The sequence below is a fragment of the Streptomyces sp. NPDC089424 genome, from assembly GCF_044749345.1.
Classification (GTDB): Bacteria; Actinomycetota; Actinomycetes; order Streptomycetales; family Streptomycetaceae; genus Streptomyces.
The window spans coordinates 57672-114346 of record NZ_JBIVHU010000010.1 but is presented as its reverse complement, the minus strand read 5'-3'; the positions used below and the strand labels follow the sequence as shown (position 1 = coordinate 114346).

The following is a 56675-nucleotide window of genomic DNA, read 5'->3' as shown; positions in this document are numbered from 1 at the left end:
AGACCGGCGTGGCTATGGAGGTCCCTGGGGGCGTTTCCGTGGAGGTCCGTGTGGTGGTGCTGGTCATGTCCGACTCCGACTCCGACTCCGACTCCAGACGACGTACCGGACCGTACGGGACCGGCCCCGGGGGGCGGCTCGCCGGTACGGCCCGGTGCGGGCGAGCGTGCTCAGGCGCGGCCGACCAGCTCGAAGCCGGCCTCGTCGACGGCCGCGCGGACGGCCTCCTCGTCCAGTGCGGCGGCGGAGACGACCGTGACCTCGCCGCTGGCCGCGACGGCCTTCACCGAGCTGACGCCGGGCAACTGGGAGATCTCGCCGGAGACGGCGCCTTCACAGTGCCCGCAGCTCATCCCGCTCACCTTGTAGACGGCGGTGACGGAACCGGGGGTGTCGGTCTGCGCGGTCATGTCGTACTCCTCGTCGAGGCAGATGGGACGGACGGGGTCCAGAGGGTCCCCGGTACACTCAAGACTATACCCCTAGGGGGTACTTCTCCAGGAGGGGTCGCGGCGGGTCAGTGTGCTCGCCCAGGCGAGGCCGAGCAGCGCCACGACGATCAGCCCGCCCACCGAGAGCAGCGCGAAGAGGTGCTGCTGCGCCTCGGTGGGGTGCGCGATGTAGCCCTCCGTGAACAGGCGCCGGCCGGGCTCGCCGCCGGTCAGCCGGACCACCAGCCAGACGGCGATGCCATGGGTGGACTCCGCGAGGGTGTGCAGCAGTGCCACGCCCAGGTAGGTCGCGGCGACCGTGCCGGTGAGGCGGAAGCGTCCGTTCGGGTGACGGCAGGCGAGCAGGACGCCACCGGCGATCGCCGTCCACAGGCCCTGCCCGACGGACGCCGGCACGCCGCGCAGGATCTCCGTCTCCAGCAGCTCCCCGAGGTCGAGGCCCGGGGTGCCCGCGGCCGCGTGGAAGGCGTACCCGACGCCCTCCATGGCCGCGAAGCCGAGGCCGACGGCCGCGCCCAGCACGAGCCCGGCCCGCAGTCCGCGGATCCGGGTCTGCCGGCGCAGGACGAACAGCAGGGCCCCCAGCTTCATCGCCTCCTCGGCGAGGCCGAGAACGGCGAACATCCGCGGGGACGGGTACAGCAGCAGGTCCTTCGTCAGGGCGGCGCCCAGGATCCCGAGGGTCCCGCCGGTGAGGAAGCAGCCGAGGATCACGTTGACGCCCAGGTCGCGACCGTGCCGCTCGCAGGCCCACAGCACGAAGGTGACGGGGACCAGGAAGCTGCCCAGGAGGACGAGGGTCGGCAGCAGGGCGGTGCTCCCGCTCACCTGGACGGCGAGCGCGGTCGACGCCCAGAGTGCCAGCCCGCTCCACAGGCAGCGCCGCCACAGGCCGGGCCTGATGCGGGGGTAGGACGGCGGAGGCTGCTGCGGACTCGGAATCCGGGCGCGGGGGGCGCCGGGTGGCGGGAACTGGGTCACGGCGGTCCCCTCGTGCTCCTGTGTTGCTGCTCCCGGTGGAGCGATTTGTCCGAACCGTATGCGTGTGCGGCGCGTGCCGCATTCCGGCCGGGAGGAGTGAGGGGGTGTGCGGGGGCGGCCCACCGCCGGGCGGGAGTGCCCCGGCGCTCAAGGGGTGTGAGCGCCGGTCAGGGGCTCCAGGTAGCGGGTCAGCAGGTTCTTGATCTCCTGGACGTACGCCTCGCGCTCGGCGCCCTGGTGGGCCAGCACCAGCTCCAGGCCGGCCTTGTAGACGCCCAGGCAGACATGCGCGGTGCGGGTGACGTCGGCCGGGGACGTGTCGCTGAGCAGCGAGGTGAGCAGGGTCTCCACGCGCAGCAGCAGGGCCGCGTGCAGGGCGTCGTGCTCCTCGGCGATCCGGCCCGGGATGTCCGGACCGTGCATCAGGGCGAAGAAGACCGGGTGGCGGCAGTTGAAGTCGATGAGCCGGTCGACGGTGGAGTCGATGGCCTGCGTGAGGGGGGTCGCGGGCTCGACGGGCGCGAGCGCCTCGCCGTAGGTCTCCCGCATCTCGTGCATCAGCCGGTCGCCCAGCTCGATCGCGATCGCTTCCTTGTTCGGGAAGAACTGGTAGAGCGTGCCCGGCGAGACGCCTGCCTCGCGGGCGATGGCGTTGGTGCTCGCCGCCGTGTACCCGGTGGTGCAGAAGACGGAGGCCGCGGCCTCCAGCAACTGGGCGATGCGGCGCTCGCCGCGCGCCTGCCGCCGGCGCGGCCTGGTGTCCGCCGCCTGCTCCTGGGTCGGCTTCTCGGTCTTCTCGGGCACGCGTGATCCCCAGCTCTCCGAACGCGATTGACAAACGCGAGTGCCCGCTCGCATTCTGGTGGAACGCGAGCGATCTCTCGTGTTTTCGAGTGTATGGCCATGGCGGACCCATGCCCCTGACCGAGCACGTCCGGGCAGGCGGAACGGGTCATGGTGAAGGGGACACCGCACGATGACCGAAGTCAACACAGCACCGCGCCGTAGGCCCCCCGGGCGCTGGACGCGCCTGGTGACCGCCCGGCCCCGCCTGTCGCTGCTGGCAGCACTCGTGCTGACCGTGCTCGCGGTGCTGGCCGGGAGCGGTGTCGCCGACCGGCTGGGCAGCGGCGGCTGGGAGGACCCGGACGCGCAGTCGACGTACGCGACGAAGGCCCTGGAGCGCGAGTTCCCCGGCTCCCAGCCGAATCTGCTGCTCCTCGTGGACGCCGGCCGGGCCTCGGTGGACGATCCGGAGGTGGCAGCGGCGGCCGGGCGCCTCACCGCCCGCCTGGCCGGCGAGAAGGGCGTGGTGGGCGTCGGTTCCTACTGGCGGTCCAAGTCGCCGGCCCTGCGCGCCGAGGACGGGCACGAGGCGCTGATCGCCGCCCGGATCACCGGCGACGAGAAGACCGCAGGCGAGACCCTGGAGCGCATCGCGCCCGCGCTGCGCGGCGCCCACGGCCCGCTGGAGGTCAGGCTCGGCGGCCGGGTGGCGGTGCAGCACGAGATGCAGACGATCATCCAGGAGGACCTGACCCGGGCCGAACTGATCGCCCTGCCGGTGACGCTGCTGCTGCTGGTGACGGTCTTCGGCAGCGCGGTCGCCGCCCTGCTCCCGCTGGGTATCGGCATCGTGGCGATCCTGGGGACCAACGCCGTGCTGCGCGGGCTCACGGAGTTCACCGACGTCTCGGTCTTCGCGCTGAACCTCACCACGGCCCTCGGTCTCGGCCTGGCCATCGACTACGCGCTGTTCATCGTGCGCCGCTTCCGCGAGGAACTGTCCGCGGGAGCCGACCCGTCGACGGCCGTCGGCACCACCCTGCGCACGGCCGGGCGCACGGTCCTTTTCTCCGCGCTGACGGTCGCGGTCTCCCTGGCGGCGATGCTGGTCTTCCCGCAGTACTTCCTGCGCTCCTTCGCCTACGCCGGCATCGCCGTGGTCCTGCTGGCCGCGGCGGCCGCGCTGATCCTGCTCCCGGCGGCGCTGGTGCTGCTCGGCCACCGGGTGAACGCGCTCGACCTGCGCCGCGTCCTGCGCCGGGGCCGGCGGCCCGCGCCGGCCCCCGAGGGCGGCGGCGCCTGGGGGCGTACGGCGTCCCTGGTGATGCGCCGCGCCCCCTACTTCGCGCTCGGCACCACAGCGGTGCTGCTCCTGCTGGGACTGCCCTTCCTGGGCGTGAAGTTCGGCACCGCGGACGACCGGCAGCTGCCCTCGGGCGCCGAGTCCCACGTCGTCCAGGAGCACCTCAGGGACGGTTTCCCGGGCAGCCCCGGCGGCGGCCTGGAGGTGCTGGCCGAGGGCGCGGCGACCGAGGCGCAGTACGCGGCCTACAAGCAGCGGATCGCGGGGCTGCCGGAGGTGCTCCGGGTGGAAGGACCGCTGGTGAACGGGGACGCGGCGTACTTCACGGTGCAGCCGAGGGGAGAGGCGGTGGACGAGCCGGCCCAGCGGCTGGTGGACGAACTGCGCGCGACCGAGGCCCCCTTCGAGACGAGCGTGACCGGCACGGCGGCGGTCCTGGTCGACTCCAAGGGCGCCATCGGCGAACGTCTGCCCTGGGCGCTGGCCTGCATCGCCGTCGTGACCCTGCTGCTGGTCTTCCTCCTCACCGGCAGCGTGCTGATACCCGTCCAGGCCGTGCTGCTCAACGCCCTCAGCCTCACCGCGATGTTCGGGGCCGTCGTCTGGGTCTTCCAGGACGGCCACCTCTCCGGCCTCCTCGGCTTCACCAGCCCCGGCTCCATCGAGACGACGCTGCCCGTCCTGATGTTCTGCGTGGCCTTCGGCCTCTCCATGGACTACGGGGTGTTCCTGCTCTCGCGCATCAAGGAGGAGTACGACCACACCGGCGACCACGAGCGCGCCGTGCGGTTCGGCCTGCAGCGCACCGGCGGGCTGATCACCGCGGCGGCCGTCATCCTGGCCGTCGTGATGGTCGCGATCGGCACCTCCCGCGTCACCAACACCAAGATGCTCGGGCTCGGGATCGCCCTCGCGGTCGTGATGGACGCGATGGTCGTGCGCAGCCTGCTGGTCCCGGCCGTCATGCGACTGACGGGCCGCGCCACCTGGTGGGCACCTGGACCCCTGCGCCGACTCCACTCCCGCGTCGGCCTCACCGAGACGGAACAGCCCCCGACACCGAACCCGACCCCCACGGAGAAGGAGAGCCAGCCCCCACGCGACAGGGTGACGACCGGAAGTTAGCCGGGTCGGAGGGGGGCCCGAGGCGGGGAGCGTCGGGTCGCGCGGCCCCGGGGTGGGGGCCTGGCGCCTGCCGCGCGGGCCTTGGACCTGGCGTCCGGCGGGCCGGGTGATGCCGGGGTCAGGTCGCGGCATCCGTCTGGGCCGGGCATGCCAGGGCGCGGGGCGGAGTACGTCTTGGGCGTGGGCGTGCCCGGGGGCGGAGATGCGGCTTACGCCCGAGGCGTGGGGGAGCGTCGGGTCGCGCGGCCCCGAGGTGGGGGCCTGGCGCCTGCCGCGCGGGCCTTGGACGTGGCGTCCGGCGGGCCAGGTGATGCAGGGGGAAGGACGCGGAGTGCGGCTGGGGCGCGAGTGTGCCCGGGACTCGGACACGGCCTCCGGCCAGGGCGTCGGGTCGCGGACCTTGGGGTTGGGGGCCTGGCCTGTTGGCGGGGCTCGGACGCGGCGCCACGGCCAAGACCTGGGCCAGGACGCGACGTAAGGCCCAGGTCAGGCCGGGTTATGTCGGGGCGAAGGACACGGCAACGGCGTACGGCCAAAGCGTCAGCCTGCCCGAGGCTTCGACGCGGTGTACGGCCAAGTCCTGGGGTATGCCTGAGGCGGAAGGCGGCGTGCGGCAAGTCCTGGGGTATGCCCGAGGCGGAAGGCGGCGTGCGGCAAGTCCTGGGGTATGCCCGAGGCGGAAGGCGGCGTGCGGCAAGTCCTGGGGTATGCCTGAGGCGGAAGGTGGCGTACGGCCAAGGTCTGGAGTCTGCCGGAGGCAAGGCGCGGCGCACGGTCAAGGTCTGGTCGGTCGGGGCTCCGGTGTGCCCGGGTGCTGGATCCGGGTCGTGGGGACGAAGGCGAGGGTGTCGGATGCGGGCTGTGGTGTTCGAGCGGTTCGGGGAACCCGCCGAGGTGCGGGAGGTGGCCGATCCGCGACCCGCGGAGCACGGGGTCGTGGTGCGGGTGGAGGCCACCGGCCTGTGCCGCAGCGACTGGCACGGCTGGCAGGGCCACGACCCCGACATCACGCTGCCCCACGTGCCCGGCCATGAACTCGCCGGTGTCGTGGCGGAGGCCGGCGCACGGGTCACCCGCTGGCGGCCCGGCGACCGGGTCACCGTTCCGTTCGCCTGCGCCTGCGGCACCTGCCCGTCCTGCGCCGCCGGCGACCAGCAGGTGTGCGAGCGGCAGACGCAACCCGGCTTCACGCACTGGGGCTCGTTCGCCCAGTACGTGGCGCTGGACCACGCCGACGGAAACCTCGTCGCCGTCCCCGAGGGCCTGAGTTTCGCGACGGCGGCCTCCCTGGGCTGCCGGTTCGCGACGGCGTTCCGCGCGGTCGTGCAGCAGGGCCGGGTCGCGCCGGGCGAGTGGGTCGCGGTGCACGGCTGCGGGGGAGTGGGCCTGTCGGCCGTGATGATCGCGGCGGCCTCGGGAGCGAGGGTGGTCGCGGTCGACATCTCGGCACGGGCACTGGAGCTGGCCCGGACGTTCGGCGCGACGGAGTGCGTGGACGCGTCCCGCACGCCGGACACGGCGAGCGCGATCCACGACCTCACAGCGGGCGGCGCCCACCTCTCCCTCGACGCGCTCGGATCCCCCGCCACCTGCGCCGCCTCCGTGGGCGGCCTGCGTCGCCGGGGCCGGCACATCCAGGTCGGCCTGCTCCCCTCGCCCACGGGCACCACACCGGTCCCCATGGCCCGCGCGGTGGCCCTGGAGCTGGAGTTGCTCGGCAGCCACGGCATGGCGGCCCACAGCTACCCCCCGATGCTGGCGGCGGTTCGGGCGGGCACCCTGCGCCCCGACCTCCTCGTGACCGCGACCATCCCCCTGGCCGCTGCCCCGCCGGCCCTCGCGGCGCTGGGCAGCACACCGGGCGCGGGGGTGACGGTCATCGAACCCTGGCGCTGACCCCGCCTCCCCGCACCCCTACGCCGCCGCCGCGTCGGCGTACCCCCGGTGGACCGCCCACTCCCGGTCGAGGACCGCCATCAGCACCTCGTCGACCCACTTCCCGTCCCGCAGGGCCGACTCCCGCCGCACACCCTCGACCACGAAGCCCACCTTCCGGTAGACGCGCAGGGCGCGGTCGTTGTCGCCGTGCGCCTCCAGGTGGACGCGGTGCAGCCCGAGCCGTTCGAAGCCGTGGCCGACGACGAGCCGGGTGGCCTCCGTGCCGAGGCCCCGGCCGCGACCGCGCGGGCCGACGAGGGTGCGGAAGTTGCAGCTGCGGGTGTGGGGATCCCACTCGTTCAGCACGACCTCGCCGACGACCTCGCCGGTGTCACGGTCGGTCACGGCGAGATCGAGCCGGTCGGGCTGCACGGACCGGGAGCCGTACCAGGACCGCACCCCCTCCCGGGTGACCTCGGTGGTCGGGTCGAAGGTGAAGCGGATGACCTCGGGATCGCTCAGGATCTCCCACATCGCGTCCGCGTCGGCCGCCGTGAACGGCCGCAGCACGGCTCTCTCGCCGCGGAGCACGGGCTTGTCGGAGAAGCTCATGCGCATGACTGTGCCCCACGCGGACGTGGGGCACCACGGATATCTCGCCGGGCGGACGGCTCACGGGCGGCGGCCGGTCACTCCGTCCGCCGCCCGCGGTTGCCGGGCCGGGAGGCGACCCAGGCGCGGACGGTGTCGGCGTACCAGTAGGGCTTGCCGCCCTCCACGTGGTCGGGCGGGGGCAGCAGCCCGTGCTTGCGGTAGGACCGCACGGTGTCCGGCTGCACCTTGATGTGGGCCGCGATCTCTTTGTACGACCAGAGCCTTCGGTCGGTCATGAGTGCACCTCCCTGCGCGTGCCGCGGCGGCGGCCGTGGACCGGCCGTCCGGGGGAGCCGGGCGCTGCGCTGGCGATCAATCACCAAGCCTGTGCCCGCCCAACGACGGAGAGTGACGGCTGGACAGCGGCTGTGGGACGGGTGTGACATGCGGCCCGCGTACACCGGACATGTGTGACAAGGGAGTGGCGTTTGTGACAGAGGTGAAGCAAAGGAGCACGCTGGGGTGCCGGGCGGGGCGCGTTGACATGAGGGCGCCGCCGAGCCCGGCGCCACCCGGCGCAGGCCCCTCGTCCGAATGTCTGGACAAACTATTGACAGGCCTCCCGCGCGGAGACTAGAAACCGGGAGAGAGCCGCCGACGGAGGCGTGACGGGAACGCGAAGGGATCTCGATGGCGTACGACCTGATCACCATGGGGCGGATCGGCGTGGACCTCTACCCGCTGCAGACCGGCGTCCCGCTCCCCCAGGTGACGTCCTTCGGGAAGTTCCTCGGCGGATCCGCGACCAACGTCGCCGTGGCCGCCGCCCGCCTGGGCCGGCGTACCGCGGTGATCACCCGGACCGGCGACGACCCGTTCGGCACCTATCTGCACGAGGCGCTGCGGGACTTCGGCGTCGACGACCGCTGGGTCACCCCGGTGCCCGGACTGCCGACCCCCGTCACCTTCTGCGAGGTCTTCCCGCCGGACGACTTCCCGCTGTACTTCTACCGGCAGCCCAAGGCCCCGGACCTGGAGATCGACGCCCACGAGCTCGACCTCGACGCCGTCCACGCGGCGCGCATCTTCTGGATGACCGGCACCGGCCTGAGCGAGGAGCCCAGCCGGACGGCGACGCTCGCGGCCCTCGCCCATCGCGACAGATCCGGCACCACGGTCTTCGACCTCGACTGGCGTCCCATGTTCTGGCGGGACCCGGACGCGGCCCGCCCCTTCTACACCGAGGCCCTGAAGCACACCACCGTCGCCGTCGGCAATCTCGACGAGGTGGAGATCGCCACCGGCGTCCGCGAACCGCACGCGGCGGCCGCGGCACTGCTCGACGCCGGGGTCTCCGTGGCCGTCGTCAAGCAGGGCCCCAAGGGCGTCCTAGCCGTCAGCAGCGCGGGTGAGTCGGTCGAGGTCCCGCCGCTGCCGGTGGACGTCCTCAACGGCCTCGGTGCCGGCGACGCCTTCGGCGGCTCGCTCTGCCACGGCCTGCTGGCCGGCTGGGACCTGGAGAAGACCATGCGGCACGCCAACGCCGCGGGCGCCATCGTCGCCTCCCGCCTGGAGTGCTCCTCCGCGATGCCGACCCAGGCCGAGGTGGCCGCGGCCCTCAGCGCGGGCGCCGTGCGCGCCGCCACCCCGGCCCCCGCCGACCGGACGGGAGCCTCCAAGTGACCGTCGACATCGCGCACCTCGTGCGCACCCGCACCCACCACCCCGAGGCGATCGCCGAGGCCGCCGCCCGCCGGGTCCGCCGCCCGCTGATCGAGGCCGACGGCCGCCTCATGATCGTCGCCGCCGACCATCCGGCCCGCGGCGCGCTCGGTGTCGGCGACCGCAAGATGGCCATGGCGCACCGCGGCGACCTGCTCGAACGCCTCTGCCTTGCGCTCGGCCGCCCCGGCGTCGACGGGGTCCTCGCCACCGCCGACATCCTCGACGACCTGCTGCTGCTCGGCGCCCTGGACGGCAAGGTCGTCATGGGCTCGATGAACCGCGGCGGCCTCCAGGGCGCCCGCTTCGAGCTCGACGACCGCTTCACCGGCCACCGCCCCGAGGACATCCAGCGCCTCGGGTTCGACGCCGGCAAGCTGCTGCTGCGCATCGACTACGACGACCCGGGCTCCCTGACCACCCTGGAGTCCACCGCCCGCGCCATCGACGACATGGCGGCGCGCCGGCTGCCGGTCTTCGTCGAGCCGTTCATCAGCCGCCGCGACACCGGCGGCAAGCTGCGCAACGACCTGTCCGCCGACGCCGTCGCCCGGTCCATCGCCATCGCCTCGGGGCTCGGCGGCAGTTCGGCCTACACCTGGCTGAAGGTCCCGGTCACCGAGAACCCCGACGACATGGCCCGGGTCATGGCGACCTCGACGCTGCCCGCCGTGCTGCTCGGCGGCGACGTCGGTGACGACCAGGACGGCGCGTACGAGAAGTGGCGCGGCGCCCTCCAGCTCCCCACCGTGCGGGGACTGGTGGTCGGCCGTTCGCTGCTCTACCCGGTGGACGGCGATGTGGCCGCCGCCGTGGACACCGCCGTAGGACTGCTGTGAGGGCCGCATGAGCAACGAGTTGTACGTCCCGAAGGGCGCCACCGCCGACGCGTACTACGCGCTCGACATCGACCCGAAGCTGGCCGGCTGGACCCACAGCAGCCTGCGGATCGTCGAGCTGGAGGCGGGCGGCACGCACACCTTCACCACCGGGGACAGCGAGTGGATCGTGCTGCCCCTGCAAGGCGGTTGCACCGTGCGCGTGGGCGACGCGGTGTTCGACCTGCTGGGCCGGGAGAGCGTCTTCGCCGGAGTCTCGGACTTCGCGTACGTCCCCCGTGACGCCCAGGCCCAGATCACCTCCGGCGCGGGAGGCCGCTTCGCCCTGGCAGGAGCGAAGTGCGAGCGACGACTCCCCGCTCGCTACGGCCCCGCGCCGGAGGTCCCCGTCGAGGAGCGCGGCAGCGGCAACTGCGCCCGGCGGGTGCGCAACTTCGCCTCCGCGGACGCCTTCACGTGCGACAAGCTCATCGCCGTCGAGGTGATCACCCCCGGTGGCAACTGGTCCTCGTACCCGCCGCACAAGCACGACGAGCACCGGCCGGGCGAGGAGTCCGAGCTGGAGGAGATCTACTACTTCGAGATCGACGGCCCGAACGGCCTCGGCTACCAGCGGGTGTTCCCCTCCCGCGAGGGCGGCGCCGACGTGCTCGCCGAGGTCCGCACCGGCGACGCGGTCCTCGTCCCCGACGGCTGGCACGGGCCCTCCATCGCCCAGCCGGGCCACGACATGTACTACCTCAACGTCATGGCGGGGCCGGGCGGAACCCGGGAGTGGCGGATCTGCTTCCACCCGGACCACGTCGACAGCACAGGGGGTTACCGATGACCATCAGGCTCACGGTCGCACAGGCGCTCGTACGCTTCCTCTCCGTCCAGTACACCGAGCGGGACGGCGCACGGCAGCGGCTCATCGGCGCCACCTGGGGCATCTTCGGGCACGGCAACGTCGCCGGGATCGGCCAGGCGCTGGTCGAGTACGCGGACGACATGCCCTACCTCCAGGGCCGCAACGAGCAGGCCATGGTGCACGCGGCGGTCGGCTACGCCCGCCAGGCGAACCGCCTGTCCACCCACGCCGTGACCACCTCCATCGGCCCCGGCGCCACCAACCTGGTCACCGGCGCCGCCCTCGCCACCGTCAACCACCTGCCGGTGCTGCTGCTGCCGGGCGACACCTTCGCCACCCGCCCCGCCGACCCGGTCCTCCAGCAGCTCGAAGTGCCCTACGCCGGCGACGTGTCCGTCAACGACAGCCTGCGCCCGGTGTCGAGGTACTTCGACCGCGTCACCCGCCCCGAAGCGCTGATCCCGGCGGCGCTCCAGGCCGTGCGCGTGCTCACCGACCCGGTCGAGACGGGCGCGGTCACGCTCGCCCTCCCGCAGGACGTGCAGGCGGAGGCGTACGACTGGCCCGAGGAGTTCTTCGCCGAGCGCGTCTGGGTGGTGCGCCGGCCGGGCGCGGACCCGACCGAGCTCGCCGAGGCCGTGCGCACGATCCGGGCCGCCCGGCGGCCGCTGCTGATCGCCGGCGGCGGAGTGCACCACAGCCGCGCCGAGAGCGCGCTGGCCGAGTTCGCCGAGGCCACCGGCATCCCGGTCGCCTCCACCCAGGCCGGCAAGGGCTCCCTGCCCTACGACCATCCCCAGGACGTCGGCGGCATCGGCCACACCGGCACCGCCACCGCCGACGAACTGGCCCGCACGGCCGACCTGGTGATCGGCGTCGGCACCCGCTACACCGACTTCACCACCGCGTCCGGAACGCTCTTCGCCGACCCCGACGTCCGGTTCCTGAACCTCAACATCGCCGCCTACGACGGCCACAAGCTCGCCGGATCGCCTCTGATCGCGGACGCGCGCAGCGGCCTGGCCCAGCTGACCGAGGCACTCGCGCTGCACGCCCACCGGGTCCCGGAGGCGTACGTCAGCCGGTACACCGAGGACAAGGCGGGCTGGGAGCGGCGCGTCGACGCCGCCTACGAGGCCGCCGAACCCACCGCGCGGCCGACCCAGACACAGGTGCTGGGCGCGCTGGACGCCCTGGTGGACGAGACGGACGTGATCATCAACGCGGCCGGTTCGATGCCGGGCGACCTGCACAAACTGTGGCGGGCCCGGTCAGCCGACCAGTACCACCTGGAGTACGGCTACTCCTGCATGGGCTACGAGATCCCGGCCGCGATCGGCGTAAAGCTGGCGGCGCCGGGCCGGCCGGTGTGGGCCCTGGTCGGCGACGGCACCTACCTCATGATGCCGACGGAGATCGTGACCGCCGTGCAGGAGGGCATCGCGATCAAGGTGCTGCTGGTGCAGAACCACGGGTACGCGTCCATCGGAGGCCTCTCCGAGGCGACCGGCGCCGAGCGCTTCGGGACCGCCTACCGCTACCGCGAGGGCGACGGCAGGTACTCGGGCGCCCCGCTCCCGGTGGACCTGGCCGCCAACGCCGAGAGCCTCGGCATGCGGGTGCTGCGCGCCCGGACCGTGGAGGACCTGCGCGCGGCGCTCGCCGAGGCGCGGGCCGCGGACACTCCCACATGTGTCTACGTCGAGACCGAAACGGCAGACACAGTGTCGGGCGCGCCCGAGGCGCAGGCCTGGTGGGATGTACCTGTGGCCGAGACCGCGACCCGATCGTCCGCGGTCAAGGCACGTGAGCTGTACGAACGGCACGTCTCGACCCGACGCCGCCATCTGTGAAGGAGTAACCGGTCATGACGAAGATCGTCAACCACTGGATCGGCGGCAAGTCCGCCGACGGCGCGTCGGGCACGTTCGGTCCGGTCACGGACCCGGCCACCGGCGCGGTCACCACCAAGGTCGCGTTCGCCTCGGTCGACGAGGTGGACGCGGCGGTCGCGACCGCGAAGGAGGCGTTCCTGACCTGGGGCCAGTCCTCGCTGGCCCAGCGCACCACGATCCTCTTCCGCTTCCGTGCCCTGCTGGACGAGCACCGCGACGAGATCGCCGAGCTGATCACCGCCGAGCACGGCAAGGTGCACTCCGACGCCCTCGGTGAGGTGGCGCGCGGCCTGGAGATCGTGGACCTGGCCTGCGGGATCAACGTGCAGCTGAAGGGTGAGCTGTCGACCCAGGTGGCCAGCCGCGTCGACGTGGCCTCGCTGCGCCAGCCGCTCGGTGTCGTCGCGGGCATCACGCCGTTCAACTTCCCGGCGATGGTGCCGATGTGGATGTTCCCGCTCGCCATCGCGTGCGGCAACACCTTCGTGCTGAAGCCCTCCGAGAAGGACCCGTCGGCCTCCGTCCGGCTGGCCGAGCTGCTGACCGAGGCGGGCCTGCCGGACGGCGTCTTCAACGTCGTGCACGGCGACAAGGTCGCCGTCGACCGTCTGCTGGAGCACCCCGACGTCAAGGCGGTGTCCTTCGTCGGCTCCACCCCGATCGCCCGCTACATCCACACCACGGCCTCCGCGAACGGCAAGCGCGTCCAGGCCCTCGGCGGCGCCAAGAACCACATGCTGGTCCTGCCGGACGCCGACCTGGACGCGGCCGCCGACGCGGCGGTCTCGGCTGCGTACGGCTCGGCGGGCGAGCGCTGCATGGCGATCTCGGCCGTCGTCGCGGTCGGTTCGATCGGCGACGAGCTGGTGGAGAAGATCCGCGAGCGCGCCGAGAAGATCAAGATCGGTCCCGGCAACGACGCGACCTCCGAGATGGGCCCGCTGATCACCAAGGTCCACCGCGACAAGGTGGCCTCCTACGTGGAGGGCGCCGCCGCCGAGGGCTGCGAGGTCGTGCTGGACGGCACCGGCTACACCGTCGACGGCTTCGAGGACGGCCACTGGATCGGCATCTCCCTGCTCGACAAGGTGCCGACCTCGGCGAAGGCCTACCAGGACGAGATCTTCGGCCCGGTGCTGTGCGTGCTGCGCGCGGAGACCTACGAGGACGGCCTGGCGCTGATCAACGCCTCCCCGTTCGGCAACGGCACCGCGATCTTCACCCGGGACGGCGGCGCCGCCCGCCGCTTCCAGCTGGAGGTCGAGGCCGGCATGGTCGGCGTGAACGTCCCGATCCCGGTCCCCGTCGGCTACCACTCCTTCGGCGGCTGGAAGGACTCCCTCTTCGGGGACCACCACATCTACGGCAACGACGGCACGCACTTCTACACCCGCGGCAAGGTCGTCACCACCCGCTGGCCCGACCCGGCGGACGGTCCCGCGGGCGTGGACCTGGGCTTCCCGCGCAACCACTGACGCGCGCCGCCGCGTACCGCGAGCGCGGTACGCGGCACGGGCCCCGTACTCCCCTGGGAGGGCACCGGGTTCAGACCGTGAGCGGTCAGTGGGCGACAGGTTCGCCCCGTACCGTTGACGCATGGATCTTCGCTCGCCCGGACTGCGCGGGCTGCTGCGGCGGCCACGGCGGCTGGTGGCCGCCGCGGCCGCCGTCGTCGTGCTCGCCGGTGCCGGTACGTGGACGGCCGTCGCCGACGACGACGCGCCCGCCGTACGCCGCACCGACCGGGTGCTGCCCGGGGCCGGCGGGGTGCGCGTCGACACCTCCTGGTTCACCACCGATGCCACCGGCCGCCGCCCCGCGGTGCTGCTGGGCCACGGCTTCGGCGGCAGCAAGGACGACGTACGGCAGCAGGCGGAGGACCTGGCCCGCGACGGCTACGCCGTGCTGACCTGGTCGGCACGCGGCTTCGGCGCTTCCACCGGCCGGATCGGGCTGAACGACCCCCAGGGCGAGGTCGCCGACGTCTCGAAGCTTCTCGACTGGCTGGCCGGGCAGCCGCAGGTCGCGCTGGACAAGGCCGGCGACCCCCGCGTCGGCATGGCGGGCGGCTCCTACGGCGGCGCGATCGCACTGCTGACCGCGGGCCACGACGACCGCGTCGACGCCGTCGCCCCCGCGATCACCTACTGGAACCTGGCCGACGCCCTCTTCCCGAACGGCGTCTTCAAGAAGCTGTGGGCCGGTGTCTTCGTCAACTCCGGTGGCGGCTGCGCGAAGTTCGAGCCCCGGCTGTGCGCGATGTACGAGCGGGTCGCCGAGTCCGGCACCCCCGACGCCGCGGCACGCGCACTGCTGGAGGAACGCTCGCCGTCGGCCGTCGGCGACCGCATCGACGTACCGACCCTGCTGATCCAGGGCCAGTCGGACTCCCTGTTCCCGCTCGGCCAGGCCGACGCGGCCGCCCAGGCCGTCCGGGCCAACGGCGCCCCCGTCGACGTCGACTGGATCGCCGGCGGCCACGACGGCGGCGACCTCGAGACCGACCGCGTCCAGCAGCGCGTCACGGCCTGGTTCGACCGGTACCTCAAGGGCGACGAAGGCGCCGCCACCGGCCCCGCCTTCCGCGTCACCCGCACCGGAGGCGTCGACTCCACCGACGGCCAGGCCCTGCTGCGGGGCGCGAGCGCGGACACCTACCCCGGCCTGGGGAGCGGACGGCGCGCGGTGGCCCTCACCGGACGCGAGCAGACCTTCGACAACCCGCCCGGCGCCGGACCGCCCGCCGTCTCCGCCCTGCCCGGCCTCGGTGCCGGCGGCGGCCTCGCGCAGCTCTCCGCGCTCGGCGTCGGCATCTCGCTCGACTTCCCGGGCCAGCACGCGCGGTTCGAGTCGGCGCCGCTGACCGAGGACCTGCGCGTCACGGGATCCCCGACGGCAACCGTCCATGTGAGGTCCAGCAGCGCGGACGCCGTCCTCTTCGCCAAGGTCTACGACGTCGGCCCCGACGGCCGACAGCAGGTGCTGCCCTCCCAGCTGGTCACGCCCGTGCGGGTCACGGGCGCCAAGGCCGGCAAGGACGTGACGCTCACCCTCCCCGCCGTCGACCACGAGGTCGGCAAGGGCCACCGGCTGCGCCTGGTCCTCGCCTCGACCGACCTGGCGTACGCCTCCCCGGCGGCGCCGGCGACCTACACCGTCTCCCTCAGGGGCGGCCTGTCGGTGCCGACGGCCCCCGAGGTGACGGCGGCCGCCACGCCGCTGCCCGCCTGGGTGTGGTGGCTGCCGCTGACCGGCGCCGCGGTCGCCCTGGCGCTGCTGCTCTCCGCCCGCCGCCGCACCGCCACGCCGCCGCCCGACCCCGCGCTGTCCGACGTACCGCTGCTGATCACCGACCTGAGCAAGCGGTACGCCCGGTCGTCGGACCGGTACGCGGTCAAGGACCTCTCCTTCCGTGTGGAGAAGGGCCAGGTGCTCGGCCTGCTCGGCCCGAACGGCGCGGGCAAGACCACCACCCTGCGCATGCTGATGGGACTGATCAGGCCGGACGGCGGCGAGATCCGCGTCTTCGGGCACGCCATCCGCCCCGGCGCACCCGTGCTGTCCCGGGTCGGCGCCTTCGTGGAGGGCGCGGGCTTCCTGCCGCACCTGTCCGGCCGGGAGAACCTGGAGCTGTACTGGCGGGCCACCGGCCGACCCGCCGAGGACGCCCACCTCGACGAGGCGCTGGAGATCGCCGGCCTCGGCGACGCGCTGGCCCGCACGGTGCGCACCTACTCCCAGGGCATGCGCCAGCGCCTCGCCATCGCCCAGGCCATGCTGGGCCTGCCGGACCTGCTCATCCTCGACGAACCGACCAACGGCCTCGACCCGCCGCAGATCCGCGAGATGCGCGAGGTGATGATCCGGTACGCGGCCGCCGGCCGCACGGTGATCGTCTCCAGCCATCTCCTGTCGGAGGTCGAGCAGTCCTGCACGCATCTCGTCGTGATGGACCGGGGCCGGCTCGTGCAGGCGGGCCCGGTGGGCGAGATCGTCGGCTCCGGGGACACCCTCCTCGTCGGCACGGGCACCCCCGTGGAGGAGCCGGTCGCCGAGAAGATCGCCGCCCTGCCGGGCGTCGCCTCGGCCGTCGTCACCGGCGACGGACTGCTGGTCCGGCTGGACGCCGGCGGCAGCGCCTCGCGGCTGGTCGCCGAACTGGTACGGCTGGAGGTGCCGGTCGCCTCGGTCGGCCCGCACCGCCGCCTGGAGGACGCGTTCCTCACCCTGATCGGAGGTTCCGCATGAGCGGCAGCACCCTCGCCGACCGCACCGACGCCGCGGAGACCGCGTCCGGCTACCGGGCGGGCCGCACCCTGCCCCTGCGGGTGGAGCTGGTCCGCCAGCTCAAGCGGCGCCGCACGATGGTCATGTTCGCCGTCCTCGCCGTCCTGCCCTTCGTCCTGGTCGTCGCCTTCGCGATCGGCGGCGAGCCGGACGGCGGCGGCGACCGGATCACCCTGATGGACACGGCCACCGCGTCGGCGGCCAACTTCGCCGCGGTGAACCTGTTCGTGTCGGCGGGCTTCCTGCTGGTCATCCCGGTCGCCCTGTTCTGCGGCGACACCGTCGCCTCGGAGGCCGGCTGGTCCTCGCTGCGCTATCTGCTCGCCGCACCCGTGCCACGCGCCCGGCTGCTGTGGTCCAAGCTCGTCGTCGGCCTCGGCCTGAGCCTGGCCGCCATGGTCATGCTGCCGGTCGTCGCGCTGGCCGTCGGCGTCGCCGCCTACGGGTGGGGTCCGCTGCGGATACCCACCGGCGGAGCGCTCGACGCGGGCACGGCGGCGCAGCGGCTCGTGGTCGTCGTGGCGTATCTGTTCGTGTCCCAACTGGTCACCGCCGGACTGGCGTTCTGGCTGTCCACCCGGACGGACGCGCCGCTCGGCGCGGTCGGCGGCGCGGTCGGCCTGACCATCGTCGGCAACGTCCTGGACGCGGTCACCGCCCTCGGCGACTGGCGCCACTTCCTGCCCGCGCACTGGCAGTTCGCCTGGGCGGACGCCGTACAGCCCGAGCCGCAGTGGTCCGGCATGATCCAGGGCACCGCGATCTCCGTTACCTACGCACTCGTGCTGTTCGCGCTGGCCTTCCGGGGTTTCGCTCGCAAGGACGTCGTCTCGTAGGTCTCCGGAAGATCACCCACCGGTCTCGGCGGGCCCGCTCCGTAGCCCCTTCGAGACGCAAGCGCAACGCTCCGTCGCGCACGTTCCGGCCCCCCGTGCCGTCACAGTCACTGACGTCGAGGTTCGACGGGCTGGTCAACGGACACAGGGGGCACGCGAGATGAAGCGCTATCGGACACGGCGGCTCAGCGGGGCGCTGCTCGCGCTCACCACGGCGGGCGGTCTGCTTCTGACCGGCTGCGGAGCGGGGGACGCCGGACACGACAGCCGGGCCGACCGGGCGCAGGAGGCCGACGGGTTCCCGGCCCCGGCCCCGCCCGCGCCGGACTCCGGCGAGGTGAGCGGGGAGCACCGCGAGGACGGCACGGACCGCGAGTTCGCGCCGGAACCCGACTACCTCTCCACCTTCGCCCTCGACGTCGACACCGCCTCCTACGGCTACGCCCGCCGCACCCTCGCCGAGGGCGGCCGGCCGCACCCGTCCACGATCCGTCCGGAGGAGTTCGTCAACAGCTTCCGCCAGGACTACGAGCGCCCCGACGGCAACGGCTTCTCGGTGACGGTCGACGGCGCCCGCACCGCCGCGGCGGACTGGTCCCTGGTCCGCGTCGGCCTCGCCACCCGGCCGGCCCGGCACGAGGGCGCGCGTCCGCCCGCCGCCCTCACCTTCGTCCTCGACGTCTCCGGCTCGATGTCCGAGCCCGGCCGGCTGGACCTCGCCAAGGAGTCCCTCGGCGTCATGACCGACCGGCTCCGCGACGACGACTCGGTCGCGCTGGTCACCTTCAGCGACGAAGCCGAGACGGTGCTGCCGATGACCCGGCTCGGCGGCAACCGCGGCCGGATCCGCGACGCGGTCTCCGCCCTGGAGGTCCAGCAGTCCACCAACCTCGGCGCCGGTGTGGAGACCGGGTACGCCACGGCCGTCGAGGGCCTGCGCGAGGGCGCCACCAACCGGGTCGTCCTCGTCTCCGACGCCCTCGCCAACACCGGCGACACCGACGCCGACACGATCCTGGAGCGCATCGACGGTGCCCGCCGCGAGCACGGCATCACCCTCTTCGGCGTGGGCGTCGGCAGCGAGTACGGCGACGAGCTGATGGAACGCCTCGCCGACCGGGGCGACGGCCACACGACGTACGTCTCGACCGCCGAGGAGGCCCGCGAGGTGTTCTGCGAGGAACTCCCGCGCCACGTCGACCTCACCGCCCGCGACGCCAAGGCGCAGGTCGCCTTCGACCCTCAGACGGTCTCCCAATTCCGTCTGATCGGCTACGAGAACCGGGAGGTCGCCGACGAGGACTTCCGCGACGACCGCGTCGACGGCGGCGAGGTCGGCCCCGGCCACACGGTCACCGCCCTGTACGCGGTCCGCGTCAGGCCCGGCGCCGACGGCCACCTCGCCACGGCCACCGTCCGCTGGCTCGACCCCGCCACCCGCGCCCCGCACGAGGAGTCGGGCCGGCTGGAGGCGGTGACGCTCAGCGACTCGGTGCGCGGCGCGTCCGCCCGCTTCCAGGTCACGGCGGTGGCCGCGTACTTCGCCGACGCCCTGCGCCGTGAGGACTCCCGCCACAGCCCGCTGCCCGGCGCGCCGGGGATGCGCGAACTGGCCGAGCACGCCGACGACCTGGCGCGGCGCACCGAGGACCGGGAGGTGCGGCAGCTGGCGACCGCCATCGACCAGGCCCGGGGCATCACCTACTGACGCCCGGTGTCCGGCGGCGGGTTCACGCGCGACCCATTGACCTTTCCTTACTTCCGGGTAAGTTGACCTTGCGTCACCACCGTGCACCGGCAACGCGGGAGCCGCCATGGGCGTACGCAAGGATCTGAAGCGGGCCAAGCGGCGCACCGACCTGTCGGCCCGCGCCGAGGTCGAGCTGATCAGGGACGAGACCGGCACCGTACGGGAGGCGCACGTCCCGCCGCTGGCGCAGCGCCCCACCGCCGGCAGCATCGCCGACATCCCCTACACCAACGCGGCCGAGGCGCCCGGCGCGGTGGTGCTGCGGCGCCGGACGGCCGACGGCACCTGGGCGCCGGTGACCGCCGCCGCCCTCGCCCAGGAGGTCACCGCCGTCGCCAAGGGCCTGATCGCCGCGGGCCTCGAACCCGGCGGCCGGGTCGCGGTCATGTCCCGCACCCGCTACGAGTGGACGGTCCTGGACTTCGCCGTCTGGGCGGCCGGCGGCCGGACCGTCCCCCTCTACCCCACCTCGTCCGCGCAGCAGGTGGAGTGGATCGTGCGCGACTCAGGCGCCCGGTACGTCTTCGCCGAGACCGCCGAGAACGCGGCGACCGTCACCGCCGCGACGGCCGGCCACACCCCCGCGCCCCGCATCTGGCAGATCGACGCCGACGCCCTCACCGACCTGGTCCTCCTCGGCGAGAACCTCCCCGACGAGGAGGTCACCAAGCGCCGTACCGCCCTGACCCCCGGCACGGTCGCGACGATCTGCTACACCTCCGGCACCACCGGCCGGCCCAAGGGCTGCGTCCTGACCCACGCCAACCTGCACGCGGAGGCCGCGAACACCGTCGAGTTGCTGCACCCGGTCTTCGAGGCGGTCACCCGCCGGACCGCCTCGACGCTCCTGTTCCTCCCGCTCGCCCACATCCTCGGCCGGACCCTCCAGATCGCGTGCCTGCTGGCGCGGATCGAGATCGGCCACTGCCCGAGCGTGAAACCCGACGAACTCCGCCCGATGCTGCGGGAGTTCCGGCCCACCTTCCTGGTCGGCGTCCCCTACCTGTTCGAGAAGATCCACGACACCGGCCGCGCCACCGCCGAGAAGATCGGCCGCGGTGCCTCCTTCGACCGGGCCGACCGGATCGCCGTCCGCTTCGCGCAGGCGTACCTGAGGAAGTTCCTCGGCACCGGCAAGGGCCCCGGCCCCGGCCTGTACGCCGCCTGGGCGCTGTACGACCTGCTGGTCTACCGCCGGGTCCGCAAGGAACTCGGGGGCCGGCTGCGCTACGCCATCAGCGGCGGCTCCCCGCTGGAGCGGGACCTCAACCTGTTCTTCCACGCGGCCGGCATCGTCGTCTACGAGGGCTACGGCCTGACCGAGACCACCGCCGCGGCCACCGTCGTCCCGCCCCTGGCACCCCGCCCCGGCACGGTCGGCACACCCGTCCCCGGCACCGGCGTACGGATCGCAGCCGACGGCGAGGTGCTGATCAGCGGCGGCATCGTCTTCGCGGGCTACTGGAACGACCCGGAGGCCACCGGCGCGGTCCTGACCGGCGGCTGGTTCGCCACCGGCGACCTCGGCGCCCTCGACGAGGACGGCTACCTCACCATCACCGGCCGCAAGAAGGACATCCTCGTCACCTCCGGCGGCAAGAACGTCTCCCCGTCGATCCTGGAGGACCGGCTGCGCAGCCGCTCACCGATCGGCCAGTGCCTGGTCGTCGGCGACAACCGCCCCTACGTCGGTGCCCTGATCACCCTCGATCCCGACGCCGTCGCCCACTGGCTGGCAGTCCACGGGCTGCCCCCGGACACCCCCCTGTCCGCCGTCCGCCAGGACCCCCGCCTGCGCGCCGCCGTCCAGAAGGCCGTCGACCACGCGAACGAGGCCGTCTCCCGCGCCGAGTCGATCCGGGCCTTCGCCCTCGTCGAGGGCGACTTCACCGAGGACAACGGCATGCTGACCCCGTCCCTGAAGGTACGGCGGCACGCGGTGACGACGGCGTACGCCAAGGAGATCGAGGAACTCTACGCGGCCGGCGGCTGACCCCCGGGGCCTCCGCCGCACGGGCCCCGGCACGCAAAAGGGCGGGCCGCCGAGATGCTCGGCGGCCCGCCCTCGTGACTAGGTCACTCGCCGTTGGCCGACAGGACCGACACGTCCTCCAGCAGGTGCGCCAGCGCACCGTCACGCTTGGCGTTGGTGGAGTTCTCGGCGCACTGCTGCTGCGTGTGGTCCGACAGGATCGGGATGTCCTTGATCGGAATGCCGACCAGCGCACCCGCACCGACGGGCAGGTCGTTCACGGCGATGCAGGGCTTGTTGAAGGAGCCCTGGATCAGCGCCATCTGCGGGCTCATGTTCCCGTACGTGGACGAGTTGCCGAAGCTCTGCAGCGCGCCGTTGCCGTTCGCGGCGGTCGGGCCGCTGTCGTCGCCGACAGCCATGGCACCCGGGGCCGCGGCGGCCGAGGCACCCATGACGGAAGCGGCGATCGCAGCGGTGGCAACAACCTTCTTGATCACTGGCCAGTCCTTTCTGAGGAAACCCCGTCCACCGGAGCGTTCTGGTCAACTGCACGGGCACTTCGCGGTTTCTCCGCATCACTCTCCCGGCCGATGCCCCAGCCCTTTGTGTGTTCGTCGGCACCCGTGATTATCAGGCGTTTGGACGGGAGGCCGGGCCAACCGGGTGAACATCCGCAACCAATCATCCGAGCCCGGGTTGATGAGGCCGTAGGACATGCGTCGCTACGAGGAAAGGAACGCGAAGTGCTCAAGAAGGCAATGGTCGCCGCGGCGGCTGCCGCTTCCGTCATCGGTATGTCGGTGGCGGCTGCCCCCCAGGCGCTTGCCGTCGGGGACGACTCCGGGCCGTCCGTGGCCAACGGCAACGGCGCGTCGTCGTCGTTCGGCAACTCGGCGACCAAGGGCGACATGAGCCCTCAGCTCTCGCTGGTCGACGGGTCGCTGAACAAGCCGTGCCTGGCTGTGCAGGACGTCCCCGTCGGCGTCGCCGCCGCCATCGGTGTCGTGGCCCAGGACATCCCGGTCCTGTCCGACCACACGCAGCAGCAGTGCGCGGACAACTCCACGAACACCAAGCGTGACGCCGCTCTCAGCCACATCCTGGAGGACCTCTCGGTCCTTTCGGCGAACGGCGGCTGAGTTCCCACTCGCGCAGCCCGGGCGGTCCGCTGAGTCCCTGCGGGCCGCCCGGCGGCGCGTGTGGAAGAAGTTATTTACCGAGCAATCGAGTGAATTCCTCGGTGTTATACGTTCCACGGTTTCTCTGTCTGTCAATTTCTCGTTTGCAGGCTGCAGGTCATGGTGCGAGCCGTACAGCTGTGCTCGCTCGGTCTCGGCCGTCCAAAAGGCATGACCGCAGAGAAGGGAAAGTTCATGAAGAAGAGCGCTGCTGTCGTCGCGGGCGCGATCATGGCTCTCGGGATGGCCACGCCGGCCTTTGCCGACTCGGGCGCCGAGGCTGCCGCTGTCGGTTCCCCGGGTGTCGTGTCCGGCAACGTGGTCCAGATTCCCGTGCACGTTCCGGTCAACGTCTGCGGCAACACCATCAACGTGATCGGGCTGCTGAACCCGGCGTTCGCCAACCAGTGCAAGAACGACTGACGCTGTAACGCACCAGCCGCTCGGCTGCGCCACGGCCGGCCTTGGACGACTTCATCCTTCGCCAAGGCCGGCCTTCCCCACTTCTGCGAGCAGGAAGACAACGAGATTGCGACAGACCCTGAGCAAGGGAATGGTCGCGGCTGCCGCCGCGACGAGCATGCTGTCCCTGTGCGGCGGTGCCGCCCTCGCCGACACGACGGCGGGCGGGGCGGCCAAGGGTTCGCCCGGCGCGGCCCCCGGCAGCAGCGTCGCGGCCCCCGCCGAGGTACCGGCGGCGGCCCCGAGCGCCGCCGAGGAGTTCGACCACGAGGCGTTCTACGAGAACGTGCGCGACGAGGTCTACGCCGACATGGCCATGGCCCAGGACGCCCCGGCCGAGGCGGACACCGCGCAGGACGACGCGGCCGAGTACGGCGCGCCCGAGGACAGTGCCGCCGCGCAGAGCACGCCCGTGGACAGCACGGCCACGGACAGCACGGCCACGGACAGCACGGCCACGGACAGCACCGCCACGGACAGCGCGACCGAGGACAACTCGGCCGAGGACAGCGCGACCGAGGGCAGCACGGCTGACGGCAGTGCGACCGAGGACGGCGCGGCCGTGAGCGGTGTGGCCGAGGACGGCGCCGTCGTCGGCGGCACCACCGCCGACAGCAGCGTCACCGCCACGGACATGGAGGTCGCCGTCGGACAGGGCACCGGCTCGACCTCCGAGAGCGCCCCGGAGACGCCCGCCGCGTCGCCTGCGGAGACCGCCGTGGGAGCGCCCGCGGAGGAGACGTCCGCGGACATGCCGGCGACCCTCGTGGACGACCTGCTCGGCGCGTACGGTGCCGAGTCCCAGAGCGGCTACGGGGACGACACCGGCTACGGCGCGGCGACCGGATACGGCGACGACGCCGGCTACGGAAGCGGCTACGGCGACGAGGGCGGCTACGGCGACACCCCGACGACGCCTCCGCCTCCGTCGACGACGCCCCCGTCGAGCCCCACCCCGACCCCCACTCCGCCCCCGACCTACACACCGCCGCCCTCGCCGACCCCGAGCCAGCCGCCGACCCCCACCGGTCCGCCGCCGCCGGACGACGAGAAGCCGCCGCCGTCACTGCCCGAGACCGGGTCCGAGGCCGTACTCGCCGCCTCGGGCGTCGGCGCCGCGATGATCCTGGGCGGTGCGCTGCTCTTCCGACGAGGCCGAGCCGGCCAGCGCAGGTGACACACCCGGTGCCGGAGACCCCGTGCACCAGGTACGCGTAGTTCCGGGCGCCCCGGGCGACGAACCACCGTCGCCCGGGGCGCCCGCACGAGCGGCCCCCTCAGCGGCTGACCGCCGTCTCGCCCCTCTCGTCGCCCGGGGGGAGGCCGGGGGCTCCGGGGAGACCGGGGGCCGCGGACGGACCGGGGACGACGCCGGACACGTCGGCGGGGCGGGGCTCCGCGGGCGACGCCTGCCGGACCAGCGAGACCCGGGGCCGCACCTCCACCGTCGCCTTCGGCCGCAACCGCGCCCGGAGCCTGCGCAGCACATGGCGGGTCCACAGCGCGCTCATCGCGAGGCCGGGGGCGAGGTCGTCGCGGGCGTGCCAGGCCAGCTCCCGGCCGCCGGGCGCGGGGCGGAGCACGAGAAGCGGGGCGTAGTTCTCCACCACGAACGCCCGTCCCGGCCGCGCCCGGCCGTCCGGCAGCGGGCGATGGGTCAGGTCCAGGTGCAGGGCACGTACGACATCCACTCCGGCGGTGTCGGTGAAGAGCCGGAACTGGGCTCCGGGGCGTGGGTTGAAGTCGAGCAGGTGGTAGCGCCCGGTCGTGCCGCACCGGCGGAAGTCCAGGTCCAGGATGCCGCGGTAGCCGAGCGCGCCGACGAGCCGTTCGGCCAGGGCCCGCACCTCGGTGTTGGCCGTCCACTCGCCGACCGCCGTGAGGCCGGCGGCGCGCGGCCAGGAGTGCAGTTTGCGGCCGGGGCCGCCCGCGCGGACGGCGCCGAAACGGTCGGCGTATCCGTGGAAGAACCAGTCGCGGTCCGGGCCCGGCGGCAGGAACTCCTGCAGCAGCAGCCGGCTGCCCGCCTCCGCGGACCGCTCGTACAGGTCCCGGGCCTCCTGCGTGGAGCGCACCAGGGCGGTGCTGCGCAGACCGGTGCCGGTGGGCAGCAGCCAGGGGCGGCTCCACTTCGCCACCACCGGCAGTCCGAGGCGCCAGGCGGCCCGCGCGGCCTGTTCGGACGTGGCCGGGACCAGCGTGCGGGGGTGCGGCAGGTCCAGGGACGCGCAGATGCCCGCCAGTTCGGCCTTGTCGGCGACGCGCTCGGGCAGTCCGGCGGGCGGCGAGGGGAGCAGGTAGGCGGGCGTGAGCGCGTCGTGCAGCCCGCTCACCGCGATGGCGCTCGCGTCGTCCATCGGGATCAGCACGGACGGCCGCGCGATCCCGGCGGCCACCCGGCGCAGCACCCCGGCGATGTCGTCGGGGGACGCGTCGGGTCCCGGTGGCGTGTGCAGCCGGCGTACGAAGCGGGAGGTGCGGACCGGACTTCCGGCGCAGTCGGCGACGACGTGCACGTCCACGCCCGCCCGGCCGAGCGAGCGTACGGCGCCCAGGGTTCCGTGGTGAAAGGGATTCCGGTCGATCCGCAGCAGGACCACGGGGACCCGGGTGTCGAACAGCGACACGGTGTTTTTCCTTCGGTTGTTTCACCCGTGCGGGCGAGCGGGGCACTCTTACGCCCCCTGCGCACTGGCGGAATTCATACTGATATGACTGAGTGTCAACAACGGGCTGTGGAAAGCCGTCAGGAAATGCGTCACGGACACCGTCCACCCAAATAGGCGTCAGCTGTGGGACGGCGCACGGGAGTGGAGAGAGGAGCAGGCATGGCCGCACAGCATCGCCGGGCCCGGCCCCGGCGGCTGGCGTGCCTCGCGGCGACGGTTCTCGCGTCGGCCGCCCTGGCCACCGGCCCCGGTTTCGCCCTGGGCCTGGGGGTGAGGGTGACCGGCGATCCGCCGACCCCCGCACCCACCGCGCCCACGGCACCCACCGCACCCGCCGCGCCCACGGCACCCACCGCGGCCACGGCTCCGACGGCGGCCACGGCACCCGCGGCGGCCACGACGTCCGGAAAGCAGTTCCCCGCCTTCGGGGCCTATCTCCACTACGCGGAGCGCGGCGTGGCCCGGATCTCCGAGCTCAGCCGCTGGCTGGGCGGTTCCGAGCTGCGCGTCGGCCACACCTATCTGCCGGGCGACCGGTGGAGCAACATCGAGGGGGCGCCGAGCTTCCTGGAGTCGTGGGCCGACTGGCGACGCGCCAAGGCCGACCGGATGTTCGTCCTCAACGTCCCCATGATGGAGCGCAACGAGGAGGGCGTGCGCGACTCCGAGGTGCGCGGACTGCTGCGACAAGGGGCGGCCGGGCAGTTCGACCAGCACTACCGCAGGCTCGCCGAACGCCTGGTCGAGCTGAAGGTCCCGGACACGGTGATCGTGCTCGGCTGGGAGATGAACGGCATCACCTACACCCACCGGTGCGGGCCCGACCCGAAGGCCTGGAAGCAGTACTGGAACAGGATCGTCACCACCATGCGGTCGGTGCCCGGACAGAAGTTCCAATTCGACTTCACCCCGTCGCGCGGCCGGGACGCCATTCCCTGGACGCAGTGCTATCCGGGGGACGCGACGGTCGACATCATCGGAATGGACGCGTACGACCAGCCGGCCGGACTCTCCTTCGACGAACAGGTGAAAGAGCGTTACGGGCTCCAGGACCACGTGGATTTCGCCAAGGCGCACGGCAAGGAGATCTCCTACCCCGAATGGGGACTCTTCCGCAACGGCGACAACCCGGAGTACATGCGCCGCATGCTCGCCTGGATGGACGAGCACAAGCCGCTCTACAACACCCTGACCGACTACTGCCCGCACGGCGTCTGGCAGTGCGACGACAATCCGCGCTCCGCCGCGGTGTACCGGGCGCTTCTCACCGGCCGCACCGACGCCACGTCGCCGCAGTCCCCGTCCCCGCAGCCCACGGGACCGACGCAGCCCGCTCCGCCCACGCCGTCGGTCACACCCCCGGCGACGCCGCCCGCCACGGACCCGGGCGACTGCTCGCCCATGGACCTGGGCGACTGGGTGGAGCACTGGCTCGGCGGCAAGATGTGCATGCGGCTCGACTGGTGGTCGCGAGGGCGCTGAGCGTGCCCGCCGTCGGCGGCAGGCCCGCTCAGGACCTGCCGCCACCGTCGCGCTCCTCCCGCCGGCGCACCAGTTCCTTGCCCCGGCGACGTGCTCCGGCGCCGCACACCGCCGCCGCCAGCAGCGGGGCCGAGCGCCGCCGGGCGAGCAGCAGCCGCTGGTTGACGACGGTCTCGGGACGCCAGTGGTGCTTGTACGGTTCGTCGCCGCGCAGCAGGCTCAGCGTGCCGAGCCCCGCGCCGTGCGCCTGCTCGGCGCCGGCCTCCAGCAGCATCGACGCCACATCCGCCTTGTCCTCCCGCAGCCTCGGGTGCGCGCCGTACAGGTAACCGCCGCTCAGCCGGCGCGACATCAGCGTCAGATCGACGGCCACCACCTCGCCGTCCAGCCGGAACTCGGTGACCACCGCGTCCCCGGTGCGCACCATCTCCGCGACGGCCCGCACCAGGTGGTCGCGGAACCTGGGCAGCAGATGCTCCGACGTCACCTTCCGGCCCTGCCACTGCAACCGGTGCAGTTCCAGCAGCCGCCCCAGGGCCCCTTCCACCTCGTCGGGTTTGACGCAACCGCGCTCCACGCCCAGCGCGTGCACCTTGCGCAGCTTGGCGCGCGCCCGCTGCTGGGACTTCGACGGCAGGCGGCCGATCAGGTCCGCGATCGCCACGGCGGGCAGCTCCAGGCACGGGGAGTCGTCCAGCCGGTGCCGCGGCCCGCCCCACCGCGCGTACACCTGCTCTGCGGCGGCACCGGGCCGGACCTCCCGCAGGTCGATCAGCGCGGTGCGCGCGGCCGCCGCGAGCCCCTCGGTGAGCGCGGTCAGCGCCGCCTCGCCGTGCTCCTCGTCGAGCAGGACGTCCGCGTAGTCGGAGATCGCCCCGCCGAGCGGCACCAGCGCCGGCAGCGGCCGGGACACCCGCATCAGCGGGGCCGCCGCGACGAGTTCACCGCCCGCGTGCACCAGCACCAGCCGCAGCCGGCCGGGCCTGCCGTACGACAGCCACCAGGAGTGCAGCCAGGCGTGGCTCTGGAACGGCGTCGCGCGCGGCGACCGCCCGTACAGCCGGCCCCAGACCGGGGCGAGCCCGGCGAAGGCGGGCTCGTCCGTGACGACTTCCGTGCGGTAGGCGGGCTTCACGGCGCTCGGTGCGCGTCGACGGCGACGGCCGGGCCCGGCACGGAGGCGGCCGGCCCGGTGCCTTCCTGGGCGCGCCGGGGCCGGACCAGCAGGGCGAGCCCGCCGAGCAGACCGCCCGCACTCGCGCCGACCAGGCCGGTCAGCGGGGTGGACGCGGAGGACGGTTCGGCGGGCTTGGTGGCGCGGGCGAACTGCTGGAGCTCCACCTTGGTGGCGTCCGAGCTGTCGTCCGCGTGCCCGGTCAGCGCGCGGGCCACGGCGTTGGCCATGTCGGCGGCGACGTCCCGCCGGGTGGAGGTGGCGGTGATCGCGACCATCGGCGCGTCCGGCGAGGTCGCCGTCCGCACGCTGTCCTGGAGGGTGCGCACCGGCACGCCCGCCCACACCTGCGCGTCCCCGAGCACCGCCACCTGCGTGGCGACCCGGCCGTAGGCCTGCGCGAAGCCCAGCGCGGAGGCCGGGTCGGAGTTCGCGGCGGGCACGGCGACGACGTAGCTGGTGGCGGTGTACTCGGGCGCCGTCAGCTCGCCGTACGCGCCGCCGAGCAGCCCCCCGGCGACCACACCGGCCGCGAGCAGGCTCCAGGGCGGGAGCTTTCCGGCGCGGGCCGGCCGGCCGCCTTGGCGGTGCTGTCCGCTGAGGTTGTCGGTCATCACGAACTGGCTCCCTGGGGTGACGGTGACGAGGGTGCCGCCGCACGCGGGGCGGCGGTCGCGGTCGCGTAGACATCCATGAGCTGTGCGGCGCTGCGGGTGACGCAGTAGTGCAGGGCGGCCTCGGCGGGCGTGCGGGGCCGCGGTCCCGCCGCCCGGGCCTCGGCGACGGCGCGGGCGAACTCCTCGGCGCCGCCGGTCACCCGGCGGGCGTGCGGAGCGGTCTGCGCGGGCAGGTCCTCGATCGCCGGGCAGGAGGCGTGCACGACGGGCAGCCCGGCCGCCAGCGCCTCGATGACGGCGAGCCCGAACGCCTCCTCGGCGGAGGGGGAGACCAGCAGGTCCATCGCCGCGGTCAGGGACGGCAGGTCGGGGCCGGGGGACCCGTCCGGCACGTAGGGGCGCTCACCGGTGAACAGGACGCGGTCGGCGACACCGGCCTCGTGCGCGGTGCGGCGCAGCATGTGCTCCTCGGGGCCGCCGCCGACCAGCAGCAGCCAGTGGTCCTCGGGGAGCCGGGCCAGGGCCCGGACGGCGACGTCGAAGCGCTTGCCCGCGGTGAGGCGGCCGACGGCGCCGATGACGAACGCGGTGTCCGGCAGACCGAACCGCTGGCGGGTGCGCTGCCGTTGCACCGGGTCGAAGAGGAAGCGGGCGAGGTCGACGCCGTTCGGGACGACCGCGATCCGGGCGGCGGGTACGCCCCAGTGTTCCAGCCGGGCGGCGACGGTGGGGGACACGGCGACCGTGGCACGGCCGAGGCGCTCACCGGCCAGGTACAGCCCGCGGACGCCGGCGGTCAGGGGGCGGCCCTCCATCTGGGTCTCGCCCAGGGAGTGCTCGGTCGCGACGATCGCCCTGACCCCGGCGAGGCGGGCGGCGAGCCGGCCGTAGACGCAGGCGCGGTAGAGGTGGGTGTGCACCAGGTCGTAGCCGCCGGAGCGGATGACGCGGGCGAGGCGGGGCAGGGCACCGAGGTCACGGTTGCCGGACATGCCGAGGTGGATGACGGAGACGCCGTCGGCCATCAGGCCGTCGGCGACCGGGCCCGGGTTGGTGAGCGTCACCACGTCGCAGTCGACGGGCAGGTGCCGCAGCAGCAGCCGCAGTTGCTGTTCGGCGCCCCCGACGCCGAGGCCGGTGATGATGTGCAGAGCCTTCATCACACGCCCTCCACCGGGCGCCGGCGCAGCCCGTGCAGCCGGTACTTCAGCAGCAGGCGCACGGCGGTGTCGTTCTGCCCGATGTGCAGCCGGGGCAGGGCGTACGGGCCGGTGAGGGTGCCGGGGTCGATCGCGCAGGCGTACGCGTACCCGGCGTCGCGCACGGCGTCGGCGGCCCGCCGGTCGAGCGCGCCGTACGGGTAGCAGAATCCGGCGACCGGAGCACCGGTCACCTCCGCGAGCGCCGCTCTGCTCTCGACGGTCTCCACCGTCAGCGTGACGTCGTCGGCCCGGGTCAGGTCGACGTGGGTCAGCCCGTGCGAGCCGATCTCGACGCCCTGTTCGGCCGCGGACCGGATGCCGTCGGCGGTCAGCAGCCGCTTGCGCGGGCCGAGCGGATCCCAGGCGTTGTCGCCGCCGAGCCGGCCCGGCAGCACGAACAGGGTGGCGCCGCAGCCGTGCCGGCGCAGCACCGGCAGGGCGGCGTCGACGAAGTCGGCGTACCCGTCGTCGAAGGTCAGCCCGACCAGACCGCGGTCCTCCCCCCGGGCGCGGGCCGCGAGCAACTGGGCCACGGACACGCCCCGCAGCCCCCGTCGGCGCAGCCAGGCGAGCTGGCGGTCCAGGCGGTCGGGGGTGACGGTGATGCGGTAGGGGTCGTCCGAGCAGTCCCCGACGGAGTGGTACATCGCCACCCAGGGGACCGGGGCCGGGGCGCGGACGGCACGCGTGCCGGCGTCAACGGGAACGGGCATGGGCAAGCCTCCGGGTCACGGAACGTACGGAACGGAGCGCGGACACGACGCCCTGCTCGCCCAGCGCCCGGCCGAGCAGCACGAAGACCACGGCGACCGTGAGGCAGCCGAGGAGCAGCCCGGGCAGCGGCGCCTCGAACCGGCTCGCGGCGAAGGCACCGGCGACGGTCGCGCCGGCGGCGGCGACGATCGGCCGGCCGAGGTCCGCGAGGACGTGGCGGAGGCGGAGCGGGACGACGGTGCGGGCGGTGGGCGCGGGCGAGGTGGATGAGGTGGCCGCGTCGGTGGGGGTCGGTGCATCGGGTGCGGTCGGTGCGTCGGGCGGGGTGTCGCCGTTCGGGGCGCGACGTCCGCGCCGTGCCCGCGCGCCGCCGAGCAGCATCCCGGCGGTCAGGGTGATGCCCGCCGCGTTCGCCGCGGCGATGCCGCTCACCCCCCACAGCCCCACCGTGCAGGCCCCGATGCCGCCCGTCGCGGCGACGCCCGCCGCCATCGCGGCCAGCGGGTACCAGCTCGGGCGGCCGTCCGAGAAGTACGTGCGGACCAGGGCGCCGACCAGGGTCTGGCCGAGCAGGCCGAGGGCGTACACCCGCATGACCTCCGCCGTCGCCGCCGTGTCCCGCGCCGTGAACGCGCCCCGCTGGAAGAGGAGTTCGATCATCTGCGGTCCGCACGCGACGACCGTCGCGGCACCGAGCAGGACGATGCACGCGGCGAGCGCCAGATCCCGCTCGACCCGGTCGCGGGCCCGCTCGCCGTCACCGTCGGCCAGGGCCCGCGCGACCACCGGGAAGGTGACCGTGACCAGCATCAGCGACAGCGTCATCGGGATCTGCGCCACCTTCTGGGCGTAGTTCAGGTGCGAGATGGCGCCGGCGTCGAGGTGCGAGGCGAGGAACCGCTCGATGAGGACCTGGGACTGCCGGCACAGCGAGAACAGCAGCACCGCGCAGACCAGCGCGAGCCCCATCCGGCGCTGCGCCTCGCCGTCCTCCTCCGCCGGGCCGCCGGCACTCCTCCCACGCAACTGCCGCCACAGCGACGGAAGTTGCAACGCCACCATCAGGCAGCCGCCCACCGCGACCCCGAGCGCCGCCGAGCGCACCCCCCACCGCCCGCTGAGCACGAGCATCGTCGTGATGATGCCGGTGTTGTAGGCGACGTAGATCGCCGCCGGCGCCAGGAATCTGCGGTGCGCCCGCAGCGCGGCGCTGCAGTACCCGGCGAGCCCGAAGGTCACGACGCAGGTCGCGGTGAGCCGGGTGCAGTCGACGGCGAGACCGGGGTCGGTAAGGCCGGGGGCGAGGGCGCCGACCAGGAAGGGGGCACCGACGACGACCAGGCCCCCGGAGGTGATCAGGGCGAGCGAGAGCCGGGGCAGGGTGGTGGCCACCAGCGCCCGCACCGGGTCACCGGGCGCGCCCCGCGCCCGCCGGGACAGCGCCAGGCTGAACGCCGGGATCAGGACGAGGGCCAGCCCGTCCTCGATCAGCAGGGTGGCCGCGAACTCCGGCACCGTCCAGGCGACCAGGAAGGCGTCCGTCTCGCTGCCCGCCCCGAACAGCCGGGCCAGCGCCTGGTCCCGCGCGAGCCCCAGCAGCGCGCCGGCGACGGAGAGCGCCGCGGTGATCAGGGCCGCCTTGGCGAGGAAGCCGCGGGAGGCCGGGGCCGGTTCGGTGCCGCCCTCGGTCGGCGGCGCGGTGCGTGCGGAGGGCACGGTGGGCTGCGCGGCCCCGGGAGTGCGCGGAGGCGTCACGTTCATCGCGCGTGCGCCCCCTTCGGCCGCACGTCGGCGAGGACAGGCCCCGGGTGCTCGGCCGGCGCCTGCTCGGCGCGCCCGCCGACCAGCGCCCACCAGGCCGCGAGGCCGAGACAGAGGGCGGTCAGCACGGTGGAGGGGCCGCCGATGTCGGCGTACGCGAAGTCGGTCAGCTGCCAGACCAGCAGCCCGCAGGCCACCAGCGCGCAGTCGAGCCCGCGCCCGTCGGCGCGCCGGGCCCCGGCGAGCCCTCGCAGCGCGCACACCAGCAGCGCGAGCCAGCTCCCGGCGAGGGCCAGCAGCCCGATCAGCCCCTGCTCGCTGAGGACCAGCAGATACATGTTGTGCGGGGACAGCAGCGGCTGTCTGCGGAAGGCCGCGCCGGCGCCCTCGGTGTCGCTGGCCGCGGACAGCGCCAGCGACGCGTGGGCGTCCCGGTACTCCGGAAAGCCCTTCAACCCCACCCCGGTCAGCGGCTGTTCGCGCCACATGCCGGTCGCCGCCGCCCACATGGTGTACCGGTCGGTGACCGACTGGTCGGGCGCGTCGGCCACCTGGGTGATGCTGGTGATCCGCTCCTGGAGCAGCGCCGTCCCGACCCCGAAGCCGCCGACCAGGACCACCCCGGCCGCGGCGATCATCGCGCCCGCCCGCAGCGCCCGCCGCATCCCGGCCAGCGCCAGCTGCACCGCGCAGGTCACGGCGGTCGCGATCCACGCGCCCCGGCTGAAGGACAGCGCGAGCGGCACCAGCAGCGCCAGCCCGCACCCGACGGCGATCAGCCGCTGCCGCAGCGGTGCCCGCCCGAGCGCGAGCCCGACCGCGCACACCACCCCGAACGACACCACGCTCGCCATCCCCATGACGTCCTGCGGCCCGAAGGTGCCCACCGCCCGGATCGGCTGCCCCTGGTAGGAGGCGCCGGTCGCGGTGACGTACTGGTGCACGCCGACCGCCCCCTGCCAGCCGGCGAGCGCCACCAGCGACCAGGTGAGCAGCCGGAAGTCGGCCCGGTCGCGGATCAGCAGCAGCACCGCGGCCGGCACCAGCACGAACACCTGGAGGTAGCGGCCCATCCCGGCCAGACCCGCCTCCGGCGAGACCGCTCCCGTCGCCGCCACGGCGAGCCCCACCACGGGCAGCCCGAGGATCACGGCGGCCGTACGGGACAGCGGACGCCGCCGCTGCCGCAGCAGCCGCAGCACACAGAAGCCGACCACCAGCGCGGAGACCGCGTCGGCCGGGGTGGCGCCGCCGCTTCCCGGTGCGAGCGGCAGCCCGACCAGGACGACCACGGCCACGACGGGCAGGACGGGGGACAGGGCCCGGGCCCGCACGGCCGGCGCAGCGAGACTCATCGGCGTTCAGCTCCCCGTCGCGCGGACGAGCGCGGCAGCCGTGCGCAGCAGGATGCAGACGTCCTGCCACAGCGACCAGTTGTCGATGTACGCGTTGTCGAACCGGGCCCGGTCCTCGATCGAGGTGTCGCCGCGCAGGCCGTTGACCTGTGCGAGCCCGGTGATGCCGGCCGGCATGCGGTGACGCGCCGCGTAGCCGGGGTGGGCCTGGCTGAACTGGGTGACGAAGAAGGGGCGCTCGGGCCGCGGTCCGACCAGGCTCATGTCGCCGCGGAAGACGTTCCACAACTGGAGCAGCTCGTCCAGCGAGGTGCGGCGCAGGAACCGGCAGAACCACGGCATGTCGTGCTCGTTGGCCACGCTCCAGCGGGTCGCCGCCTCGTGCTCGTCGGCCGGGCGGTGGGTGCGCAGCTTCAGCAGCGTGAAGGTCCGGCCGTCCTTGCCGATCCGCTCCTGACGGAACACCACGCCCGGCCCGCCACCGATCCGCAACGCCAGCGCGCAGGCCAGCAGCAGCGGGCTGACCGCCACCAGCAGCGCCCCGGACACCACCATGTCCAGCGCCCGCTTGCCGACGTCGGTGCGCCGCCCGGCGCCCAGGTCCAGGCGCCGGCACGCGTACCCGGCGAGCTGCTCCCGGGCCTCGTAGGACGGCGAGTCCGCGTCCAGCTCCCACACCGCGCACCCGGACTCGGCCAGCCCGCGCAGCAGCGGCTCGTGCTCGCTGCGCACGGTGGGGTGGACTACCAGCACGTCCCGGACGCCGTTCTGGATGAGCGCCCGCTGGACCTCCTCGTCGGTCGTGAGCACCGGCAGTCCCTCGGTGCCGTCCGCGTGGTCGGCGACGATTCCCACCGGCCGTACCCCGCACCGGGGGTGACGCAGTACGGCGGCGGCGACCCGCTGGGCGGTGTCGCCGGGCCCGACGACCAGCGCGGCGCGCGGCTGGCGCACCAGCGCGACGCGGCGCCGCCAGTGCACCAGGGCGCGCCCCGCACAGCCCGCGACGGCGTGCACGGCGAAGCCGAGGGCCAGCGTGCCGGCCGGCAGCGCGTGCTGCGGGGTGTACGCGGCGACCAGCGCGCCGAGCGCCAGCCACGCCACCGCGATCCGCCCGCAGACGGTGGGCAGTTCGTCCAGCACGCCCTGGCCGCGCCGGGGCGGACCGTGCGGGCGCACCAGCACGGCCCCGGCGACCAGCAGGCCCATCAGGACGGGCCGGCCGAGCGTCAGCGCCCCCAGCAGGGCCGCGCCGAGATCGGCGCCGAACAGCGGCACCGGGGAGGCGCTCCGGGCGGCGGGCCGCCGGACCGGGAAGGGGAACCCGGCGCCGCCGCCCCTGGCGGGCGTGGGCACGACCGGGACGGTCGGGAATCCGTGGTCCCGTGGCTGGGCGCCGGGGGAGGGGACCGTGCTTTCCGCAGTGCTTTCCGCAGTCACGAGTGGATGGACTCCCTGTACTCGGTGGGCGCGGCCGGTACCGGCGTCCCGGTGCCGAGGAGCGCGCGGTACACGTCCCCCATCGCCCCGGCGGCGTGCCGGACGTCGTGTGCGGCCCGTACGTGCCGTCGGCCCTCGTGGCCGAGCGCTTCGCGCAGCGGCGCATCCAGCAGCAGCGCGGTGAGTGCGTCGGCCAGCGCGGGCGGATCCTCCGGCGGCACCAGACAGCGCGGTGCGTGCCCGGGCGGCAGGCTCTCCCGGGCGCCGTCCACATCCGTGGCCACCACCGGCCGGCCGCACGCCATCGCCTCCAGCGGGGCCAAGGCCATGCCCTCCCAGCGCGACGGCAGTACGACGACGTCGGCCGCCTGGTACCAGGGCGCGGCATCGGGGACCGCCCCGGCGAACAGAACCGGCTCGGGCCCGCGCAGCCGTTCCCGGTCGGGCCCGTCGCCGACCAGCGCCAGCCGCGCCCCCGGCACCCGCCGCACCACCGAGGGCCACGCGGCGAGCAGGACGTCCTGCCCCTTCTGCCGGCACAGCCGCCCCACGCAGACCACCAGCGGCGCCCGCGGAGCGACGTCCGCGCGGAGCGCGGCCCGCACGGTGGCGGCGGCGGCCGGACGGAAGTGCTCGGTGTCGATCCCGTTCGGTACGACCGTCCAGCGGGCGTGGATCCCGGCCCGCAGCCCGGTCCGGCACTCCGCCTCGCTCACGCACACCGTCCGGTGCGCCCACCGCGCCCCGAACCGCTCCCACTTCAGCGCCAGCGCGGCCGTCGTCCCGCCGACCGCCTCGAACGACCAGGCGTGCGGCTGGAACACGGTCGGGATCCGGCCCCGCACGGCGATCCGCCCGGCCAGTCCGGCCTTGGCGCTGTGCGCGTGCACCAGATCCGGCCGCACGTCCCGGACCAGCCGCCGCAGCCGGCGCACCTCGCCGGCGAGCGACGCCCCCGGCGCGCGTGCCGCCTGCCAGGGCCGTACGTCCGCGCCCAGTCGCCGGAGTATGTCGCTCAGCCCGCTGTCCGGGCAGGCGACCGTGACCCCGAGTCCGGCCGCGAGCTGGGCCCGGGTCAGGTCCGCGACCACGCGTGCGACCCCGCCGTCGACGGGCTGCGTGAGGTGGAGGACCCGTGGCCGGGGGTCGGTGGCTGACTGGTGCATTGCGCGGTTTCCTCGCTCACGGATGACGCTGGACGGGCGGGTACGCGCCTCACGGCCGGATGTCGGCGGCGACGAAGAGCACACCGGCCCGGGCCGCGTCCCGGTGGGAAACGAGGCGGGCGGCCGACTGGTTATCGTTTGATCGGAAACCCCCAGGCGGACCGAACACGTCCGCATCGTGGCCGAGCGTGTTCACGGGCGACGTGACCTGTCCGGCCGCCCCTGCGCCGATCGGCGGATTCCGCACGTCACCGTGAGGCACGACGGAATCGGTGAAGTCGCCCCCGGACACGGAGGGTGACGCCGGGGCGGGGGTGCGATCACCGTTGCAGGTGAACGGTCCGACACCTGAGCGGTCGAGGAACGCGCGGAGGGTGGGGCGGGAGAGGCCCGGCCGCTTCCCCTTCGCGGCCGGCGGCGTCGCGCGGCGCAGCAGCGAACCCGGGGAATTGCGCATGGCCGCGGGGCCCTTTCGAAAGGCGGGCTACAAGGGGGCGTCGGACGGTCCGAAACTCTAGTCGCTACCCCCATGAACCATCCGAAACCGGGCATGTGTGTCGGATTCGTGAACGTCACTTCGAGCAGAGATCACCCCATTGGTGGCAGAACTCCGGCGCGGCCCGCGCGTTGACACAGCGCCGGGTATCCGCCCGGATGTTTGTGTCAACTCCAAGGAGCACCTCTCCATGTCGCGTATCGCGAAGGGCCTGGTCCTGACCTCCGTCGCCGCCGCCACGGCGGCCGGCACCGCCGGCGTGGCCGCCGCCGACAGCGGCGCCCAGGCCGCCGCCGCCCACTCCCCGGGCGTGCTGTCGGGCAACGTCCTCCAGGTTCCCGTGCACGTCCCGGTCAACGTCTGCGGCAACACGGTCGACGTCATCGGCCTGCTGAACCCGGCGTTCGGCAACGAGTGCGAGAACGACTGACGTCGCAGCAACTCCCCGGCCGGCCGCTCTCCCTGACGGGAGGGCGGCCGGTTCGTCATGTCGTGCCACGAATGGGGCACGGGTGGAACGGTCCGGCACGCGGTGCCCGGCGCACCGTCCCACCAGCGGTGATGCGGGAGCCCGGCGGGTCGCGCAGGGTGCCTGACCGGTTGCGAGCCGTGACGGTCACTCGCACGGTGGACGCAGTCCCCGACGCACCATCGAAAGGAACGCTCATGCGTGGTCTGCCCGCACGGCGTCTCGCGTCCTCCGCGCTCTGCGCCGCCCTCGTCCTCGGCATCGCCGCCCCCGTCGCCGTGGCGGCGGACCACGACTCGGCCCGGTCGCGCACCTCCACCCCCGTCCCCGGCGCGGAGGACCTGATCCCCCAGATCGAGTACCTCGCCGGCCTCGACCCCGCGTTCGCCCCGGTCGCCGACCTGCTCGACACCGTCCTCACCGCCGAGGGAGGTCAGCTGACGGAGGACCAGGCGACCGCGCTCGAGGACTCCGTGCAGGAGGCGATCGAGGAGTTCATGGCGGAGATGTCGGCGACGACGCCGTCGACGGTCACGCCGGCGCCGTCCGCCGCGCCGTCCACCCCGCAGGCGCCCTCGCTTCCCGCGGCTCCGTCGGCCCCGGCCGTCCCGTCGGCTCCCGGCACCCCCGCCGCCCCGACTCCGGCGGCCACCCTGCCGGCCACGAGCGTTCCCGCGACGACCCTGCCGGCGCCGGTCGACGACGACATCGACATGCCGTCCGCCGACGTCACGGAGGACACGATCAGCGAGCTGGAGAAGCTGATCGACGAGCTGCTCGACGCGGCGACCTCCGGCGTGGCCGGCGAGGTGGTCCCGGCGGCCACGGACGTGATCACCGGACTGCTGGACCTCCTCACCGACCTCCTGGCCGCCGCCGGGCTGCCGGTGCCGAGCCTGCCGGTGGAGGCGTCCGCCTCCTGAGGACCGCGGTCCCGGGCGCCGCGGTGGCCTGGAAAACGGCTGTTATATGAGGAAGCGGAACGCCGTTTCCGCGCCTTTCGGGAATCGTTGGGCACGACGTCAGAATTCCCTGCGGCGACACCGGTCGCCGACGAAAGGAAAACGATGAAGTCGCTGAAGGCTGCCGCTGTCGTTGCCGGGTCCCTGGTCGCCACGGGTGCCGCCGCCCCCGCGTTCGCCGCGTACGACCCCGCCGACGTCGCGCCCACCAGCCTCAACGGCGCCGTGAACAAGCTCACCGCGGAACCCATCGACGTCATGCCGCTCAAGCACCAGTCGCGGGCGCTCGACACCGAGAACAAGGACTCGGCGCTCAGCACCGTGAAGGACACCACCACCACCCTGAACAAGGGCGGGCTGCTGGGTGGTCTGCCGGTCAAGCACTGACGTCCGCCGGGACGCCGTACGCGGCCTCGGGGCGCGCTCCCGGGCGGGCGGCGCGCCGACAGGACAGTTCACGAAAGGGCCGATTCCGTTCCCACCGGAATCGGCCCTTTCGCGCGGTGTCGGGGGCGTCCCTCGTTCGGGTGGACGCCGTGGGGGCCCTGGGCCGCCCGGGTGACAACGGGGCGGGCACGGCCGGGCCCGTGGATATGGTCGCGCGGTGACCACAACCCCCAGCGAAGCCCGCCCGTTCCACCCCGCCGACCTGGGCACGCTCGTCATCATGCCGTGGACCGGAAAGGTCGAGGACGGCAAGGACATGCCCTATCTCCTCGCCTGCTCCCGGGGCGACGGCCCCGACGGTCCCGACGCGTCGCGCGCCGCCGTCGAACGGCTGCTGGGCGACGCCGGACTGCCCCTCGGCGACGACCTGATCGACGGCGGCACCCGGCCGAGCCTCCCGGTCACCCTGCTCGTCGTGGCCGGCCAGGCCGTCGTCACCATGCCGCGCCTCAACACCCAGTGCCCCGTGCAGCCCGCCTGGCTGGCCGCCGTGGCCAAACGCGGCTACGCCTACCTGTTGTTCACCGCACGCCCCTGGCCCGAGGCCCAGGTCGGCAAGGCCGTCACCCCGGACGCGCTGCGTGCGTTCGTCACGTCCGAGGAGACCGTGCAGGCCTCCGCGCACCTGCTCCTGCCCGCACGCAGCCTGCGTCAGTGAGGGCGCGCGTCGGGCAGCACGCGCGCGGGACCGGGACCGCGGGCGCGAGCCGTGCCTTCGCCCTGCTGCTGGTGGTCACCGGAGCGGCCGGGCTGCTGGCCTCGTGGGTCATCACCCTGGACAAGTTCAAGTTGCTGGAGGACCCCGACTTCACCCCGGGATGCAGCCTCAACCCGGTGGTGTCCTGCGGCAGCGTCATGGAGAGCGACCAGGCCGCCGCCTTCGGGTTCCCCAACCCGATGCTGGGGCTGGTCGCCTACGCCGTCGTGATCTGCGTCGGCGTCGGCCTGCTGGCCGGCGCGGTCTTCCCCCGCTGGTTCTGGCTGACGTTCGACGCGGGCTGCCTGTTCGGTGTGGGATTCGTGTCCTGGCTCCAGTTCGAGTCCCTGTACCGGATCAACGCGCTGTGCCTGTGGTGCGCGCTGGCGTGGGCGGCGACCATTCCGCTGTTCTGGTACGTGACGTCGTACACCGTGCGGCAGGAATTCCTGCGTGTTCCGCGCTGGTTGCGGACGTTCTTCGACGAGTACACGTGGCTGGTGGTCGCCCTGCACCTCGGAATCGTCGGGATGCTCATCCTGACGCGCTGGTGGGACTTCTGGACGAGCTGAATCTCGTACTACTGCGGCAGTCGGGCGAATTGTGCGCTGGTGCTGTTTCCCGGCTCGTTGATCGGTACGCACGCACAGCCCCCGATTCTCCGAAAGGGACCGCACCCGAGATGAAGTCGACCACCCGAGGAACCCTCGCCGCAGTGCTCACGTGTGTGGCGGCCGCCGCGACCGGTGCCGCCGCGGCACCCGCCGCCGCTGTCCCCGTTCCCGTGCCGCTGGAGGGAGCCGAGACCGCCCTCGGTATGGAACTGCCGCAGATCGCCGCCGACGTCCCGGCGCCCAAGCCGGGTGTCCCCGACGGCCCGCGGTACGTCGAGGGCCGCTTCCTCCCCGAGCGGGTGCTGCCGCAGGTGCCGGTCAGGGGCGGGCTGCCCGGCGCGGACCTGCGCGCGCCGGTGCCGCGGGCCCTCGGTGACGACTTCGACCACATCGGCGTCTCCGCGCCCGCCTCCGACCTGCGCTCCGCGGCGCCGGGCCTGGACGTGGACGCCCCGCTCACCGCGCCCGACGGCGAGAACTTCGGCATGCCCGAGACGAAGCTCCCCCAGGTGGGCGTGCTGGCACCGGCGTTGCAGACGGTTCCGGGCGCGAACCTGATGGCGGGTCCCGGCCTGTAGGGGCCCACCGGGCCCGGGCGACGACGTCCGGGCCTGCTCCGTCCGGGCGCCTACGGTGACCGCCGGGGGTGCCGCGCGGTTACTCCGGTACGACAACCGAACCGGAGGAGGAGCACACGATGGTCGTCGGCGGCGGAGTGGCGGAGGGTGCGGGGGGCGGCGGGGCCGTGAGACCGGGGGCTGCGGGGGGCGGTGCGGGGCCGCGGCGCCACGTCGCCGCCGGGGCGGAGGGTACCGTCGCGCGGGGCACCCGACGGGATGTCGTACGGGGGCTGCTGGCGTCGGCCGCCGTGCTGGCGGTGCCGGCCTGCGACCCCGGCGAGCTCCTGGGCGACACCTTCGACGAGACGTACCGGGGCCGGCGGATCCGGGGGAGCGGGGGCCAGGTCACCGTGGACGGCCGGCCGCTGCATCTGATGCGCCGCGCCGACGGCACCTGGCTGAGCATGATCGACCACTACTGCTCGTACCCCACCCCGCGCGAGGCGGCCCGCGCGGCCGTCGACGAACTGGGTACGACGGGAGCGCTGCCGCTGACGGAGGGGGCCCACCATGGCGTACACGCGTAAGGACGTCAGCACGCTGACCCCCGGTGAGAGGCGGCGGTTCGTCGACGCGCTGCTGGGGCTGAAACGGCGGGGCGAGTACGACGAGTTCGTGCGGATGCACATCGAGTACTACGTCGCCGACGGCGAGCGGGGGCTGCGTACGGCCCACATGGCGCCGTCCTTCCTGCCCTGGCACCGGCAGTTCCTGCTGGAGCTGGAGCGGGCGTTGCAGCGGCTCGACCCGTCGGTGACGGTGCCGTACTGGGACTGGACCCGGGACCGCGGGACCACCTCGGTGCCCTGGACGCCCGACCTGCTGGGCGGCAACGGGCGGCGGTCCGACCGGCAGGTCACCACCGGCCCGTTCGCTTACGCCGCGGGCAACTGGAGGCTGAACGAGAACGTCTCGGACGTGCGGTTCCTGACCCGGGACCTGGGCCGCGCGCGGGACCCGATCGCGCTGCCGACCAGGAGTGACGTGGAGACGGCGCTGAAGGATCCCGTCTACGACGCCGCGCCGTGGGACTCCACGGTCTCGAAGGGCTTCCGGAACAAGCTGGAGGGGTGGGGCGCCGGGCGGGGCAGCGTCTCCTGGAGGAACCACAACCGGGTGCACCGCTGGGTCGGCGGGGTGATGGTCGGCGGCGCCTCCGTCAACGACCCGGTCTTCTGGCTGCACCACGCCTACGTCGACCTGCTGTGGTCCCGCTGGCAGGCGCGGCACCGGAACCACCGCTACCTGCCGGCCGCGCCGCTCGGGCAGGGCGACGCCCAGCGCGGGCGGGTGGTGGCGCGGCACCAGGCGATGCCGCCGTGGAGCGTGACGCCGGATCAGCTGGAGGACCACGGGCGGTTCTACCGGTACGGGTGAGCCGGCCAGGACACACAGGAGCCCCGGCGCTCGGGGGTGCCGGGGCTCATGAGGTACGGAAGGCACCCCGGGGGCACTGACCGGAACCTCGTGAGGTGCGCTCGTCAGTGCCCCGTGGGGTACGGCGTCTCAGCTGCCGTAGCCGTCGAGGGCCTTGTCCTTGGTGCTGCTGTCGCCGTTGTTCTCGCAGATGTTGCCGAAGGCCGGGTTCAGCAGCCCGATCACGTCGACCGTGTTCCCGCACACGTTGACCGGGATGTTGACCGGGACCTGGACGACGTTGCCCGACAGCACGCCCGGCGATTCGGCGGCCGCCCCCAGGGCGTCCGCGTCCGCCATGGCCAGGCCGGCTCCGCTGAGGACGATGGCACCCGTGCCGAGAGCCACACCGGCTGCCTTCGCGATGCGTGACATCACGTTCTCCTTAGTTGCTCGGTAAGCGCGGCAGCAGACGTGCCGCCGACTCCCCGTTCAACGCGGGCGGCCGGGCAGGGTAACGGTGATCATCTGCGGATCACCCTTTTTGAACAGGCGCTTCGCGCTCGAACGCGCGGGGGCGTGTTTGACCCGGCCGAGCGGGGGGCGCCGCGGGGCGCACGAACGCCGCCGCTCGGGCGGACCGGGCGTGGGTCACGCCCCCGGCACCGGATGGCCTGGCCCTGGGCGGGCAGCAAAAAAGCCCTCCCAGAGGGAGGGCGGAGACTGGCGCCCCCGGCAGGACTCGAACCTGCGGCCAAGCGCTTAGAAGGCGCCTGCTCTATCCACTGAGCTACGGGGGCCGGGTGTGTGGCCTCTGTCGTGGGTGCCCGGGTGTGGGCCGATCCGTGACGTCGCCGGGGACAAGGATAGGGCTCCCGGATCCTTGACCCTGTTGCTTCGCCTCCGTGGCTCGATGTGGAGGTTCGGTGAAGCGGTCCTGATAATCGCAGGCAGGTACGAATCGTGCATCGCTTTTGGCGTCTCGCGCGCCGGGTGTTGTGCACTCGTTATGCCTCGACTGTGCCCGTGTCCCGGTAGCCCCTTCCGTCCGGGTGTGTTCCGTCGGCGCGCAGACATGCCCATATGCTTCAGATATCACGTAAAATTGGGCATTCTTCGCATGTGGTGACCTTGGACGTACGGCCTCAGCTGCTCGACGCACTTTCCGCGCTGCGCGACCGCGTCGCCGCCGCACGCTTTCCGCTTCCCCTGGCGGGCGCCCCGCGCGCGCGTGCCAACCGCGACGAACTGCTCGCCCAGCTCGACGACTACCTGGTGCCCCGCCTGAGAGCGCCGGAAGCGCCCTTGCTGGCCGTCGTGGGAGGCTCCACGGGCGCCGGCAAGTCGACCCTCGTCAACTCCCTCGTCGGCCGCAGGGTGAGCGAGGCCGGCGTCCTGCGGCCCACCACCCGGACGCCCGTACTCGTCTGCCATCCGGAGGACCATCACTGGTTCAGCGGCATGCGCGTCCTGCCCGACCTCGCGCGCGTGTGGGTGCCTCACCAGGAGCCCGACGACGATCCGGTGGCCTCCGGTGAGACCGCCGCCCGCGTGCTGCGTATCGAGACCGCCGAGACCCTGCCCCGGGGCATCGCCCTCCTCGACGCACCCGACATCGACTCCCTCGTCGCCGACAACCGCACCCTCGCCGCCGAGCTGATCTGCGCCGCCGACATCTGGGTCATGGTCACCACGGCGGCCCGTTACGCCGACGCGGTCCCGTGGCACCTGCTGCGCACCGCCAAGGAGTACGACGCCACCCTGGTCACCGTCCTCGACCGGGTCCCCCACCAGGTGGTCGGCGAGGTCTCCCGGCAGTACGCCGCCCTGCTCACCAAGGCCGGCCTCGGCGACGTACCCCGCTTCACCGTGCCCGAGCTGCCGGAGTCCGCCTGGGGCGGCGGCCTGTTGCCTGCCACCGCCGTCGCGTCGCTGCGCACCTGGCTCGTCCAGCAGGCCCAGGACCCGGCGACCCGCCAGCACACCATGGCCCGTACGGCGTACGGCGTCCTCACCTCCCTGAAGTCCCGGATGCCCGAGCTGGCCGGCGCGGCCGCCGCCCAGTACGCCGCCGCCCTCCGGCTCACCTCCGCCGTGGACCTCGCCTACGACGGCGAGCACGCGCGCGTGAGGGGGCGTCTGCAGTCCGGTGCCGTCCTCGCCGGGGACGCCCTGAAGCGCTGGCGGGCCTTCCCGCTCGACTGCAAGGCCGGCGAGCTTCTCGACACCCTCGTGGAGAGCCTCGGCGCCCTGCTGCTGTGCGCCGTCACCGCGGCCGACGAGCGCGTCGACGAGGCCTGGCGGCGCGAACCCGCGGCGGCCGCGCCGGAGCTCGCGGAGCGGGACGTGTCCACGGAGAACGCCGAGCACCGCATCGGGATGGCGGTACGGCGGTGGCGGCGCGAGCTGGAGGAGTACGCGGAGGAGGAGGTCCGCAAACTCGACCGCGGCATCGCGCCGGATCCGGAGGTCGTCGCCGTCCTCGTCGTCACCGCGCTGCTGGGCGGCCGCCGGGCCCGTTCCGCCGGCGAGGGCCTGGCCGAACGGCTCGGAGCGCACGGGGCGCTGCGGCTGCGGGACCGGGGCGGGCGGTTGCTCAACGACTGTGTGGACCGGGTCATGCACAACGAACGCGAGCGCCGCCTCGCGCCCCTCGACGCCCTCGACGTCCATCCCGAACCGCAGGCGGAACTCATTGCCGCGTTGTCCGTACTGCAGAAGGAGAGGTGACCGGTGACTGCCGTCACTGACCAGGACCACACGGAACACGCCGATCCCGAGCAGCCGGAGAGGCGGCCGGAGGATGCGGAGGCGCGGGAGGCGCGAGAGGCGCGGGAGGCAGCGGGCAGGCCGACGGGGTCTGAGAGGCCGGACGGGTCGAAGAAGCCGGAGGCACGGGTGAAGCTGCCGAAGCCGGAGAGGTCGGAAGGGTCGGAGAAGGTGAAGGGGTCAGAGGGGTCAGAGGGGCCGCAGGGGTCACAGGGGCCACACGGGTCTGAGGGGTCATTGGGGTCACCGTGGTCTGAGAGGACAGTGGGGCCACAGGGGTCAGCGGGTTCAGCAGGGCTGTCAGGGTCGGCGGGGTTCACGGAGCCCCAGGGGCTTGAGAGGCCTGAAGGGCAAGGTGGGTCCGGAGGGCCGGAGGGGTCGGAAGCGGCGGGCGTCGCGGGTACGCGCGAGTTCGGCCGCATGGAGGGGTGGCCCGCTGGGTGGACGGTCCGGCACGCCGAGTCCGTTGATTCCGAAGGTGCTCGCTCCGAAGGTCGTACACCTGAGGGGGAGGCCGCTGGACCTACCTCTGAAGTGCCCGACTCCGAGGCGCACGGTTCCGCGAGCCCCGACCCTGCGAAACCCACTCCCCAGGACCCCACCCTCGAGCAGCCTGAAGCCGCCGACGGGGACTCCGTGGACGAGCAAACCGAAAAGAGGCCCATTGGGGAGGATTCCGGAAAGGACTCCCCTCAGGGTGCCGATTCCGAAAAGGGCGCCCCGGAGGACAGCGTCGATTCCGGAAACGGTGCGAAGGGCTCCGCGGAGGATGGCGATGAGGAAAAGGACGCCTCCGCCGCCAAAAAGGACTCCTCATGGAGGACGGAATGGGCGAGCGGGGCGTTCAGGCGGCCCTGGAGGGCCCTGCGCAAGGCGGGGGAGTCCGGGGCTAAGGAAGAGCAGGGCGGCGATCTCTCGGACGGGGGCGAGGGGCACGCGCGCGTGGAGGGCCCCTCGCGCCACGACTCCAAGGGCCGTACGGGCACGCTCGGACGCGGCGACACGAAGGGGCGGGGTGGCGCGGAGGGTCGCGGTGGTGCGGAGGGGCACGGCGACGCGAAGGGGCGCGGCCACACGAAAGGACGTAGCGACACCAAGGGGCGGAGCGACACCAAAGGACGTAGCGACACCAAGGGGCGGAGCGACACCAAAGGACGTAGCGACGCCAAGGGCCGGAGCGACACCAAAGGGCGTAGCGACACCAAAGGACGAAGCGAGGCCAAAGCTCGCGGGATTCTCCGGCGCGACGACACGAAGGGCCGTTCCGGCATCCTGCGGCGCGACGACGCCGCCAGTCGGGCCGGCGCCCGTCCCGACAGCACCACGGGACGCTCCGGTCCGCCCCTCCACGTCGGCCCCCCGAGCCGCAGCGACACCACCCGCCGCGACGTCCCCTCCCGTCGCAAGGACTCCGAGGGCGCCTGGGACGACGGGCTCATCGCGCGCCGCGTGACCGAGGGAACCGGTGCCGAGCATGCCGCCGTCGTACCGACCCGGCCGACCGGGCCGCAGAGCGTGGCGCCGCTGGCGTACGACGGTCCGTTGCGCTCGCGGCTGGACGCGATGCGGGAGCTGGTGGGGCTGTCGCGCACCCGGCTCGACAGCACGACGCTGGCCGAGGCGGGCCGGGTGCTGGACGAGGCGGCCGCGCGGCGCAAGCTCTCCGGGCAGCACACCGTCGTCGCGATCGCGGGCGCGAGCGGCAGCGGCAAGTCGCAGTTGTTCAACGCGCTCGCCGGGGTGGCGATCTCGGAGACCGGTGTACGCCGGCCCACGACCGGCGCGCCCATCGCGTGCAGCTGGAGCGACGGCGCGGCCACCCTCATCGACCGGCTCGGCATCCCGGGGCGGCTGCGCCGGCGCCCGTTGCAGAGCCCGGAGGCGGAGGAGCAGCTGCGGGGGCTGGTCCTGGTGGACCTGCCCGACCTCGACTCCGCGGCAGTGCAGCACCGCGAGCAGGCGGAGCGGCTGCTGGACCTCGTGGACGCGGTCATCTGGGTGGTGGATCCGGAGAAGTACGCCGACGCCGTACTCCACGAGCGCTATCTGCGGCCCATGGCCGGGCACGCGGAGGTCATGTTCGTGGTCCTCAACCAGGTCGACCGGCTCCCCGGGGAGGCGGCCGACCAGGTGCTCGACGACCTGCGGCGGCTGCTGGACGAGGACGGCATCGCGCTCGGGGAATTCGGCGAACCGGGCGCGGCGGTGCTCGCGCTGTCGGCGCTCACCGGCGAAGGCTTGGGGGAACTCCGGGAAGTGCTTGGGCAGTTCGTGACGGAACGGGGCGCCGCGGCGCGGCGTATCTCCGCCGATCTCGATGCCGCCGCCGCGCGGCTGTGGCCGGTCTACGCCACCCGGCGGCGCACGGGGCTCAGCGAGCAGGCGCGCGACGAGTTCTCGGCGCGGCTCGCGGACGCCGTGGGCGCGACCGCCGCCGGTGAGGCGGCCGAACGGGCCTGGTTGCGCAATGCCAACCGGGCGTGCGGGACGCCTTGGCTGCGGCTGTGGCGGTGGGTCCAGGACCGGAGCGAACTCCCGACGGGACGAATCCCGTTGCGCTCGCAGGCCGACGAGCAGGCCACGGCGCGGCAGCGGGTGGAGCAGGCGGTGCGTACGGTGGCCGACCGGGCGTCGGCCGGGCTGCCCGCGCCGTGGGCCCAGGCCGTGCGGGAGGCCGCCGCGCGCGGGTCCCAGGGGCTGCCCGAGGCGCTCGACGAACTCGCGGCGCGCGCCGGGTTGCCGCCGGGGAGGCCGCCCCGGCCGGGGTGGTGGCCGGCGGCCGTGCTGGTGCAGGCGTCCATGACGCTGCTGCAGATCGTGGGCGGGCTGTGGCTGGTGGGGCAGATCGTCGGGGTCATGGCGCCGAATCTCGGGGTGCCGGTGCTGCTGATGCTGTCCGGGATCATCGGCGGCCCGCTCGTGGAGTGGAGCTGCAAACTGGCCGCGCGGGGGCCGTCCCGGCGCTACGGGCTGGAGGCGGAGCGGCGGCTGCGGGAGGCCGCGGCCGGGTGCGGGCGGGCTCGGGTGCTGGATCCGGTGGCCGCGGAGTTGCTGCGGTACCGGGAGGTGCGGGAGCAGTACGCGCGGGTCATGGGGACCGCGGCGGGGGTCAAGTAGGTCTGCGGTAGCGCGGCGCGCTGTCCGGGAGGGCGCCCGGGAAGAGCGTTTCCGGGCGCGCCCTCGCGGGTTGTCCCTCGAACGGGTGGCTGAGTTTTCCACAGGCCCGGGGATCGTCCACAGCGCTCGGCGGGCTCGTTCCGGCGGAGGCAGTCTGGCTTCGCGGCGATCACGACGGACGCGGTCGCCGCGAGGGCGGCGGTACGCGAACCAGTGCGGCCGTTGCCACGGTGGCGGTACGCGAACCAGCGCGGCCGTTGCCACGGTGGCGGTACGCGGCGAGCGCGGCCGCCGTCGGCAGACGCAGCCGTACGGGACGGGCCCGTGGGTGTGTCCGCCCGGTGCGAGCGGCCGGGCGGGGGAGGGATGCGACGAGCATGAACGAGACGATGGTGTGCGCGGTGGGGAACGTGGCGACGCAGCCGGTCTACCGGGAGTTGGCCACCGGCCCGTCGGCACGGTTCCGGCTGGCGGTGACGGCCCGGTACTGGGACCGCGAGAAGAACACGTGGACGGACGGCCACACCAACTTCTTCACGGTGTGGGCCAACCGGCAACTGGCCACCAACGCGGCGGCCTCCCTGGGGGTGGGTGATCCGGTCGTGGTGCAGGGCCGGCTGAAGGTACGGACGGACGTACGCGAGGGGCAGAGCTGGACGTCGGCCGACATCGACGCCGTGGCGATCGGGCACGATCTGGCGCGGGGGACTTCGGCGTTCCGGCGCGGCAGTGTCAAGAGCGAGGCCACGGGAGCCGGTTCACCGCAGTCACCCGAGCCGGTGTGGGAGACGCCGCCGGGCGGGGAGAGTGAGGACGGCACGGCGGAAGCGGAGTCGTCGCGGCGGCAGGAGGTCGCGGCGGTGACGTGACCCGCCGCTGGTGCGACGCCGTTGTGTGACGAACTGCGGCTTATCGACGGATACATACTGGGTTCGACCTCGGTGGATTTGTCGATAAGCCCTGTTCGTAGAAGGTCTGGGCGATAACGATTGCGATTCGGATCCGCGGTCCGGCGGGATCACCGGGAAGCCTGGTGCGCCCGCATCCCTAGGATGCCGAACATGGCTCTTGTGGCTTGAGCTTCTGCTGGTGGGACCGTACCCCCCACGTCAACGGGTCCTGCTCGAAGGGGAATTCTGTGTTTTCTTCGTTCTCCGCACTGTCCGCGTGCGGGCGGGGCGCAGCCCGTGTCGCCGCCGTGGCGCTGGTGTCCGGACTCGCTGTCGGCGGCGCCCTGGTGACGGCCGGACCCGCCGTCGCCGACACCGCGCCCGCGCAGCCCCAGGGCGGAGCGGCCGCGACCATGGGCGGCTTGAAGACGTACGGCGCGGCGAGAGTGCACTCCGACGAGGGGGATCTGGAGATCTCGGCGGGCCTGTTCGAGATGTCCGTCGAGGGCGGCGGCATGCTGCAGACGTACTGCGTGGACATCCACAACCCCACGCAGAAGGACGCCGAGTACCACGAGACGCCCTGGAGCGGCACCTCCCTGGCCGCCAACGACGACGCCGGCCGGATCCGCTGGATCCTGCAGAACTCCTATCCGCAGGTGAACGACCTGGCGTCGCTGGCGAAGAAGGCGGGCGTGCGGGGCGCCCTGAGCGAGCAGGACGCGGCGGCCGGTACGCAGGTGGCCATCTGGCGGTACTCGGACGGGGTGGACGTCGAGGCCGTCGACCCGGAGGCCGAGAAGCTCGCCGACTTCCTGCAGCGGAGCGCCCGAGGCGTGGCGGAACCCCCGGCGTCGCTGACGCTCGACCCGCCCGCGCTCTCCGGTCACCCCGGTGGACTGCTCGGTCCGGTGACCGTGCACACCGACGCGGAGAGCGTGACGGTGACCCCGCCGGCCGACGCCGCGGTGAGGGGGGTGCGCGTCGTCGGCAAGGACGGCAAGGACGCCACCACCGCGAGGGACGGCAGCGAGCTGTTCTTCCTGGTGCCGGAGGACACGGCGGACGGCTCGGCCGAGCTGACCGTGCAGGCGTCGACCACCGTGCCGGTCGGCCGCGCCTTCGCCTCCGAGACCAGAAGCCAGACACAGATCCTGGCCGGTTCGAGCGAGTCGACGGTGACGGCGACGGCGGGTGCGAACTGGGCGGAGAAGGGCGCCGTGCCCGCGCTGTCCGCGACGGAGAACTGCGCCGAGGGCGCCGTGGACATCGCCGCGATCAACGAGGGCGACGAGGCGTTCACCTTCGATCTGATGGGCGCCGAGTACACCATCGCGCCCGGTGAGACGCGCACGGTGAGCGTGCCCCTCCAGGAGGACCAGGCCTACGACTTCACGATCACGGGCCCCGGCGGTTACGAGAAGCGCTTCACCGGCGTCCTCGACTGCCGCACCCAGGCGGGCGAGGTCTCCGAGGCGGGCGAGACGACCCAGATCCTCACCCAGCCGAGCCCCGCGACGATCGGCAGCACCTCCGCCGACGTGAACCTCGCCGCCACGGGCAGCTCCGGCGCGACCCCGGTGATCGCGGGCGTGGCGATCGGCCTGGTGGTGATCGGCGGCGCGGCACTGGTCCTGATCCGCAGGAAGAACCAGCCCTGACCCGAGCCATAACTCCCGGCCGGACACCGGCGAGGCGGCAGGACGGCGAAACGGCGATTTAGACGGTGCCTTGATTGGCGCTGGCTCGTTGCGTCGAGCATCGCCATAGTTGAGCGGCTGGTGCCGGACGGGTTGTGGGAGATCTTCCAGGCGGTGGCGCCGGAGCCACCGGTACGCGCCCAAGGTGAATTCACGTCATGTGTGACCGCAACGGGCCGCCGATCCCGGTGGGCTTCTCCGGCGCCAACCTCCACGACAGCCAGGCCCTGATACCGCTGATGCGCGGCATCCCGCCGATCCGCTCCCGCTACGGGCCCCGGCGCCGCCGCCCGGCCAAACTCCACGCGGGCAAGGGCTACGACTCCGACCATCTGCGCGGCTGGTTGCGCCGTCGACGGATCGTGCCACGCATCGCCCGCCGTGGCATCGAGCCGTCCGGCCGCCTGGGCCGGCAACGCTGGGTGGTCGAGCGCACGATGTCCTGGCTGAACGGCTGCCGCCGTCTGCACTGCCGCTACGAACGCACGGCCGAGCACTTCCTCGCCTTCGTCGGCATCGCCGGCGCCCTCATCTGCTACCGCCGACTCATTTGATGAGGCTCACCAGTGGTGCCAGACCTCTGCGGGAGTGATGTCCCAGGAACTGCCCGCGAATTCTCCCGTGTTGAAGAACGATGCCCAGCTCAGGACCGTATCGCCGGCGCGCTGCGCGCCCCGATCGAACCCGAAGTCGGGCCAGCACAGGTCGCCCGTGAGGCAATACGAGATGCCCAGGCCACGTTCAACAGCGCACGACTCCATCTCCGCGTCCACCTCCGACGGCACACGGCCAATCAGGCGGATCCCCTCGCAGGTGACCTGGGGGCCGCGCAGCCCATCAACGAGCACGCAGGTCAAGCCCACGTCTTCGACGAAGTAGCACTTCACAGCAGAGCGATGCTTGACCGAATCGGCCCTGCGAAACTCCACGCGCCACTGGGCCCGTTGCGGATTCCACCGCTCGATCTCACGCTCCTCGGCTGCGAAGTCATGCCCCGCCATGATTGCTACTGCCTCATGTCGATCGTCTCCGAAGCTCAGCGGCCCAACCGTCCGGCAGGGAACGTAGTCCCACTGCTCCCGCTCCGAGTCCGCCAGCACCGCCCAGTGGCCCATGTCCATCGACGCATGATTGTCCACACGGTGATGCCGACACAATCTGACCGATGACCCAGAGGAAGCACCCAGGTCCACGATCCCGCCCTCGTATCGCAGCCAATCAGAACGAGATCTTGGAAGCCCACGGAATCTGATCCGGTCATCAGAGCCGTGGGCTTCTCCCGTTCCAGGGCTCAGCGAGGTCGCTGTTCGGCGCAGTTTCGATCACTCCACGCCATCCTTACCGAGCCCGGTACGAAGCCGGGAACCTAGAAGAATCGTTTTCCTTTCGGATCTACAAGTTTCCTGGAAGCAGTTCCAGATGCTGGAAGCAGAACACGGTCGCGCCTGATCGATCTCGCGTTTGTCATTGCGCGCTTTTTGTCAGATGCACGCCCCAGGGAAAGCTGCACGAAAACCGCACATCTCATATGCTCCGCGTCAACTCAGCTACACCTGTTACTCCCAGGGGGGATTTTTTTATGTCTGGACACGGTCAGCTTGCGCAGACCGGAGCGCCGGTGCTCGTGGTAGGTGGGACCGCCTATCCGATCGGTGGCTGGATGCTCGCTCTCGCCGCCGCGCTCGTGTGCCTGGGGCTGCTGACGGCCCGGTTCGGATACCGCCGCAACCTGGCGGCGAGCCAGGCCTCGAAGCCCGCGGCTCACCCGCGCCGGCACCGCGGGTGAGCCGCCGCCGGCGCGAGAACCGGCCGGTGCTGAGCGCTCATCAGCACCGGTCGGGGACCGTCCTCATGGGGATCGTCGTCCTTCTGGCGGCAGCGGCGTGGACGACCCATCACGCAGTTGTCGCGCTCGACGCGACCCCTGAAGCGGCGAGCCGCCTCAGGGTGGTGTGGATCTGCCTGTTCCTCGTCTTTCTGATGCAGACCTTCATGTATCACTTGGAGCGTGTGCCGCGACTCACCGAGCGGGTCTCACGCCAGTTGGCGGCACTGCACGTATCCATTCTCGTTCCCGTCTACAACGAGGACCCGGGATATCTGAAGCTGGGTCTGGAGAGCTTTCTTCGGCAGACGCGACTGCCGGATTCCGTGCATGTCGTCGACGACGGATCCACCAACGGCGACTACGCGGAAGTCAGGGCCTGGTGGGAGCGGGAAGCGAACCGCGCGGGTGTCGCGACGACGTGGCAGCGCGTGCCCAACGGGGGGAAGCGGCACGCGCAGGCGCATGGGGTGAGGGTCAGTCCGGAGGCGGACATCTACATCACCTGCGACTCGGATTCCTGCTTCGCGCCGAAGGCCGTCGAGCAGGCCCTGCTGCCCTTCGCGCGGCCACGGGTGCAATCGGTCGCGGGCATCGTGATCGCCACGAACAACAGAGTCAACTGGCTGGTGCGCGTCACGGACCTCTGGTTCGTCGTCTGCCAGCTCGTCGACCGCTCGGGCCAGTCGGCGGTCGGCGCGGTGATGGTCAACTCCGGTCCCCTGGCGGCGTACCGGGCGAACGTGATCCGGGACAACCTCGGCTCGTATCTGAACGAGACCTTCATGGGCCGGACCGTGATGTTCTCCGACGACAGCCTGCTGACGCTCTACGCCCAGCAGCGGGGACTGACGGTGCAGCAGCCGCAGGCCATCTGTTTCACGGCGATGCCGGAGAAGTGGGGTCACTTCGCGCGCATGTATCTACGGTGGATGCGCGGTTCGACGATCCGTTCCGTGTGGCGGATGCGCTATCTCTCTCCGTCCCGTCCGGCGTACTGGCTGCACGCGATGCGCTGGCTTCAGATGGTGCTCACGCAGATGGTCGTCGTCTGGCTGCTCGCCGTGGAGCCTCTGGCCTACGGGAAACTGCCGCCGGAGAGCATGCTGATCATTCCGTTCCTGATCGGCTACGCCCAGGGGCTGCGGTACCTCAGCATCATCCGCTCCGACGAGCGCATCCGCTCGCGCGCGCTGACGTGGCTGACGATGCCGCTGGCGATCGTCCTGGCCTGGACCGTCCTTCGCTTCCTGCGCTGGTACGGCATTCTCACCTGCGCGAGGACCGGGTGGGGCACGCGGCAGAACGGGGCGGAGGTCACGTTGCAGGGGAGCGCGCCCTCGTCGTCCCGTCCCACGGAACCGCTGGAAGTCGAGGTGGCGGATCGCGGGTCGTACGTCCGGATGTACGACCCGCTGGATGAATCGACCCTGGAAATCAAGCAGTACCGCTCGGGCGCGGTGTCCTGACCCGGGGCACCACCGCGCGTCCGTCCTCGCCCTTCAGAAACGAGACCAGAAATGAAGCAACCCCCATCGCATCGCGTCGCGGTCTTCGGCGCCGGATACATCGGCCTGGTCGCCGGCGCGTGCTTCGCCGAACTCGGCCATTCGGTGACCGTGCGCGACATCCAGCCCGGGCGGATCGCGACCTTGCGCGCGGGCTCCGTACCGCTCTACGAGCCCGGCCTCGCAGCGCTGATCGCCCGCAACAAGGAGCGTCTGCGCTTCACCCTGGACGCCGCCGAGGCGGTCCGTGATGCCGAGGTCGTGTACGTCTGTGTGGACACCCCGCCCACGGTGTCCGGGGACGCCGATCTGTCGCGGGTGTGGGCCGTCGTCGAAGCCCTCAAGGGCGCCTCGCACCTGTCCGCCGTCGTCATGAAAAGCACGGTTCCGGTCGGCACCGGCGCCCGGGTGCGCACCGCCCTGGACGCCGCGGGACTGGGGCATGTCGCGTACGCGTCCAATCCGGAGTTCACCGCCGAAGGGCAGGCGGTCGAGGACTTCCTGTGTCCCGACCGCGTCGTGATCGGCAGCGACGACGAGATCACGGCCAAGCTGCTCGTGAACCTGCACCATGGCGTGGACGGGCCGGTGGAGATCATGGACGTCGCCTCGGCCGAAATGGTCAAACTCGCCGCCAACGCGCTGCTGGCGACGAAGATTTCGTTCACCAACGAGATAGCGGCGCTGTGCGAGGCGACGGGCGCGGACATCACCAAAGTCACCCGTGCGACCGGCATGGATCACCGCCTCGGCCCGCACTTCATGCGGGCCGGACTCGGTTACGGCGGAAGCTGCTTCCCCAAGGACTCGCGTGCCCTGCGCGCCCTGGCAAGCAACTCCGGCTGCGGCTTTCCGTTGCTGAGCGCGGTGATCGACGTCAACGACCTTCAGCCGCGCAGGGCCGTCAAACGGCTGAACCAGGTACTCGGTGGCCTCTCAGGGCGCACGGTTGCCCTCCTGGGCATGACCTTCAAGCCGGGCACCGACGACATGCGGGAAGCGCCGAGTACGGTCATCGCCTCGCGTCTGCTCGCCGAGAACGCGCAGGTGCGCTGCTGGGACCCCATGGCTCCGCGACGCGACGACGCACCGTGGGCGTCGACGCACCGCTGTGCGGAACTTCAGGAGGTACTCACCGGGGCGGACGCCGCCCTCATCGTGACGGAGTGGCCCCAACTGCGCGAGGCGGACTGGGACCGGTACCGAACGCTGATGCGGACCCCCGTCCTCTTCGACGGGCGCAATCTCATGGTTCCCGAAAGGATGGAGGAGCTCGGCTACCTCTATCTGGGTGTCGGACGCTCATCCGCCGGGCGACTTCCGGAAGGGCTTCCCACCGCGGCACGATGACCACCCCGCACAGCCCGATGGCGACCGGTTGCCGACGCCGTCGGGCTCCGGGTGGCCCGCCGGGGCGACCACTACGGCGACCGTCGGGCCGCGGAGCTGGACGATCCACCCATCGAGCGATTGTGGGGGTCGCATGGACCACAGTAATTTCCATCTCACCGATCGACGTACCTCGGGGGGCGGGATGGCTGGATACGGTCGTGCGGACAGTGAATGGGACGAGCTGGTGGATGCCGGACGCCGCTTTCTCGTCGAGCGGGCGAAGCTGGGCAAAATCACCTCGTACACCGAGCTCAACGTGACTCTCGCCGGGCGAACGGGCTGTCGTGCCTTCGACTTCGGGCGTCCGGACGAGCGGGCAGCGATGGGGCATCTGCTAGGTCTGATCGTGCAGCGCGATCAGGAGACGGTCACCACGGACCCGCCGCTGATGCTCTCGGCCCTGGTGACCTACCTGGACGCCAACGACGCCGGCCCGGGCTTCTACCAGCTGGCGAAGGAGCTACAGCTCCTGCCGACTAGCGCCTCGGCCGACGAGAAGTTCTGTTTCTGGGTCGAGCAGGTGAAGCGACTCCACGAACGCCACGGGGGCGGGGGCGTGGCTGTGAGCTAGAGGCCGTCGCGTTCGGTCAGTGTGCCGTCGGGCTCGAAGGTGTATCCGCGCGGCGGGCCCATGGCTTGCACGGTTCGTTGCAGCCGTGCTTCCAGCTCCGCGGGATCAGGGCCGTGCGGGTCCCGTACCTGGAAGCCGTGCAGTCGGATGCTGTCCGCGTCGACGTCGTCCGGCTCGGGGCGGCCCTCCTGGATGAAGCCGCAGAGTGCTCGCAGTGCGTCCTCGCCCAGCTCCAAGGGGTGGAAGGGCAGCGGGTACGGTTCTTCGCCCTCGTCCGGCCAGGGGATGACGTCGGCCGGGCGGTCTCCGGTCCAGTACGGCACCTCAAAAGGGAGCGGTTCGCCGATGCTTTCGACGATGCCGCTTTCCGGCGACAGACTCAGGGAACGGAGCAGGTGGCCGTCCTCCCACACGGCGAACGCCAACCGGTCGACGACACTGTGCATGGCGTGCAGGACGAGCCGTCGGCCGGCGCTCGCAGCCACGAGGTGCTCGGGGAGCTGGGAGGGGGCGTCGATCATCACCCGCTGATCACCGATCACATCCACGCCCGGCCAGCTGGCTGCGTACGCCGTTCCCGTCGGTGGGTACACGCCGTCCCAGAGGTCGAGCCCTCGCACTCCTCGATCTCCCAGCCCGGGTAGAGCCGCCGCATCACGGTGACCGTCCGCTCGAGCTCCGCCGTCCCTACGCGTCGCAGCAGATCCGGCACGTCCCCGTCGGCGTACACCAACAGGCCCGTCTTCGCT

Annotated in this window: 52 protein-coding genes, 1 tRNA gene and 1 pseudogene (2 of these 54 cut by a window edge); 32 read left to right on the top strand and 22 right to left on the bottom strand. The window is 72.8% G+C overall.

Annotation, left to right across the window (positions count from 1 at the left end):
* The 4 genes from ACIP2X_RS33360 to ACIP2X_RS33345 all read right to left on the bottom strand — a co-directional run.
* Positions 1-67 carry the beginning of a heavy metal translocating P-type ATPase gene (locus tag ACIP2X_RS33360; protein WP_401680538.1) on the bottom strand. It extends 2189 nt beyond the left edge of the window, so 67 of the gene's 2256 nt are visible here — the first part of the coding sequence; its start codon is at positions 65-67; its stop codon lies off the left edge, out of view.
* Positions 68-170: 103 nt separating this feature from the next.
* The gene (locus ACIP2X_RS33355) at positions 171-410 is read right to left on the bottom strand and encodes a heavy-metal-associated domain-containing protein (protein WP_365454154.1); all 240 of its coding nucleotides are present in this window, start codon (positions 408-410) and stop codon (positions 171-173) included.
* 72 nt (positions 411-482) lie between these two features.
* Positions 483-1433, bottom strand: a complete 951-nt coding sequence (locus tag ACIP2X_RS33350) for a PrsW family glutamic-type intramembrane protease (protein ID WP_401680535.1) — start codon at positions 1431-1433, stop codon at positions 483-485.
* A gap of 147 nt (positions 1434-1580) precedes the next feature.
* The gene (locus ACIP2X_RS33345) at positions 1581-2237 is read right to left on the bottom strand and encodes a TetR family transcriptional regulator (RefSeq protein WP_401680532.1); all 657 of its coding nucleotides are present in this window, start codon (positions 2235-2237) and stop codon (positions 1581-1583) included.
* Positions 2238-2409: 172 nt separating this feature from the next.
* On the opposite strand from ACIP2X_RS33345, the gene ACIP2X_RS33340 reads away from it, so the two are divergent.
* Both ACIP2X_RS33340 and ACIP2X_RS33335 read left to right on the top strand, forming a co-directional pair.
* The gene (locus tag ACIP2X_RS33340; RefSeq protein WP_401680529.1) at positions 2410-4647 is read left to right on the top strand and encodes an MMPL family transporter; all 2238 of its coding nucleotides are present in this window, start codon (positions 2410-2412) and stop codon (positions 4645-4647) included.
* Between the two features lie 852 nt (positions 4648-5499).
* On the top strand, positions 5500-6543 hold the full coding sequence (locus tag ACIP2X_RS33335; protein ID WP_401680526.1) for a zinc-dependent alcohol dehydrogenase family protein: 1044 nt from the start codon (positions 5500-5502) through the stop codon (positions 6541-6543).
* 18 nt (positions 6544-6561) lie between these two features.
* Here the strand turns inward: ACIP2X_RS33335 and ACIP2X_RS33330 are convergent, their stop codons facing one another.
* Both ACIP2X_RS33330 and ACIP2X_RS33325 read right to left on the bottom strand, forming a co-directional pair.
* Entirely contained in the window at positions 6562-7137 is a 576-nt protein-coding gene (locus tag ACIP2X_RS33330) for a GNAT family N-acetyltransferase (RefSeq protein WP_401680523.1), read from the bottom strand.
* Positions 7138-7214: 77 nt separating this feature from the next.
* On the bottom strand, positions 7215-7415 hold the full coding sequence (locus ACIP2X_RS33325; RefSeq protein ID WP_393104968.1) for a helix-turn-helix transcriptional regulator: 201 nt from the start codon (positions 7413-7415) through the stop codon (positions 7215-7217).
* Positions 7416-7809: 394 nt separating this feature from the next.
* Between ACIP2X_RS33325 and iolC the strand changes: the two genes are divergently transcribed.
* From iolC to ACIP2X_RS33280, 9 genes are all read left to right on the top strand, one after another.
* Complete coding sequence (gene iolC / locus ACIP2X_RS33320) at positions 7810-8802, top strand: 5-dehydro-2-deoxygluconokinase (protein WP_401680520.1); 993 nt, start codon at positions 7810-7812, stop codon at positions 8800-8802.
* Positions 8799-9680, top strand: a complete 882-nt coding sequence (locus ACIP2X_RS33315) for a deoxyribose-phosphate aldolase (RefSeq protein ID WP_401680517.1) — start codon at positions 8799-8801, stop codon at positions 9678-9680. The genes iolC and ACIP2X_RS33315 overlap by 4 nt, the downstream gene beginning before the upstream one ends.
* 7 nt (positions 9681-9687) lie before the next feature.
* The gene (iolB, locus tag ACIP2X_RS33310; protein ID WP_401680514.1) at positions 9688-10509 is read left to right on the top strand and encodes a 5-deoxy-glucuronate isomerase; all 822 of its coding nucleotides are present in this window, start codon (positions 9688-9690) and stop codon (positions 10507-10509) included.
* A complete protein-coding gene (iolD, locus tag ACIP2X_RS33305) occupies positions 10506-12383 on the top strand; it encodes a 3D-(3,5/4)-trihydroxycyclohexane-1,2-dione acylhydrolase (decyclizing) (protein WP_401680511.1) in 1878 nt (625 codons plus the stop codon). The genes iolB and iolD overlap by 4 nt, the downstream gene beginning before the upstream one ends.
* 14 nt (positions 12384-12397) lie before the next feature.
* A complete protein-coding gene (mmsA, locus tag ACIP2X_RS33300; protein WP_401680508.1) occupies positions 12398-13900 on the top strand; it encodes a CoA-acylating methylmalonate-semialdehyde dehydrogenase in 1503 nt (500 codons plus the stop codon).
* Positions 13901-14021: 121 nt separating this feature from the next.
* A complete protein-coding gene (locus ACIP2X_RS33295) occupies positions 14022-16673 on the top strand; it encodes an alpha/beta fold hydrolase (protein WP_401680505.1) in 2652 nt (883 codons plus the stop codon).
* Positions 16670-17548 (top strand): ABC transporter permease, encoded by an 879-nt coding sequence (locus tag ACIP2X_RS33290; RefSeq protein WP_401680502.1) that lies wholly within the window; start codon positions 16670-16672, stop codon positions 17546-17548. Before ACIP2X_RS33295 ends, ACIP2X_RS33290 begins: the two co-directional genes overlap by 4 nt.
* Positions 17549-17708: 160 nt before the next feature.
* The gene (locus tag ACIP2X_RS33285; RefSeq protein WP_401680499.1) at positions 17709-19256 is read left to right on the top strand and encodes a von Willebrand factor type A domain-containing protein; all 1548 of its coding nucleotides are present in this window, start codon (positions 17709-17711) and stop codon (positions 19254-19256) included.
* Between the two features lie 106 nt (positions 19257-19362).
* On the top strand, positions 19363-21291 hold the full coding sequence (locus tag ACIP2X_RS33280; protein WP_401680496.1) for an AMP-dependent synthetase/ligase: 1929 nt from the start codon (positions 19363-19365) through the stop codon (positions 21289-21291).
* Between the two features lie 83 nt (positions 21292-21374).
* Here the strand turns inward: ACIP2X_RS33280 and ACIP2X_RS33275 are convergent, their stop codons facing one another.
* Positions 21375-21770 carry a rodlin gene (locus ACIP2X_RS33275; RefSeq protein WP_365460249.1) on the bottom strand — a complete coding sequence of 132 codons (396 nt, stop codon included), beginning with the start codon at positions 21768-21770 and terminating at the stop codon, positions 21375-21377.
* A gap of 246 nt (positions 21771-22016) precedes the next feature.
* On the opposite strand from ACIP2X_RS33275, the gene ACIP2X_RS33270 reads away from it, so the two are divergent.
* The 3 genes from ACIP2X_RS33270 to ACIP2X_RS33260 all read left to right on the top strand — a co-directional run bounded on the left by ACIP2X_RS33270 (position 22017) and on the right by ACIP2X_RS33260 (position 24090).
* The gene (locus ACIP2X_RS33270; protein WP_401680492.1) at positions 22017-22412 is read left to right on the top strand and encodes a rodlin; all 396 of its coding nucleotides are present in this window, start codon (positions 22017-22019) and stop codon (positions 22410-22412) included.
* Between the two features lie 234 nt (positions 22413-22646).
* Positions 22647-22874, top strand: coding sequence for a chaplin ChpD (chpD, locus tag ACIP2X_RS33265; RefSeq protein WP_401681234.1), 228 nt, complete (start codon positions 22647-22649; stop codon positions 22872-22874).
* A 106-nt stretch (positions 22875-22980) separates the two neighbouring features.
* A complete protein-coding gene (locus tag ACIP2X_RS33260; RefSeq protein WP_401680489.1) occupies positions 22981-24090 on the top strand; it encodes an LPXTG cell wall anchor domain-containing protein in 1110 nt (369 codons plus the stop codon).
* A gap of 100 nt (positions 24091-24190) precedes the next feature.
* Here ACIP2X_RS33260 and ACIP2X_RS33255 read toward each other — a convergent pair whose 3' ends face one another.
* Entirely contained in the window at positions 24191-25540 is a 1350-nt protein-coding gene (locus tag ACIP2X_RS33255) for an ATP-grasp domain-containing protein (protein WP_401680486.1), read from the bottom strand.
* 201 nt (positions 25541-25741) lie between these two features.
* Here ACIP2X_RS33255 and ACIP2X_RS33250 point away from each other — a divergent pair, with 201 nt between their 5' ends.
* Positions 25742-27064, top strand: a complete 1323-nt coding sequence (locus ACIP2X_RS33250; RefSeq protein ID WP_401680483.1) for a glycoside hydrolase family 26 protein — start codon at positions 25742-25744, stop codon at positions 27062-27064.
* A 28-nt stretch (positions 27065-27092) separates the two neighbouring features.
* Here the strand turns inward: ACIP2X_RS33250 and ACIP2X_RS33245 are convergent, their stop codons facing one another.
* From ACIP2X_RS33245 to ACIP2X_RS33205, 9 genes are read right to left on the bottom strand one after another with little or no spacing between them, the layout of a single operon-like run.
* Positions 27093-28199, bottom strand: a complete 1107-nt coding sequence (locus ACIP2X_RS33245) for a GNAT family N-acetyltransferase (protein WP_401680480.1) — start codon at positions 28197-28199, stop codon at positions 27093-27095.
* Positions 28196-28852, bottom strand: a complete 657-nt coding sequence (locus ACIP2X_RS33240) for a lipopolysaccharide biosynthesis protein (protein WP_401680478.1) — start codon at positions 28850-28852, stop codon at positions 28196-28198. Before ACIP2X_RS33240 ends, ACIP2X_RS33245 begins: the two co-directional genes overlap by 4 nt.
* Entirely contained in the window at positions 28852-30015 is a 1164-nt protein-coding gene (locus ACIP2X_RS33235) for a glycosyltransferase (RefSeq protein WP_401680475.1), read from the bottom strand. The genes ACIP2X_RS33240 and ACIP2X_RS33235 overlap by 1 nt, the downstream gene beginning before the upstream one ends.
* Positions 30015-30770, bottom strand: a complete 756-nt coding sequence (locus tag ACIP2X_RS33230) for a polysaccharide deacetylase family protein (RefSeq protein ID WP_401680473.1) — start codon at positions 30768-30770, stop codon at positions 30015-30017. The genes ACIP2X_RS33235 and ACIP2X_RS33230 overlap by 1 nt, the downstream gene beginning before the upstream one ends.
* Positions 30754-32532, bottom strand: a complete 1779-nt coding sequence (locus ACIP2X_RS33225) for a lipid II flippase MurJ (RefSeq protein ID WP_401680470.1) — start codon at positions 32530-32532, stop codon at positions 30754-30756. Before ACIP2X_RS33225 ends, ACIP2X_RS33230 begins: the two co-directional genes overlap by 17 nt.
* Entirely contained in the window at positions 32529-33887 is a 1359-nt protein-coding gene (locus ACIP2X_RS33220) for an O-antigen ligase family protein (protein WP_401680467.1), read from the bottom strand. The genes ACIP2X_RS33225 and ACIP2X_RS33220 overlap by 4 nt, the downstream gene beginning before the upstream one ends.
* Positions 33888-33893: 6 nt before the next feature.
* Complete coding sequence (locus ACIP2X_RS33215) at positions 33894-35327, bottom strand: sugar transferase (protein WP_401680464.1); 1434 nt, start codon at positions 35325-35327, stop codon at positions 33894-33896.
* Positions 35324-36493 (bottom strand): glycosyltransferase family 4 protein, encoded by a 1170-nt coding sequence (locus ACIP2X_RS33210; protein WP_401680461.1) that lies wholly within the window; start codon positions 36491-36493, stop codon positions 35324-35326. Before ACIP2X_RS33210 ends, ACIP2X_RS33215 begins: the two co-directional genes overlap by 4 nt.
* 49 nt (positions 36494-36542) lie before the next feature.
* Positions 36543-36950 carry a hypothetical protein gene (locus ACIP2X_RS33205; RefSeq protein WP_401680458.1) on the bottom strand — a complete coding sequence of 136 codons (408 nt, stop codon included), beginning with the start codon at positions 36948-36950 and terminating at the stop codon, positions 36543-36545.
* A 229-nt stretch (positions 36951-37179) separates the two neighbouring features.
* Between ACIP2X_RS33205 and chpG the strand changes: the two genes are divergently transcribed.
* From chpG to ACIP2X_RS33165, 8 genes are all read left to right on the top strand, one after another.
* A complete protein-coding gene (chpG, locus tag ACIP2X_RS33200; protein WP_401680455.1) occupies positions 37180-37419 on the top strand; it encodes a chaplin ChpG in 240 nt (79 codons plus the stop codon).
* 236 nt (positions 37420-37655) lie between these two features.
* Entirely contained in the window at positions 37656-38381 is a 726-nt protein-coding gene (locus ACIP2X_RS33195) for a hypothetical protein (protein WP_401680452.1), read from the top strand.
* A 144-nt stretch (positions 38382-38525) separates the two neighbouring features.
* Positions 38526-38807, top strand: a complete 282-nt coding sequence (locus ACIP2X_RS33190; protein WP_401680449.1) for a hypothetical protein — start codon at positions 38526-38528, stop codon at positions 38805-38807.
* A 217-nt stretch (positions 38808-39024) separates the two neighbouring features.
* Positions 39025-39525 carry a DUF5949 family protein gene (locus tag ACIP2X_RS33185; RefSeq protein ID WP_401680447.1) on the top strand — a complete coding sequence of 167 codons (501 nt, stop codon included), beginning with the start codon at positions 39025-39027 and terminating at the stop codon, positions 39523-39525.
* The gene (locus ACIP2X_RS33180) at positions 39522-40136 is read left to right on the top strand and encodes a vitamin K epoxide reductase family protein (protein WP_401680444.1); all 615 of its coding nucleotides are present in this window, start codon (positions 39522-39524) and stop codon (positions 40134-40136) included. Before ACIP2X_RS33185 ends, ACIP2X_RS33180 begins: the two co-directional genes overlap by 4 nt.
* Before the next feature lie 110 nt (positions 40137-40246).
* Positions 40247-40756 (top strand): hypothetical protein, encoded by a 510-nt coding sequence (locus ACIP2X_RS33175; protein WP_401680441.1) that lies wholly within the window; start codon positions 40247-40249, stop codon positions 40754-40756.
* 119 nt (positions 40757-40875) lie between these two features.
* Complete coding sequence (locus ACIP2X_RS33170) at positions 40876-41325, top strand: tyrosinase family oxidase copper chaperone (RefSeq protein WP_401680438.1); 450 nt, start codon at positions 40876-40878, stop codon at positions 41323-41325.
* Positions 41309-42175: a tyrosinase family protein gene (locus tag ACIP2X_RS33165; protein ID WP_401680435.1), complete on the top strand. Its 867-nt coding sequence runs from the start codon at positions 41309-41311 to the stop codon at positions 42173-42175. Before ACIP2X_RS33170 ends, ACIP2X_RS33165 begins: the two co-directional genes overlap by 17 nt.
* A 129-nt stretch (positions 42176-42304) precedes the next feature.
* Here the strand turns inward: ACIP2X_RS33165 and ACIP2X_RS33160 are convergent, their stop codons facing one another.
* Both ACIP2X_RS33160 and ACIP2X_RS33155 read right to left on the bottom strand, forming a co-directional pair.
* Positions 42305-42589: a chaplin gene (locus tag ACIP2X_RS33160; protein ID WP_401680431.1), complete on the bottom strand. Its 285-nt coding sequence runs from the start codon at positions 42587-42589 to the stop codon at positions 42305-42307.
* 289 nt (positions 42590-42878) lie between these two features.
* A tRNA-Arg gene (locus ACIP2X_RS33155) sits at positions 42879-42954 on the bottom strand.
* Positions 42955-43276: 322 nt separating this feature from the next.
* Between ACIP2X_RS33155 and ACIP2X_RS33150 the strand changes: the two genes are divergently transcribed.
* The 5 genes and pseudogenes from ACIP2X_RS33150 to ACIP2X_RS33130 all read left to right on the top strand — a co-directional run.
* A complete protein-coding gene (locus tag ACIP2X_RS33150) occupies positions 43277-44884 on the top strand; it encodes a dynamin family protein (protein ID WP_401680428.1) in 1608 nt (535 codons plus the stop codon).
* Positions 44885-45865: 981 nt separating this feature from the next.
* Positions 45866-48040 carry a GTPase gene (locus ACIP2X_RS33145; RefSeq protein WP_401680425.1) on the top strand — a complete coding sequence of 725 codons (2175 nt, stop codon included), beginning with the start codon at positions 45866-45868 and terminating at the stop codon, positions 48038-48040.
* A 377-nt stretch (positions 48041-48417) separates the two neighbouring features.
* Complete coding sequence (locus ACIP2X_RS33140; RefSeq protein ID WP_401680422.1) at positions 48418-48909, top strand: single-stranded DNA-binding protein; 492 nt, start codon at positions 48418-48420, stop codon at positions 48907-48909.
* 269 nt (positions 48910-49178) lie between these two features.
* The gene (locus ACIP2X_RS33135; RefSeq protein ID WP_401680419.1) at positions 49179-50591 is read left to right on the top strand and encodes a Cys-Gln thioester bond-forming surface protein; all 1413 of its coding nucleotides are present in this window, start codon (positions 49179-49181) and stop codon (positions 50589-50591) included.
* Between the two features lie 188 nt (positions 50592-50779).
* Positions 50780-51184 (top strand): annotated as a pseudogene (locus tag ACIP2X_RS33130) (IS5 family transposase); the annotation flags it as partial.
* 6 nt (positions 51185-51190) lie between these two features.
* On the opposite strand, the gene ACIP2X_RS33125 reads toward ACIP2X_RS33130, so the two are convergent.
* Positions 51191-51751, bottom strand: a complete 561-nt coding sequence (locus tag ACIP2X_RS33125) for a hypothetical protein (RefSeq protein WP_401680416.1) — start codon at positions 51749-51751, stop codon at positions 51191-51193.
* Positions 51752-52209: 458 nt separating this feature from the next.
* Here ACIP2X_RS33125 and ACIP2X_RS33120 point away from each other — a divergent pair, with 458 nt between their 5' ends.
* The 4 genes from ACIP2X_RS33120 (at position 52210) to ACIP2X_RS33105 (ending at position 55926) form a co-directional block, all read left to right on the top strand.
* A complete protein-coding gene (locus ACIP2X_RS33120) occupies positions 52210-52416 on the top strand; it encodes a hypothetical protein (RefSeq protein ID WP_401680413.1) in 207 nt (68 codons plus the stop codon).
* Between the two features lie 65 nt (positions 52417-52481).
* Positions 52482-53924 carry a glycosyltransferase gene (locus ACIP2X_RS33115; protein WP_401680410.1) on the top strand — a complete coding sequence of 481 codons (1443 nt, stop codon included), beginning with the start codon at positions 52482-52484 and terminating at the stop codon, positions 53922-53924.
* A 51-nt stretch (positions 53925-53975) separates the two neighbouring features.
* Positions 53976-55313, top strand: coding sequence for a UDP-glucose dehydrogenase family protein (locus tag ACIP2X_RS33110; RefSeq protein ID WP_401680407.1), 1338 nt, complete (start codon positions 53976-53978; stop codon positions 55311-55313).
* A 184-nt stretch (positions 55314-55497) separates the two neighbouring features.
* The gene (locus ACIP2X_RS33105; protein WP_401680404.1) at positions 55498-55926 is read left to right on the top strand and encodes a hypothetical protein; all 429 of its coding nucleotides are present in this window, start codon (positions 55498-55500) and stop codon (positions 55924-55926) included.
* Here ACIP2X_RS33105 and ACIP2X_RS33100 read toward each other — a convergent pair.
* Positions 55923-56519: a DUF6928 family protein gene (locus ACIP2X_RS33100; protein WP_401681231.1), complete on the bottom strand. Its 597-nt coding sequence runs from the start codon at positions 56517-56519 to the stop codon at positions 55923-55925. The genes ACIP2X_RS33105 and ACIP2X_RS33100 overlap by 4 nt on opposite strands.
* On the bottom strand, positions 56465-56675 hold the 3' portion of the coding sequence (locus tag ACIP2X_RS33095; RefSeq protein ID WP_401681257.1) for a hypothetical protein. Its footprint extends 5 nt past the window's final position; the window shows 211 of its 216 coding nt (coding positions 6-216); the start codon falls outside the window, past its right edge; its stop codon occupies positions 56465-56467. The genes ACIP2X_RS33100 and ACIP2X_RS33095 overlap by 55 nt, the downstream gene beginning before the upstream one ends.

What these genes read in the sequence shown, in the direction of transcription:
- ACIP2X_RS33175 (WP_401680441.1), top strand. Translation starts at nt 40,247, where the DNA reads ATGAAGTCGACCACCCGAGGAACCCTCGCCGCAGTGCTCACGTGTGTG.
- ACIP2X_RS33325 (WP_393104968.1), bottom strand. Translation starts at nt 7,415, where the DNA reads ATGACCGACCGAAGGCTCTGGTCGTACAAAGAGATCGCGGCCCACATC.
- ACIP2X_RS33240 (WP_401680478.1), bottom strand. Translation starts at nt 28,852, where the DNA reads ATGACCGACAACCTCAGCGGACAGCACCGCCAAGGCGGCCGGCCGGCC.
- ACIP2X_RS33160 (WP_401680431.1), bottom strand. Translation starts at nt 42,589, where the DNA reads ATGTCACGCATCGCGAAGGCAGCCGGTGTGGCTCTCGGCACGGGTGCC.
- ACIP2X_RS33335 (WP_401680526.1), top strand. Translation starts at nt 5,500, where the DNA reads ATGCGGGCTGTGGTGTTCGAGCGGTTCGGGGAACCCGCCGAGGTGCGG.
- ACIP2X_RS33230 (WP_401680473.1), bottom strand. Translation starts at nt 30,770, where the DNA reads ATGCCCGTTCCCGTTGACGCCGGCACGCGTGCCGTCCGCGCCCCGGCC.
- ACIP2X_RS33285 (WP_401680499.1), top strand. Translation starts at nt 17,709, where the DNA reads ATGAAGCGCTATCGGACACGGCGGCTCAGCGGGGCGCTGCTCGCGCTC.
- ACIP2X_RS33220 (WP_401680467.1), bottom strand. Translation starts at nt 33,887, where the DNA reads ATGAGTCTCGCTGCGCCGGCCGTGCGGGCCCGGGCCCTGTCCCCCGTC.
- ACIP2X_RS33295 (WP_401680505.1), top strand. Translation starts at nt 14,022, where the DNA reads ATGGATCTTCGCTCGCCCGGACTGCGCGGGCTGCTGCGGCGGCCACGG.
- ACIP2X_RS33190 (WP_401680449.1), top strand. Translation starts at nt 38,526, where the DNA reads ATGAAGTCGCTGAAGGCTGCCGCTGTCGTTGCCGGGTCCCTGGTCGCC.
- ACIP2X_RS33125 (WP_401680416.1), bottom strand. Translation starts at nt 51,751, where the DNA reads ATGGACATGGGCCACTGGGCGGTGCTGGCGGACTCGGAGCGGGAGCAG.
- ACIP2X_RS33340 (WP_401680529.1), top strand. Translation starts at nt 2,410, where the DNA reads ATGACCGAAGTCAACACAGCACCGCGCCGTAGGCCCCCCGGGCGCTGG.
- ACIP2X_RS33165 (WP_401680435.1), top strand. Translation starts at nt 41,309, where the DNA reads ATGGCGTACACGCGTAAGGACGTCAGCACGCTGACCCCCGGTGAGAGG.
- ACIP2X_RS33280 (WP_401680496.1), top strand. Translation starts at nt 19,363, where the DNA reads ATGGGCGTACGCAAGGATCTGAAGCGGGCCAAGCGGCGCACCGACCTG.
- mmsA (WP_401680508.1), top strand. Translation starts at nt 12,398, where the DNA reads ATGACGAAGATCGTCAACCACTGGATCGGCGGCAAGTCCGCCGACGGC.
- chpD (WP_401681234.1), top strand. Translation starts at nt 22,647, where the DNA reads ATGAAGAAGAGCGCTGCTGTCGTCGCGGGCGCGATCATGGCTCTCGGG.
- ACIP2X_RS33105 (WP_401680404.1), top strand. Translation starts at nt 55,498, where the DNA reads ATGGCTGGATACGGTCGTGCGGACAGTGAATGGGACGAGCTGGTGGAT.
- ACIP2X_RS33115 (WP_401680410.1), top strand. Translation starts at nt 52,482, where the DNA reads ATGGGGATCGTCGTCCTTCTGGCGGCAGCGGCGTGGACGACCCATCAC.
- ACIP2X_RS33225 (WP_401680470.1), bottom strand. Translation starts at nt 32,532, where the DNA reads ATGAACGTGACGCCTCCGCGCACTCCCGGGGCCGCGCAGCCCACCGTG.
- iolD (WP_401680511.1), top strand. Translation starts at nt 10,506, where the DNA reads ATGACCATCAGGCTCACGGTCGCACAGGCGCTCGTACGCTTCCTCTCC.
- ACIP2X_RS33205 (WP_401680458.1), bottom strand. Translation starts at nt 36,950, where the DNA reads ATGCGCAATTCCCCGGGTTCGCTGCTGCGCCGCGCGACGCCGCCGGCC.
- iolB (WP_401680514.1), top strand. Translation starts at nt 9,688, where the DNA reads ATGAGCAACGAGTTGTACGTCCCGAAGGGCGCCACCGCCGACGCGTAC.
- ACIP2X_RS33355 (WP_365454154.1), bottom strand. Translation starts at nt 410, where the DNA reads ATGACCGCGCAGACCGACACCCCCGGTTCCGTCACCGCCGTCTACAAG.
- ACIP2X_RS33290 (WP_401680502.1), top strand. Translation starts at nt 16,670, where the DNA reads ATGAGCGGCAGCACCCTCGCCGACCGCACCGACGCCGCGGAGACCGCG.
- chpG (WP_401680455.1), top strand. Translation starts at nt 37,180, where the DNA reads ATGTCGCGTATCGCGAAGGGCCTGGTCCTGACCTCCGTCGCCGCCGCC.
- ACIP2X_RS33195 (WP_401680452.1), top strand. Translation starts at nt 37,656, where the DNA reads ATGCGTGGTCTGCCCGCACGGCGTCTCGCGTCCTCCGCGCTCTGCGCC.
- ACIP2X_RS33110 (WP_401680407.1), top strand. Translation starts at nt 53,976, where the DNA reads ATGAAGCAACCCCCATCGCATCGCGTCGCGGTCTTCGGCGCCGGATAC.
- ACIP2X_RS33140 (WP_401680422.1), top strand. Translation starts at nt 48,418, where the DNA reads ATGAACGAGACGATGGTGTGCGCGGTGGGGAACGTGGCGACGCAGCCG.
- iolC (WP_401680520.1), top strand. Translation starts at nt 7,810, where the DNA reads ATGGCGTACGACCTGATCACCATGGGGCGGATCGGCGTGGACCTCTAC.
- ACIP2X_RS33250 (WP_401680483.1), top strand. Translation starts at nt 25,742, where the DNA reads ATGGCCGCACAGCATCGCCGGGCCCGGCCCCGGCGGCTGGCGTGCCTC.
- ACIP2X_RS33170 (WP_401680438.1), top strand. Translation starts at nt 40,876, where the DNA reads ATGGTCGTCGGCGGCGGAGTGGCGGAGGGTGCGGGGGGCGGCGGGGCC.
- ACIP2X_RS33330 (WP_401680523.1), bottom strand. Translation starts at nt 7,137, where the DNA reads ATGAGCTTCTCCGACAAGCCCGTGCTCCGCGGCGAGAGAGCCGTGCTG.
- ACIP2X_RS33235 (WP_401680475.1), bottom strand. Translation starts at nt 30,015, where the DNA reads ATGAAGGCTCTGCACATCATCACCGGCCTCGGCGTCGGGGGCGCCGAA.
- ACIP2X_RS33210 (WP_401680461.1), bottom strand. Translation starts at nt 36,493, where the DNA reads ATGCACCAGTCAGCCACCGACCCCCGGCCACGGGTCCTCCACCTCACG.
- ACIP2X_RS33120 (WP_401680413.1), top strand. Translation starts at nt 52,210, where the DNA reads ATGTCTGGACACGGTCAGCTTGCGCAGACCGGAGCGCCGGTGCTCGTG.